This is a genomic window from Geothrix fuzhouensis (assembly GCF_024609325.1).
Classification (GTDB): Bacteria; Acidobacteriota; Holophagae; order Holophagales; family Holophagaceae; genus Geothrix; species Geothrix fuzhouensis.
Window position 1 is genome coordinate 557,175 of sequence record NZ_JANHMQ010000002.1, and the last position, 56,522, is coordinate 613,696.

51 protein-coding genes and 2 tRNA genes (2 of these 53 cut by a window edge) are annotated in these 56,522 nt (G+C 66.0%); 29 read left to right on the forward strand and 24 right to left on the reverse strand.

What is annotated here, in order from left to right; genetic code table 11:
• Both NOV74_RS09785 and NOV74_RS09790 read left to right on the forward strand, forming a co-directional pair.
• Window positions 1-238: the final stretch of an aldo/keto reductase gene (locus NOV74_RS09785; RefSeq protein WP_257311660.1), read on the forward strand. Its footprint begins 653 nt before the window's first position; 238 of the gene's 891 nt are visible here — the last part of the coding sequence; its start codon lies beyond the left edge, outside the window; it ends in the stop codon at window positions 236-238.
• A 4-nt stretch (window positions 239-242) separates the two neighbouring features.
• Entirely contained in the window at window positions 243-968 is a 726-nt protein-coding gene (locus NOV74_RS09790) for an efflux RND transporter periplasmic adaptor subunit (protein ID WP_257311663.1), read from the forward strand.
• A 38-nt stretch (window positions 969-1,006) separates the two neighbouring features.
• On the opposite strand, the gene NOV74_RS09795 is transcribed toward NOV74_RS09790, so the two are convergent.
• From NOV74_RS09795 to bioB, 3 genes are all read right to left on the reverse strand, one after another.
• On the reverse strand, window positions 1,007-1,252 hold the full coding sequence (locus NOV74_RS09795; RefSeq protein WP_257311666.1) for a CDGSH iron-sulfur domain-containing protein: 246 nt from the start codon (window positions 1,250-1,252) through the stop codon (window positions 1,007-1,009).
• A 65-nt stretch (window positions 1,253-1,317) separates the two neighbouring features.
• Window positions 1,318-1,977, reverse strand: coding sequence for a hemerythrin domain-containing protein (locus NOV74_RS09800; protein WP_257311669.1), 660 nt, complete (start codon window positions 1,975-1,977; stop codon window positions 1,318-1,320).
• A 5-nt stretch (window positions 1,978-1,982) separates the two neighbouring features.
• On the reverse strand, window positions 1,983-2,933 hold the full coding sequence (bioB, locus tag NOV74_RS09805) for a biotin synthase BioB (protein ID WP_257311672.1): 951 nt from the start codon (window positions 2,931-2,933) through the stop codon (window positions 1,983-1,985).
• 218 nt (window positions 2,934-3,151) lie between these two features.
• Here bioB and NOV74_RS09810 point away from each other — a divergent pair, with 218 nt between their 5' ends.
• From NOV74_RS09810 to NOV74_RS09820, 3 genes are all read left to right on the forward strand, one after another.
• A complete protein-coding gene (locus NOV74_RS09810) occupies window positions 3,152-5,278 on the forward strand; it encodes an alpha-ketoacid dehydrogenase subunit alpha/beta (protein ID WP_257311675.1) in 2,127 nt (708 codons plus the stop codon).
• 152 nt (window positions 5,279-5,430) lie between these two features.
• Window positions 5,431-6,132 carry a hypothetical protein gene (locus NOV74_RS09815; RefSeq protein WP_257311679.1) on the forward strand — a complete coding sequence of 234 codons (702 nt, stop codon included), beginning with the start codon at window positions 5,431-5,433 and terminating at the stop codon, window positions 6,130-6,132.
• A gap of 159 nt (window positions 6,133-6,291) precedes the next feature.
• Entirely contained in the window at window positions 6,292-6,495 is a 204-nt protein-coding gene (locus tag NOV74_RS09820) for a cold-shock protein (RefSeq protein ID WP_257306334.1), read from the forward strand.
• A gap of 64 nt (window positions 6,496-6,559) precedes the next feature.
• Here the strand turns inward: NOV74_RS09820 and NOV74_RS09825 are convergent, their stop codons facing one another.
• Window positions 6,560-6,904, reverse strand: a complete 345-nt coding sequence (locus NOV74_RS09825) for a hypothetical protein (RefSeq protein WP_257311681.1) — start codon at window positions 6,902-6,904, stop codon at window positions 6,560-6,562.
• Window positions 6,905-7,083: 179 nt separating this feature from the next.
• Window positions 7,084-7,761, reverse strand: a complete 678-nt coding sequence (locus tag NOV74_RS09830; RefSeq protein WP_306672399.1) for a TetR/AcrR family transcriptional regulator — start codon at window positions 7,759-7,761, stop codon at window positions 7,084-7,086.
• Between the two features lie 141 nt (window positions 7,762-7,902).
• On the opposite strand from NOV74_RS09830, the gene NOV74_RS09835 reads away from it, so the two are divergent.
• From NOV74_RS09835 to NOV74_RS09875, 9 genes are all read left to right on the forward strand, one after another.
• Window positions 7,903-8,586, forward strand: coding sequence for a CerR family C-terminal domain-containing protein (locus tag NOV74_RS09835; protein WP_257311684.1), 684 nt, complete (start codon window positions 7,903-7,905; stop codon window positions 8,584-8,586).
• A 1-nt stretch (window position 8,587) separates the two neighbouring features.
• On the forward strand, window positions 8,588-9,889 hold the full coding sequence (locus tag NOV74_RS09840; RefSeq protein ID WP_257311687.1) for a TolC family protein: 1,302 nt from the start codon (window positions 8,588-8,590) through the stop codon (window positions 9,887-9,889).
• Window positions 9,890-9,919: 30 nt separating this feature from the next.
• Window positions 9,920-11,065 (forward strand): efflux RND transporter periplasmic adaptor subunit, encoded by a 1,146-nt coding sequence (locus tag NOV74_RS09845; RefSeq protein WP_257311690.1) that lies wholly within the window; start codon window positions 9,920-9,922, stop codon window positions 11,063-11,065.
• 3 nt (window positions 11,066-11,068) lie between these two features.
• The gene (locus NOV74_RS09850) at window positions 11,069-14,269 is read left to right on the forward strand and encodes an efflux RND transporter permease subunit (protein WP_257311692.1); all 3,201 of its coding nucleotides are present in this window, start codon (window positions 11,069-11,071) and stop codon (window positions 14,267-14,269) included.
• Window positions 14,262-14,966: a nitroreductase family protein gene (locus NOV74_RS09855; RefSeq protein ID WP_257311695.1), complete on the forward strand. Its 705-nt coding sequence runs from the start codon at window positions 14,262-14,264 to the stop codon at window positions 14,964-14,966. The genes NOV74_RS09850 and NOV74_RS09855 overlap by 8 nt, the downstream gene beginning before the upstream one ends.
• 43 nt (window positions 14,967-15,009) lie before the next feature.
• Complete coding sequence (gene mfd / locus NOV74_RS09860; protein ID WP_257311698.1) at window positions 15,010-18,423, forward strand: transcription-repair coupling factor; 3,414 nt, start codon at window positions 15,010-15,012, stop codon at window positions 18,421-18,423.
• Window positions 18,424-18,563: 140 nt separating this feature from the next.
• Window positions 18,564-18,950 (forward strand): cupin domain-containing protein, encoded by a 387-nt coding sequence (locus NOV74_RS09865; protein ID WP_371748427.1) that lies wholly within the window; start codon window positions 18,564-18,566, stop codon window positions 18,948-18,950.
• On the forward strand, window positions 18,947-19,549 hold the full coding sequence (locus tag NOV74_RS09870; protein ID WP_257311703.1) for a TetR/AcrR family transcriptional regulator: 603 nt from the start codon (window positions 18,947-18,949) through the stop codon (window positions 19,547-19,549). The genes NOV74_RS09865 and NOV74_RS09870 overlap by 4 nt, the downstream gene beginning before the upstream one ends.
• Before the next feature lie 110 nt (window positions 19,550-19,659).
• Window positions 19,660-21,072 (forward strand): hypothetical protein, encoded by a 1,413-nt coding sequence (locus tag NOV74_RS09875; RefSeq protein WP_257311706.1) that lies wholly within the window; start codon window positions 19,660-19,662, stop codon window positions 21,070-21,072.
• Here NOV74_RS09875 and NOV74_RS09880 read toward each other — a convergent pair.
• From NOV74_RS09880 to NOV74_RS09900, 5 genes are read right to left on the reverse strand one after another with little or no spacing between them, the layout of a single operon-like run.
• Window positions 21,057-22,505 (reverse strand): HAD-IG family 5'-nucleotidase, encoded by a 1,449-nt coding sequence (locus tag NOV74_RS09880; protein ID WP_257311709.1) that lies wholly within the window; start codon window positions 22,503-22,505, stop codon window positions 21,057-21,059. The two genes, NOV74_RS09875 and NOV74_RS09880, sit on opposite strands and share 16 nt — an antisense overlap.
• 28 nt (window positions 22,506-22,533) lie before the next feature.
• Entirely contained in the window at window positions 22,534-23,967 is a 1,434-nt protein-coding gene (locus NOV74_RS09885; RefSeq protein ID WP_257311712.1) for a hypothetical protein, read from the reverse strand.
• 7 nt (window positions 23,968-23,974) lie between these two features.
• Entirely contained in the window at window positions 23,975-25,396 is a 1,422-nt protein-coding gene (locus NOV74_RS09890) for a hypothetical protein (protein ID WP_257311716.1), read from the reverse strand.
• A 3-nt stretch (window positions 25,397-25,399) separates the two neighbouring features.
• Window positions 25,400-26,815 carry a hypothetical protein gene (locus NOV74_RS09895; RefSeq protein ID WP_257311720.1) on the reverse strand — a complete coding sequence of 472 codons (1,416 nt, stop codon included), beginning with the start codon at window positions 26,813-26,815 and terminating at the stop codon, window positions 25,400-25,402.
• A gap of 2 nt (window positions 26,816-26,817) precedes the next feature.
• Window positions 26,818-28,212: a hypothetical protein gene (locus NOV74_RS09900; protein ID WP_257311722.1), complete on the reverse strand. Its 1,395-nt coding sequence runs from the start codon at window positions 28,210-28,212 to the stop codon at window positions 26,818-26,820.
• A gap of 130 nt (window positions 28,213-28,342) precedes the next feature.
• Between NOV74_RS09900 and NOV74_RS15480 the strand changes: the two genes are divergently transcribed.
• Together NOV74_RS15480 and NOV74_RS09910 are read left to right on the forward strand one after the other, a co-directional pair.
• Window positions 28,343-30,433: a S9 family peptidase gene (locus NOV74_RS15480; protein WP_257311725.1), complete on the forward strand. Its 2,091-nt coding sequence runs from the start codon at window positions 28,343-28,345 to the stop codon at window positions 30,431-30,433.
• 26 nt (window positions 30,434-30,459) lie between these two features.
• Window positions 30,460-31,098 carry a hypothetical protein gene (locus NOV74_RS09910; protein WP_257311728.1) on the forward strand — a complete coding sequence of 213 codons (639 nt, stop codon included), beginning with the start codon at window positions 30,460-30,462 and terminating at the stop codon, window positions 31,096-31,098.
• Window positions 31,099-31,116: 18 nt separating this feature from the next.
• On the opposite strand, the gene NOV74_RS09915 is transcribed toward NOV74_RS09910, so the two are convergent.
• From NOV74_RS09915 to NOV74_RS09925, 3 genes are all read right to left on the reverse strand, one after another.
• Complete coding sequence (locus tag NOV74_RS09915; RefSeq protein WP_257311730.1) at window positions 31,117-31,254, reverse strand: hypothetical protein; 138 nt, start codon at window positions 31,252-31,254, stop codon at window positions 31,117-31,119.
• Window positions 31,255-31,342: 88 nt separating this feature from the next.
• On the reverse strand, window positions 31,343-32,653 hold the full coding sequence (locus tag NOV74_RS09920) for an alpha/beta hydrolase (RefSeq protein ID WP_257311732.1): 1,311 nt from the start codon (window positions 32,651-32,653) through the stop codon (window positions 31,343-31,345).
• A gap of 144 nt (window positions 32,654-32,797) precedes the next feature.
• Window positions 32,798-33,763 (reverse strand): patatin-like phospholipase family protein, encoded by a 966-nt coding sequence (locus tag NOV74_RS09925; RefSeq protein WP_257311735.1) that lies wholly within the window; start codon window positions 33,761-33,763, stop codon window positions 32,798-32,800.
• 82 nt (window positions 33,764-33,845) lie between these two features.
• Here NOV74_RS09925 and NOV74_RS09930 point away from each other — a divergent pair, with 82 nt between their 5' ends.
• Window positions 33,846-35,939 carry a M3 family metallopeptidase gene (locus NOV74_RS09930; protein ID WP_257311736.1) on the forward strand — a complete coding sequence of 698 codons (2,094 nt, stop codon included), beginning with the start codon at window positions 33,846-33,848 and terminating at the stop codon, window positions 35,937-35,939.
• A 346-nt stretch (window positions 35,940-36,285) separates the two neighbouring features.
• Here NOV74_RS09930 and NOV74_RS09935 read toward each other — a convergent pair whose 3' ends face one another.
• Window positions 36,286-36,849 (reverse strand): KdsC family phosphatase, encoded by a 564-nt coding sequence (locus NOV74_RS09935; RefSeq protein WP_257311739.1) that lies wholly within the window; start codon window positions 36,847-36,849, stop codon window positions 36,286-36,288.
• A 139-nt stretch (window positions 36,850-36,988) separates the two neighbouring features.
• Here NOV74_RS09935 and NOV74_RS09940 point away from each other — a divergent pair, with 139 nt between their 5' ends.
• The 12 genes from NOV74_RS09940 to cydB all read left to right on the forward strand — a co-directional run bounded on the left by NOV74_RS09940 (window position 36,989) and on the right by cydB (window position 47,595).
• Entirely contained in the window at window positions 36,989-37,318 is a 330-nt protein-coding gene (locus tag NOV74_RS09940; RefSeq protein ID WP_257311741.1) for an ArsR/SmtB family transcription factor, read from the forward strand.
• Window positions 37,319-37,368: 50 nt separating this feature from the next.
• Window positions 37,369-38,682: a TolC family protein gene (locus NOV74_RS09945; protein WP_257311742.1), complete on the forward strand. Its 1,314-nt coding sequence runs from the start codon at window positions 37,369-37,371 to the stop codon at window positions 38,680-38,682.
• The gene (locus NOV74_RS09950) at window positions 38,679-39,710 is read left to right on the forward strand and encodes an efflux RND transporter periplasmic adaptor subunit (protein WP_257311744.1); all 1,032 of its coding nucleotides are present in this window, start codon (window positions 38,679-38,681) and stop codon (window positions 39,708-39,710) included. The genes NOV74_RS09945 and NOV74_RS09950 overlap by 4 nt, the downstream gene beginning before the upstream one ends.
• Window positions 39,700-43,008, forward strand: coding sequence for an efflux RND transporter permease subunit (locus tag NOV74_RS09955; protein WP_257311746.1), 3,309 nt, complete (start codon window positions 39,700-39,702; stop codon window positions 43,006-43,008). The genes NOV74_RS09950 and NOV74_RS09955 overlap by 11 nt, the downstream gene beginning before the upstream one ends.
• A gap of 9 nt (window positions 43,009-43,017) precedes the next feature.
• The gene (locus NOV74_RS09960; protein WP_257311748.1) at window positions 43,018-43,230 is read left to right on the forward strand and encodes a YgaP family membrane protein; all 213 of its coding nucleotides are present in this window, start codon (window positions 43,018-43,020) and stop codon (window positions 43,228-43,230) included.
• Complete coding sequence (locus NOV74_RS09965) at window positions 43,227-43,400, forward strand: DUF6132 family protein (protein WP_257311750.1); 174 nt, start codon at window positions 43,227-43,229, stop codon at window positions 43,398-43,400. The genes NOV74_RS09960 and NOV74_RS09965 overlap by 4 nt, the downstream gene beginning before the upstream one ends.
• Before the next feature lie 46 nt (window positions 43,401-43,446).
• On the forward strand, window positions 43,447-43,770 hold the full coding sequence (gene trxA, locus NOV74_RS09970; protein WP_257311751.1) for a thioredoxin: 324 nt from the start codon (window positions 43,447-43,449) through the stop codon (window positions 43,768-43,770).
• Window positions 43,770-44,120, forward strand: coding sequence for a rhodanese-like domain-containing protein (locus NOV74_RS09975; protein ID WP_257311753.1), 351 nt, complete (start codon window positions 43,770-43,772; stop codon window positions 44,118-44,120). The genes trxA and NOV74_RS09975 overlap by 1 nt, the downstream gene beginning before the upstream one ends.
• A 13-nt stretch (window positions 44,121-44,133) precedes the next feature.
• The gene (locus NOV74_RS09980; protein ID WP_257311755.1) at window positions 44,134-44,514 is read left to right on the forward strand and encodes a carboxymuconolactone decarboxylase family protein; all 381 of its coding nucleotides are present in this window, start codon (window positions 44,134-44,136) and stop codon (window positions 44,512-44,514) included.
• Window positions 44,515-44,524: 10 nt separating this feature from the next.
• Window positions 44,525-44,935 carry an OsmC family protein gene (locus NOV74_RS09985; protein WP_257311757.1) on the forward strand — a complete coding sequence of 137 codons (411 nt, stop codon included), beginning with the start codon at window positions 44,525-44,527 and terminating at the stop codon, window positions 44,933-44,935.
• Between the two features lie 269 nt (window positions 44,936-45,204).
• On the forward strand, window positions 45,205-46,539 hold the full coding sequence (locus NOV74_RS09990) for a cytochrome ubiquinol oxidase subunit I (protein ID WP_257311759.1): 1,335 nt from the start codon (window positions 45,205-45,207) through the stop codon (window positions 46,537-46,539).
• Between the two features lie 9 nt (window positions 46,540-46,548).
• Window positions 46,549-47,595 (forward strand): cytochrome d ubiquinol oxidase subunit II, encoded by a 1,047-nt coding sequence (gene cydB, locus NOV74_RS09995; protein WP_257311761.1) that lies wholly within the window; start codon window positions 46,549-46,551, stop codon window positions 47,593-47,595.
• Window positions 47,596-47,680: 85 nt separating this feature from the next.
• Here the strand turns inward: cydB and NOV74_RS10000 are convergent, their stop codons facing one another.
• The 10 genes from NOV74_RS10000 to NOV74_RS10045 form a co-directional block, all read right to left on the reverse strand.
• Entirely contained in the window at window positions 47,681-48,235 is a 555-nt protein-coding gene (locus tag NOV74_RS10000; RefSeq protein ID WP_257311762.1) for a hypothetical protein, read from the reverse strand.
• Complete coding sequence (gene cmk, locus NOV74_RS10005; RefSeq protein ID WP_257311765.1) at window positions 48,232-48,897, reverse strand: (d)CMP kinase; 666 nt, start codon at window positions 48,895-48,897, stop codon at window positions 48,232-48,234. The genes NOV74_RS10000 and cmk overlap by 4 nt, the downstream gene beginning before the upstream one ends.
• 35 nt (window positions 48,898-48,932) lie before the next feature.
• Window positions 48,933-50,384: a NapC/NirT family cytochrome c gene (locus tag NOV74_RS10010; RefSeq protein WP_257311768.1), complete on the reverse strand. Its 1,452-nt coding sequence runs from the start codon at window positions 50,382-50,384 to the stop codon at window positions 48,933-48,935.
• A gap of 184 nt (window positions 50,385-50,568) precedes the next feature.
• Complete coding sequence (locus NOV74_RS10015; RefSeq protein WP_257311771.1) at window positions 50,569-52,257, reverse strand: RecQ family ATP-dependent DNA helicase; 1,689 nt, start codon at window positions 52,255-52,257, stop codon at window positions 50,569-50,571.
• Complete coding sequence (gene hisC / locus NOV74_RS10020) at window positions 52,258-53,385, reverse strand: histidinol-phosphate transaminase (RefSeq protein ID WP_257311773.1); 1,128 nt, start codon at window positions 53,383-53,385, stop codon at window positions 52,258-52,260.
• Window positions 53,385-53,981, reverse strand: a complete 597-nt coding sequence (gene clpP, locus NOV74_RS10025; protein ID WP_257311776.1) for an ATP-dependent Clp endopeptidase proteolytic subunit ClpP — start codon at window positions 53,979-53,981, stop codon at window positions 53,385-53,387. Before clpP ends, hisC begins: the two co-directional genes overlap by 1 nt.
• A gap of 76 nt (window positions 53,982-54,057) precedes the next feature.
• Window positions 54,058-55,710: a trigger factor gene (tig, locus tag NOV74_RS10030; RefSeq protein WP_257311778.1), complete on the reverse strand. Its 1,653-nt coding sequence runs from the start codon at window positions 55,708-55,710 to the stop codon at window positions 54,058-54,060.
• Window positions 55,711-55,791: 81 nt separating this feature from the next.
• Window positions 55,792-55,876, reverse strand: a tRNA-Leu gene (locus NOV74_RS10035).
• 24 nt (window positions 55,877-55,900) lie between these two features.
• Window positions 55,901-55,977, reverse strand: a tRNA-Arg gene (locus tag NOV74_RS10040).
• 54 nt (window positions 55,978-56,031) lie between these two features.
• Window positions 56,032-56,522: the 3' portion of an adenosine deaminase family protein gene (locus NOV74_RS10045; protein ID WP_257311779.1), read on the reverse strand. It continues 445 nt past the right edge of the window; only the last 491 of its 936 coding nucleotides appear in the window; its start codon lies off the right edge, out of view; its stop codon occupies window positions 56,032-56,034.

Consider the following 56,522-nt stretch of genomic DNA (forward strand, 5'->3'; position numbering starts at 1 on the left):
TCGACCTGCACCGCCGGCCCTGGCGGCTGGGCTCGAGCGGCTGGGCCGGTCGCTGGGGCTCACGCCGGCCCAGGTGGCCCTGGCCTGGCTGGCCCGCCATCCCGCCAAGATGATGCCGGTGCTTGGCACGGGCCGCATCGAGCGGATCCGGGAGGGAGTGGCCGCCATGGCGACGGCCCTCGACCGCGAAGTTTGGTTCGAGCTGCTGGAGGCCGCCACCGGCCATGCGGTACCCTAGGAGGATGGGCCCCAGATCTCGCCTCCTCCCTCTGCTCCTGATCTGCCAGGCTCTCACGGCGGGAGGGCTGGCGCTGGAAGGCCGGGTATTCCCTTTCCGCCAGGTGGAAGTCAGTGCGCCGGTCTCGAGCCGGATCACGGAACTGCGTGTGGCGGAGGGTGAAGTCGTCAAGGCGGGCCAACCTCTGGCCCAGCTCTACGGGAAGTTGGAGGAGCTCGAGATGCAGCGGGCCAAGGCAATGCTGGAGCGGCGAGAGTTCGAGGCCAAGGGCGCCAAACGCCTCTACGACAGCAAGATCATCCCCGAGGGCCGGGCTCTGGAGTCACGCATCGAGCTGGAACTGGCGCGGCTCCAGTACGAGACGGCGGCCGAGCAGGTGCGGCTCCGCACGGTCGTGGCCCCCATGGATGGCGTGGTCGTGACCCGCTATCACGAGGTGGGCGAGGCGGTATCAGGGGCGCAGCCGATGTTCCGGCTCATGGACCTGAGCCGGGTTCTGATCCAGTGCGCCGCGAGCCCGGAATCCCTGGCCGCGCTCACGCCCGGGCGGAAGGTGCGGGTGCTCGTGATCGAGTCCAGTGGTACCGAGCACGTCGAAGGGGAGGTGACCCTGGTTGACCCCTGCGCGGATGCCAAAGGCAAGGTCCGCGTGAAGGTGGTGGTGGCAAACCCGGACAGACGCATCCGCGCCGGCCTCAAGGCCCAGGTGTTGCTTCCCGAAGGCCCCTGAAAAACGCTCAGGAACTGGGTTTCATCCGCCCACTGAGATCAGAGCTTTTTGTGGGTGCCGTCGCACATGGGCTTGGTGCCGCTGTGCTTGCAGCCGCAGAACCACTTGGTGCCGGTGATGTCGGCGGTATAGGCCATGGGCACGAACGGGCCGCCCTTGTGGGAACCGTCGCAGAACGGCTGCTTCTTGCTGTTGCCGCAGGCGCACCAGTGGTAGGTCTTGCCCGCTTCGACCTCCACCTGGTACGGGCCCTTCTGGGCGATGTGGGGCGTGGGATCCGTCATGGCGTGCCTCCTGTCGGGGTGCCTGTGGATGGGAGTCCACTATAGTCCTACCGTCCAGGAAACCCTCAATCGTCCCGGCGCTCCTCCGCCTCCTCCCACTCCAGCTCGGTCCACCACTCGTACTCAAGGCCCTCGCAGGTGGTGCCGAAGGAGGGGCAGGCCACGCAGCCATCGCCGCGATGGACCTCGGCATCGTGCAGGGGCGGATAGGCCTTGAGCAGGGCGAGGGCACCTTCCCGCGCGGCGGCCTCAGCCTCCGTCATGGGACGGGAGGGTAGCTCCCGCACATGGAAGCGGCGCAGGCGCTCTTCGCCCTGGGGGTAGAGGACCGAGTTCTCGGCGTCGATGTGCCGCCACAGGGAGCGGCTGTAGTCCACGGCCAGCGCCTCCACCTGGACACGATCCTCGTCTGCGGCCAGGGCGGAGCCCAGCAGGCCTTCCAGCCCGTCCAGCAGGCCCGCCATGCGCCGGTGCTCCTCGGTGAGGGCCGCGATGGGGCCGCGGTCCGCGGGCAGCTCGGCCCGTTCCGCCAGGGCCTTGAAGAGCACTTCCTCCTCCTTGTGGTGGTGGAAGTCGCCGGCGTAGTGCCGGAAGAAGCCCATGAAGCGGGCGCCGTCGGCCGGGTTGCCCCGGCCCTCAAGCCGGACCTTCACGAAGGTCCGCAGGGAGCCCAGCATCTGGTCGATGAGGTCGTGTTCCGCGCGGAGGTCGTCGATGAGCTTCATGATGCCTACAGCATAACGGCGGCGCCCTCCACCCGCATGCCCAGGGCGTTGAGCAGCCAGTGGTCGTGGTTGCCGCCGGGGTTGGGCGTGGTGAGGAGCTTCTCGCCCGTGAAGATGCTGTTGGCGCCCGCGAAGAAGCAGAGGGCCTGCAGCTCGTCGCTCATCTGCGTGCGGCCGGCGCTGAGGCGGATGCGGCTCTTGGGGAACAGGATGCGGGCTGTAGCGATCATGCGCACAAGTTCGAGCGGGGGCAGGGGATCCACGTTCGCCAGCGGCGTGCCGTCCACGGCCACGAACTGGTTGATGGGGATGCTCTCGGGCGCGGGCTCCAGCTCCGTCAGCTCCTGGAGGAAATGGATGCGCTGATCCACCGTCTCGCCCATGCCCACGATGCCGCCGGAGCACACCTCCAGGCCTGCGGCGCGCACGGCGGCGATGGTCTCCAGCCGCTCATCGAACTTCCGCGTGTGGATGATGGTCTCGTAGAAGTCGCGGCTGCTGTCGATGTTGTGGTTGTAGACCTGGCAGCCCGCGGCCTTGAGGCGCTTGGCCTGGGCCTCGTTGAGCATGCCGAGGGTGACGCAGACCTCCATGCCCATGCCGGACACGCCCTGCACCATGTCGAGCACCGCGTCGAAGTTGGCGTCATCCTTCACTTCGCGCCAGGCGGCGCCCATGCAATAGCGCGTCGAGCCGTTCGCCTTCGCTTCGGCGGCGCCGGCCAGCACCTTCTGCACGTCCTTGAGGGGCTCCACCTTCAGGTCCGTCTGATAGCGGGCGCTCTGGGGGCAGTAGGCGCAGTCCTCGGGGCACGCGCCGGTCTTGATGGAATCCAGCGTGCAGAACTGGATCTCTTCCGCGTTCCAGTGGGCCCGGTGGGCCGTGGCCGCCCGGTAGAGCAGCTCGGGCACGGGCAGATCGTGGATGGCGCGGATTTCGGCAGGGGACATGGGCATGGGTCACTCGCAAAGGGCCCATTCTATCCATAAGCATCGGCGAGGCGATTTATCGACCCATGGATCACTTATTGATCTGCACTGGTCTGTGCCGATTGTTGAAATTTGCCGGACAGGGCCCTGGGAATACCGGAGTAGACGGGTCTCCCCGGGACAGGAATCCCCTGTGCTAGATTGAGAGGCCCCGAATGGCTCAGAACCCCTTGTGAGGAGTGCCTTTGGCCGCCCGTTCCGACCTGTCAGTGCCCGCCACGACCCTGACCCGCGAACAGCGGGTCCGGCTCTTTCGCACGATCTATGCGGCCCGCCGCATCGACGACAAAGAGATCATGGGCAAGCGTCAGAACAAGGTCTTCTTCCAGATCAACGGCGTGGGCCACGAGGCCATCCAGGCGGCGGCGGCCATGTGTTTCCGGCCTGGCCACGACTGGTTCTTCTTCTACTACCGCGACCGGGCCCTGGCCTACGGGCTTGGCTACACCGCCAAGGAGATGTTCCTGGGCTCCGTGGGTTCCGTGGACGATCCCGCCAGCGGCGGCCGGCAGATGCCCAGCCACTGGGGCCACCAGGGCCTGAACATTTTCACCACCTCAAGTCCCACCGGCAGCCAGTTCCTCCATGCCGTGGGCGCGGCGGAGGCGGTCCTCCGGGCCGAGCAAGGCGGCTTGCAGGATGTGTTGGGCATCGCCTCCGACGAGGTGATTCTGACCACCACGGGCGATGGGACCTGCAGCCAGGGCGAGTTCTGGGAAGCCGTCAGCAATGCGGTGAATCTGAAGGTACCCGTGGTCTTCCTGGTGGAGGATAACGGCTACGCCATCAGCACCCCCAGCGAGGTGCAGTACCCCGGCGGCAACGTCGCCGCCCTCCTCAAGGGCTACGAGGCCCATGGCCTGCTGATCCTGGATGAGGTGGACGGCTGCGATCCCCTCGCCAGCTACGCGGCCATGAAGGCCGCCGTGGATCACGCCCGCGCCCGCAAGGGGCCGGCCCTGGTGCGGGCCAAAGTGATCCGCCCTTACAGCCATTCCCTCTCCGACGACGAGCAGCTCTACAAGTCCAAAGCCCAGCGGGAGGCCGAGGCCTTGCGCGATCCCATGGCCGCCTTCGCCAATCAGCTGGTGGCCTGGGGCGACCTGAGCCCCGAGCAGCTCCAGATGCTGAAAGAAGAGGTGCAGGCCGAGATCGACTTCGCCTGGGAGGAGGCCGAGGCCGCCCCCAGACCCGCGCCCGGAAGCTTCTATCAGCACCTGTACAGCGAAGAGGTGGACCCCACGTCGACCGCCTTCGATACGGAACAGGCGGCGGGCGACCAGGCCACCGGCGCCAAGACGATGATCGACCTCATCAACGCCACCCTGAAGCATGAGATGGCGCGGGACCCGCGCATCCTCCTCTTCGGCGAGGATGTGGCAGACGCCAGCCGGGAAGAGATTCTTGGCGAGGTGAAGGGCAAGGGCGGTGTCTTCAAGGCCACCCATGGTCTCCAGAAGCAGTTCGGCAGCCACCGCGTTTACAACTCGCCTCTGGCGGAGGCCACCATCATCGGCCGGGCCATCGGCCTCGCCGCGCGGGGTTTCAAGCCCGTGGTGGAGATCCAGTTCTTCGACTACATCTGGCCCGCCATGCAGCAGCTCCGCGATGAGCTGGCCACCATCCGCTGGCGCTCCAACGGGACCTTCAAGGCGCCCGTGGTGGTGCGCGTGCCCATCGCCGGCTACCTCATGGGCGGCGCCACGTATCACAGCCAGTGCGGGGAGAGCACCTTCACCCACATCCCGGGTTTGAGGGTCGTCTGCCCCAGCACTGCCCTGGACGCCGCGGGCCTGCTGCGCACGGCCATCCGCTGCGACGATCCCGTGCTCTTCCTGGAGCCCAAGCACCTCTACCGGCAGACCCACAACAAGGGCAACGATCCCGGCCCCGACTTCCTGATCCCCTTCGGCAAGGCCCGCACCGTGCGCGAGGGCACGAGCCTGTCCGTCATCACCTACGGCAACACCGTGCACCGCGCCGTTCAGGCCGCGCGGGAGGCGGAGAAGGAAGGCATCTCCGTGGAGATCATCGACCTCCGCACGCTCAACCCTTACGACTGGGAGGCCATCGAGCGGACGGTGAAGAAGACCCACCGCGTGATCGTGGCCCACGAGGACACACTCAGCTGGGGCTATGGCAGCGAGATCGCGGCCCGCATCGCTGACGAGCTGTTCTTCCACCTGGACGCCCCTGTGCGCCGGGTGGCGGCCAAGGACACCTGGGTGGCGTACTACCCGGCGCTGGAAGACGAGATCCTGCCCCAGCCGAAGGATTTCCTTGAAGGCTATCGGAAAATAACCGCAGTTTAAGCCGCATGAAACAGGCAAGCCATGCAAAAAACCGATAGGATGGGCCCATCACCGGAGGGTCCATGCGCCTGGTTCCCATCTTGCTTCTCCTCGCGAACATCCCGGCATTCGCACAGTTAGGACGCTCAAGTGACTGGGGGCGCCCGCCGCAGATGAGCTGGACCCTTGGGTTCCATTGGGTGCAGCCTTCGGTATCCGCCAGCCTCCAGGGCAGCCGGCACGGCAAGGCCTCCTTGGTGGATACGGATGCAGATCTTGGTTTGGCGCGAGATGGCAGGCCTCTCGGGGCCCTCCTGGAGTATCAGGGAGAGGCCTACGGTTTCCAGCTCACCTATGATTCGGAGCGCTACCGCGGAGACCGGGTGCTGCCGCGTGCCATTGCCCTCGATGGCAGGCCCTACTCTGCGGGAACGCCCCTCCAGACCAGCGCAAAGGTCGAGGTCATGGAGGGCACCTGGACCTATAAGCTCATCCGGAATCCCGACGCTTGGCTGGGCTTCGACCTGGGTGTTCAGGTCTTCCGGTTGGACCTCAAGGCGCTCCCCCTTACGCCTGTGTCCAGGGTCCAGCTGTCCAATCACACTGGGGTAGTGCCACAAGTGGGCCTCACGGGGTGGTCCTCGGGGGTCGATGGCCTGTTGGAATCCAGGATCTACGCCCGGTACTTCACCTACCGGGGAGCCACCTCCTTCCGATATGGAGTGGATGCCAGGGCCTACCTCTATCCGAACTTCGGCCTGAGGGCGTTCTTCGAAGACGGTCACGTGCGCGTTCCCGGCGGATCCCTTGAGGGAGACCTGGAACTCCATGCCGACCGGCGGATCACGGGCCTAGGTTTGGTGGTCCGGTTTTGAAAATCGAGACAACCCGCAGAAAAAAACGGTGGACTCCGGCAATCCTGTCATGCTGTTTGGCGTGACCCGCCAGGGGCGGAATTCACATCAACGCAATGACGGCCTTGTCTGGGGAATGTCATCGCTAAATCATCACCAGACATTCTGCAGGAAACAGTCATGGCACAGGGCACCGTCAAGTGGTTCAACGCCGAGAAGGGCTTCGGCTTCATCACCCCCGATGAGGGCGGCGCTGATCTCTTCGTCCACCACACCGCCATCCAGGGCGGCGGCTTCCGCACGCTGGACGAGAACCAGCGCGTCAGCTTCGAAGTCGCACAGGGCCAGAAGGGCCCCCAGGCGACCAACGTCCAGAAGATCTAGTTCTTCTTACCGTTCCAAAGAAAAGGCGGCCCATTGGGCCGCCTTTTCGCAGTCGCCTTGGGGTTTAGTGGTGGTCGTGTCTGTTCGTCACGGCGGGTTTGCCGATGAATTCGGCTTTGCGTCCGAAGAAGATCACCCACAAGCCGAAGAGTCCCAGGACCACGAGGCCCAGGGCCATGAAGGCATGCCGGAGGGCCACCAGGCCAGTCCAGTGGAAGCCCAGCAGGCCGATGATCAGGCCGAGGAAGCCGGTGCCGATGAGCACGAGGCCCCAGCGGGCCGAGGCCAGGGAGGTCTGTTCCACCTCTTCGGGGACGGTGCCGAGGGGATTCTTCACCTCGCCAGCCACATGAGTGCCCTGGAAGATCAGGACGAAGAAGAGGATGAAGTAGAAGACTAGGAAGAGCATGAGTAAACCCTCACCTTTCTTCCTAACACGAATTCCCACCCCCCGGGTGTATTTCGGAGCAGGGGTCACAACCTCTCGCCTCCCCGGATATCCTCGGAACTACTTGATTTCAGTGTTCATCCAATACATTCCGGCCCGCCAGGAGGAAGCAAGGGAGAGCAAGGCCCAGGAGGACGAGTTCACCCTAGGCAGCGCTCTGCGTAGTCAGGAGAATGACGGCAGGCTTCATGTCCGGCCTCCCGCCCCACGCAGGACCAGGTCAGAGCGCGATCCACCCAGACGCTGGGCTCTTCCTCGATCCCGCTCCGGTGGCTGTGATAGAGCGAGGCTTCGAGGACGCCGAAACAGAGCTGAGTGAGGAACTCGACATCCAGATCCTGGAGCTGTCCCACCTCCACCGCGACGCGGAGGATGCCCTTCAGGCGCGCCCGTTCGGTTTCGTAGATCCCCTTCAGGCGGGGCAGGAACCTGGACTCGAAGCCCCAGTCGTAGTGGACCCGATCGTGGATGAACATGGGGAGCCAGATAACCCTGCCTTTGAACTGGTCCGCATGGATCAGGAACATGGCGCGCAGCTGCTCCAGGGGTGGACGGTCCACCCGGAGGATCGCCTCGGCCTGGGCCATGAAGTGCTCCGCCCGGCGGGCAACCACCTGTTCATAGCGTTCCTGCTTGGAGGGGAAGTGCTCGTAGAGCCCCTGCATCCCGATCTGGGCCTCGGCAGCGACCTCCTGCATCGTAGATTCCTCGAAGGACTTCCGGCTGAACACCCGACTGGTCGCACCCAGTAATAGGTCTTTGCTTTGTTGTTTTTCCAGCATCTTCCGGCCCATGGTCATCGGAAACCCCGAACCCATATTCCGAATTGAGAATTTCAGTTATTACCGTCAAGTCTTCAATCAATTCACTTCGAGGAGGTCTTTCCTGCTTGACTGATTCAAACGATTGATTAATTCTTGGACCATGTTGTTCAATCGGTTGATTGGAAACGAGGGGACATGAACGCACAACCCACCGACGCATCTTTTGACACGCGGCAACGACTCATCGAGGCGGCGATCCTGACGTTCGCCGAAAAGGGTTTCGATGGGGTCGGCATTCGCGAGATCGCCTTGAGGGCCAAGGCCAATTCGGCCTTGGTGACGTACCATTTCGGCGGCAAGGAGGGCCTCTACCTGGAGGCCCTCAGGTACATCTTCAACCGGAAGGCCTGCCATGTGGCCGAGCTGGCCGCCGCGCCCCGCTTCGAGGGGCCGGGGGCCCGCGAGGCGGCCATCCAGGGCCTGAAGAGCCATATCCGTGCCTTCATGGAGGACCTGATGGCCTGCGACCGCGGGCCTGATCCGCTGGACGAGGCCGCCATGGCGCTCATGGCCCGCGAGATGCAGGCACCCCGCCCGGTGTCCTCGGCCCTACTCATGGAGCAGATCCGGCCCCACGTCGAGCACCTGATGCACTGCCTCCAGGTGCTGCGCGCCGACCTTACCACGGACGAGCTCCTGAACATGGGCATGAGCATCCAGGGCCAGATGCTCTACTTCCGCAACTCCCTGGGGATCGCCCGGCTCATCCGTGGGAACCCGAACTACCCGGAGGACCTCGAGGGAGTCATCCGGCACTTCACCGATTTCAGCCTGCGGGGACTTGGTATTCCCGAAGCCTTCCCCCAGTCGAGGAACTGACATGCTCCTGTTCGCCCCTCCCGCCCTCCAGGCCCCGCCATCGACCGAGGCCCCCCGCGCACCCTTGGCCCTGGATCTCTCCGGGGCGCTCACCCGCGCCCGGTCCGAGAATCCCATGCTCCGGGCCGCCAAGGCCCGCGTGGACGAGCGCCGCGGCCTCATCACCAGCACCCGGGCCGATGCCCTGCCGCAGCTCACCTTGATCGGCGACTTCACCCGTGCGCGGGACGTCTCCATCCTCAACAGCGGCTTCGCGGATAGCGCGGCGGCTTTTGGCCTGACGCCCTCCTCCCTGGTGGGGGCCCGGAGCATCTACACCAGCCAGGCGAACCTGACCCAGCCGCTGTTCTATTGGGGCAAGCTCGGCACGGCCGTGGAGATCGCCAAGATGGGTGAGAAGGAAGCCGCCTATGGCTTCAGCACCTCCGAACTGGATGTCCTGCACGGGGTTGCCAAGGCCTACCTGGCCGTGTTGACGGCCCAGGCGGAGCAGGAGGTGGTGGAGACCCGTCGGAAGACTGCCGAACAGTTCGTCTCGGACGTCAAGGCTCGCCTGGAGGCCCAGACGGCCACCGAGCTGGACCGGCTGCGCGCCGAGAGCGAGCTGCTGGCCGTGATTCCCGAGGCGCTCCAGGCCGATGCCAACGTGAAGCGCGCCCTCGAGGTGCTGAACGGGCAGCTGGGCCTGGATCCGAAGACGCCCTTGGCCCTGGCGCAACTCGGGCAGCCGGTACTGGGTGCGAGGCCTGCGGGGGCCGAGCGCAGCGAGCTGGCCCAGCTGAGGCAGCAGGAAGCCATGTACCGGGCCAACGAAAAGATCATCACCTCGGATCTGCGCCCCAAGTTTGATTTCAGCGCCAGCTATGGCTACCAGGCGGGCAAGACGGACCTGCTCTTCAAGGAGCCGTACGACACCTGGAAGGTGAGCGTCACCATGAAGTTCCCCATCTTCGACGGGCTGCGCAGCTCGGGCAAGCGGGCCCAGAACTCGGCCCAGCTCGAGCAGGTAAAGCAGGCACGCATCGACCGCGAACGTTCCATCGCCATCGAACAGAGCACCGCCGACCGCGAACTCGAGAAGGCCATCGCCCTGGCCGAAGCCTCGAGCAAGGCTCATGACGCCACGGTGGAGGCCTTGCGCATGAGCCGCGAGTCCTTCGACCAGGGGCTCATCACCTCCCTCGACCTCCTCCAGGCGGAGCGCTCCGAGCGCCAGGCCGAAAGCCAGCGTCGCCGCGCCGAGCTGGGTCTTTGGGCCGCCCGCTTCGACCAGCGCCGCGCCCTGGGCCTTCCTCCTTTGTAACGAATCCCGACGCATCCTTCGGAGCCGACCATGAACCGCAAAGCCCTTCTTCTCTACATTGCCGTGCCCGTCGTCGTGATCGCCGGGGCGGCCAGCTACCACCGTGGCAAGCGCAACACCGAGCTCGATCATCAAGCAGTCGTGAAGGCCGAAGGCGAGGTGCCCGTCACCCTGGTGCCAGTCCAGGAACGCACGTTCCGGCCCGCTGTGGCCTTCACCGGTACCCTGCTGGCGGTGAATCGCGCCGAGCTGAAGGCGGAGGTCACCGGCCGGGTCACCCGCGTGGCGGTCCAGGAGGGTGATACCGTCGCCGCCGGGGCCCTGCTGGGGGCCCAGGATGAGGATGACTACCTCCTGGGAGTCCAGGCGGCCGAGGCCCAGGTGGCCCAGGCCCAGGCCCAGGCGCTCCAGGCGCAGCGCGACAACGACCGCTCCGTGATGCTGCTCGAGAAGCGCAGCATCACCCGTCAGGCTGCCCAGCAGGCCGAGACGGCCTACAACGCCACGAAAGCGGCGGCCCAGGCCGCGCAGAGCAACCTGGGCTTGGCCCGCCTGCGGTTGAAGAAGGCCCGGCTCGTGGCGCCCTTCGCAGGTCAGGTGGCCCGCCGGGCCGTGCAGCCCGGCGAGATGCTGAACCCCGGTCAGACGGCCTTCGAGATCGTGGACAACCGCAAGCTGGAAATCCGCGCGGACCTGCCCGCTGAGGCCATGGCCCAGGTGAAGGTGGGCCAGCGGGCGACGTTCCGGAGCATCGGAGTCGACCGGCTCGTAGAGGGCCGGGTGGCCCAGGTGAGCCCCAGCCTTTCCCAGGATGGCCGCACGCTGCGGGTGCGCGTTGAAGTCCCCAACCCGGATGGGACCTTGAAGGGCGGCCTCTTCGTGGAGGGCGTCATCCTTGGCGAGGGCGAGACCAAGGCACCGTCCCTACCGGCCACGCTGGTGAAAGCGCAGGACCGGGATGCGGAGATCTTCGTCGCCGAGCAGAACGTCGCCCACCGCCACAAGGTGGTGCTGGGACCGGAACAGGACGGCTACCGGCCCGTCAGCGGCCTGGGAGTTGGTGTCCAGGTTGTCGACAGCGGCAAGGATCTCGTGGCCGAAGGCAGCCGCCTCCGCGTGATCAGCGGCAGCGCCCCAACCAGCGCGAATGGCGGCTCCGCCGCAGGGGGGAAGTGACCCATGTTCCTGTCTGATTTCTCCATCCGCAGGCCCGTTTTCACGGTCTGCATCATGCTGGCGCTGGTGGTGCTGGGCCTCTTCTCGGTGAAGACTCTGGGCATCGATCAGTACCCCAACACCGACATCCCCACCGTCACCGTCTCCGTCGTCTACCCCGGTGCCAGCCCCGAATCCGTGAAGCAGGACGTGGTGCGGAAGATCGAGGAAGCGGTCAATCCCATTGAGAAGATCAAGGAGATCAGCTCCACTAGCCAGGAGGGGCTGGGCACGCTCGTGATCCAGTTCCACCTGGGCCGCAACGTGGACAACGCCCTCAACGACGTGCGCACCAAGATCGGTCAGATCCGGCGTGATCTCCCGAGCAACATCGAGGAGCCCGTCATCTCCAAGTTCGACCCGGCTCAGCTGCCCGTGCTCTCTCTGGTGGTGAAGCCGGACGCGAAGCATCCGGAGATGAATGATCGTGAGCTGACCCGCATCGCCGAGGACTTCCTCAAGCGCCGCATCGAAAACATCCCCGGCGTGGGCAAGGTGGATCCTGTGGGCGGCAGCACCCGCGAGATCCTCATCCAGGTTGATCCCCAGAAGCTGGAGTCTCAGGGCCTTTCACTCCAGGCCGTGAAGAGCGCCCTGGCTGGTGACACCATGGCCATCCCCAGCGGCAACCTGCTTCAGGGCAACCGCGAGATGTCCGTGAAGGTGGATGCCAAGGCCAAGTCGGTGGGGGATTTCGATCACGTCATCGTGGGCAACAAGGAGGGCCGCCCCATTGAGCTGCGGGAAGTGGCGACGGTGGTGGACGGCGTCAAGGAGCGGCGCAGCCTTGCCCGCCTGGGCGGCAAGGATGTCGTCGCACTGGAGATCCAGCGGCAGACCGGCGGCAACACCGTGGCCATGGTGACTTCCGTGGAGAAGGCCCTGGATGAGCTCAAGCCCGAGTTGGCCAAGCAGGGTGTCGAGGTGGTCATCGCCAAGGACAACGCTCGGTTCATCATCAACAACGTCGAGGACGTGAACACCTCCATCTACGTGGGCGGCCTGCTCACGGTGATCATCGTATTCTTCTTCCTGAAGAGCTGGCGGTCCACGCTCATTACCAGCCTCACGCTGCCAGTGTCCGTGATCTCCACCTTCATCATCATGCGGGCGCTGGATTTCACGCTGAACACCATGACGCTCATGGGTCTCAGCCTGGCCATCGGCATCCTCATCGACGATGCCATCGTGGTCCGCGAGAACATCACGCGGCACGCGGAGATGGGCAAGGACCACGTCACCGCCGCCCGCGAGGGCACGGCGGAGATCGGCCCGGCGGTCATCGCCACCACCATGTCCATCCTGGCGGTGTTCGTGCCCGTGGCCTTCATGGGCGGCATCGTCGGCAAGTTCTTCTTCCCGTTCGGCATCGTGGTGGCCTTCGCCGTGGCCGTGTCGCTGTTCGTGAGCTTCACGCTGGATCCCATGCTCAGCTCCGTCTGGCCGGATCCCGAGCACGAGAAGAGCGCGGACGGCCATGTGCACTACAAGGGACGGAACCCCATCATGCGGAGTGTGGAGGCCTTCAGCCGCATGCTGGACCGCTGGGAGGGCTTCTACAAGACCGCCATCGAATGGGCGCTGAATCACCGCTGGACGGTGATGCTTTCGGGCCTGGGCAGTTTCGTGCTCGCGATTGTCCTCATGGGCCTGCTCGGCAACAACTTCATGCCGGACTACGACCGGGGCGATCTTCAGGCCAACTTCAAGGCGGAGCCCGGCTCCAGCCTCGCGGCCACCCGCGAGAAGGGCTTGGCCCTGGAGAAGGCCATCCAGGCCGTTCCAGGCGTGGCCTTCACCTACACCACCATCGGCACGGGCCTGAACGGTACCGTGGATTCCGGTGGCATCTACGTGAAGCTGAAAGACGGCAAGCGCCCAGACCAGGTGGTGATCCGCCGGCAGATCCGCGAAGCCTTCCGCTCCGTGCCTGGCGTGGATGCCTCCATCGGCGCTGCGAACGACTGGGGCATGGCCTTTCCGATCATGGTGGCCGTGCAGGCGCCGGATCGGGCTGCGGTGATCCAGGCGGTACCCCTCGTGAAGGAGGCCCTGCGGAGCGTCCCCGGAGCCGTGGACGTCACCACCAGCCTGGACAGCGGCAAACCGGAACTGAGGCTGGTCGTCGACCGCAAGGCCGCCTCCGACCTGGGCGTGAGCCCGGCCCTGGTGTCCCAGATGGTGCGTCCCTTGGTGGACGGCGAGAAGGTGGCGAAGTACGAGGATGAGAAAGGCGAGCAGCGCGATGTGCGCGTCCGCCTCGCCGACCAGGAACGCCGCTTCACGACGCAGCTGGCCAACATGACCGTGCAGAGCACCAAGGACATCGGCGGCGGCAAGCATCCCCTCGTCCGCCTCAACCAGGTGGTCCGCTTCGAGGAGGGCATTGCCCCCGCCAAGCTCCAGCGCCATGACCTGATGGAAGAGGTGGAAGTGGACGCCAACTTCGATGGCTCCACCCTGGGCGAGGTCAGCGCCGGTGCTGCGGCCAAGGTCGCGGCCTTGAAGGCCAGTGGCAAGCTGCCCGAAGATGTCCGCGTGGAGTTCCTGGGGCAGACCCGGGACAGCAAGGAGACGGCCGGCTACATGGGCACGTCCCTCCTGCTCGCGGTGTTCTTCATCTACTTTGTGCTGGCCAGCCAGTTCGAGAGCTTCAAGCTCCCCGTCGCCATCATGGCCAGCCTGCCACTGTCCATGGTGGGCATGGTGCTGATGCTGCTGGTGACGGGCGATTCGATGTCCATGATGACGAGCATCGGCATGATCCTGTTGATGGGCCTCGTGACCAAGAACGCCATCCTGCTGGTGGACCACGCCCTGCACCTGGAGCGAGAGGAGGGCATCTCCCGCCGCCAGGCCATCATCCGCGCGGGCACCGTGCGGCTGCGGCCCATCCTCATGACGAGCTTCGCCATGGTGGGCGGCATGCTGCCCCTCTTCCTGGCGCTGGGCGCGGGGGCCGAGATGCGGGCTCCCATGGCCCGCGCCGTGGTGGGGGGCCTCATCACCTCCACCATGCTCACGCTCATCGTGGTGCCGGTGTTCTTCGAGATCATCGAGGACTTCACCCTGGTCAAGGTCTGGGCCTGGATCCGGCGGCGCATGGGTCGCGGGGAAGTCGAGCCTGCCGCCGTTCGCCCGCTGGCGGAGGCGCCGGATGCCTGAGTCGCCGTTTTTCGCCGCCGTAGAGGCCCGCCGCACGGTGCGGGACTTTCTGCCGGACCCAGTCCCCCGGGAGGTTCTGGACCGCGCCCTGGACGCCGCCCGGCTGGCGCCCAGTTCCAGCAATCTCCAACCGTGGGAGTTCGTGATCATCCGGGATCCCATGGTCAGGCAGGCGGCCAATGCCGCCTGCCTGAACCAGATACCTGCCAAGACGGCGCCGCTGCTGATCGCCCTGATCACCCACCGCGACACCTGGCGGCGGAACCGGGATGAGATCCTGCGAACCTTTGCAAGCCGAGGACCCCTGCGCCCAAGTCAGGCGTCCTACTACAAGCGCATCATCCCCACGATCTACACCGTGGGACCCTTCGGCGTGCTGGGGCCGGTGAAACGGGTCTTCAGCCGTGTCGTCTCCCTGTTCAAGCCCATGCCGAACCTCATGGCCCGGGAGGATGTCCGGATCATGGCCCACAAGAGCACCGCCCTCGCGGCCGCCACCTTCATGCTGGCCATGCGGGCGGAGGGCTATGACACCTGCCCCATGGAAGGCTTCGATCCCTGGCGAGCCAAGGCCCTGCTGGGCCTACCCAGGGGCGCCGAGGTGAACATGTTCCTGGCCGTGGGGAAGCGCAGCGACAAGGGTGTGTGGTGGGACCGGGTGCTCATGCCCAGGGAATGGGCGGTGCGCGAGATATGAGCGCTCGTCTCCGGGGGCCGCTTGAGGCACTCTGAAGAACGCTATGAATGCTGTTGGCCCTGACCTGATCGATCTGCTGCGCTCGGCCGAGGCCCCCGCGGAGGTCCTCACCGCCCCTGGCGCCCGCCTCCGCTGGACCTCTCCTCCAGCGTTGGCGCTGGTCCTGGCTCGCTGGATCAGCCGCGAGGGCCGGCTGCAAGCCTTGTGGGTGGATGCTCCCACAGAAGGCGAGGCCCGCACGCTGGCCCAGGATCTTCAGGCCCTGCTGCCGGAGGCGGGCGTCGCGCACTTCCCCGGGTTCGCACCCTACGCCGGTGGCGAGAGTAGCCCGCCGGGCATGGTGCTGCGGGATCGCTTGTCGACCTTGGTGGGCCTGTTGGAGCGCCGGGTGCAGGTGCTGGTGACGGGGCCACTGGCCGCGTTCGAGAAGCTGCCCCATCCCACCTGGTTCCAGAGACAGAAGCTCGAGCTGCGCCAGGGTGCCGAGGTTCCCCGGGAGTTGCTGCTGGAGACCCTGATCGCCCTGGGCTACCGCCGTACGGAGATGGCCTCGGAACCGGGCGAGTTCAGTTCCCGCGGCATGGTGGTGGACCTCTGGCCCGATCACCTGGCCCAGCCCCTGCGCCTGGAGACTTTTGGCGACGAGCTGGAGCGGTTGTCGCCCTTCGATCCCGATACCCAGCGCCGCACGGGCGAAGCCCTGGAATCGCTCACGCTCTATCCCCGCTTCGAGGGGGAGCGCGGCGACGGCCAGGCCTTGCTGGACGCCGTGGCCTCCCGGGCGGACCGGACGCTGGAGCCCGAGGATGACCTGGCCTTCCGCCGGACGCGGCTGGCCACCCACGGCCATTTTCCCGGCGAGGAACTGTTCCACCCGTTGCTGGCCCAACCCAAAGGCCAACTGGTCCACTGGGTGGCACCCTGCCTGCGCGTGCGCCTGGAGGGCACCTGGGAGGAATCCCTGCGGGAGGCTGAGCGGGCCCGCATCGAGGAAGGCCTGGCGGCCCTTCGCCGGGGCGGCGTGGTGTGTCCCGACTTCGAGGACCGTTTCCTGCCGACGGAACCCAGCCGGGCCACCTTCCATCTGACGGAATGGCAGAGCGAGGCCACGGTGCCCCTGGTGGCCCTGCCCCTGCGGGAATTCCAGGGCCGCCTGCCCGATCTGGCCACCCATGTTCAGGAGCTGGCGCTCACGGGTCATCGCGTGTTCCTCGCGGGCTCGACGCCTGGGATGAAGGGCCGCTTCGCGGAGTTCCTCCGGGACTACGATCTGCCCCAGGCCTACGGCACGGAGACCGGCTGCCGGGCGATCCAGCTCACCCTGAGCGCGGGCGTTCATCTGAAGGAACCGGCTCTCGTCGTGTTCACGGAACGCGAGATCTTCGGCCGCAAGGCCGTGCAGGCCGCACCGAAGAAGTCCCGTAGCGCGGCCTTCCTGTCGGATCTGCGCGACCTCAAACACGGCGACCGCGTGGTGCACCTGGATCACGGCATCGGCGAGTTCGTAGGCTTCGCCACCCTCACCGTGGGGGGCGAAGAGCAGGAGGTGCTGCAGCTGCGTTACGCCGACGGCGGCCAGCTCAACGTGAGCCTGGAGCGGGCGGACCTCGTCCAGCGCTACACCGGCGCCGAAGGCCACCTGCCACCCCTGGACAAGCTGGGCGGCGCCAGCTGGGCCAAGGTCAAGCGCAAGGCCAAGAAGGCCATCCGCGACATGGCCGACGAGCTGCTCAAGCTCTACGCCCAGCGCAAGCTGGAGAAGGGCCACGCCTATCCTCCGGATGGGCCTGACATGGCGGCCTTTGACACCAGCTTCCCGTTCACGCTCACGCCCGACCAGGTCGAAGCCATCGAGGCGGTGAAGGCGGATCTGGAATCGCCGCGTCCCATGGACCGCCTGCTGGTGGGTGATGTGGGCTTCGGCAAGACGGAAGTGGCCATGCGCGCGGCGGCCAAGGTGGCGCTTGAAGGTCGCCAGGTGGTCGTCCTGTGCCCCACCACCGTGCTCTGCTTCCAGCATTTCCGGACCTTCAAGGAGCGCTTCGCCGGCTTCCCCATCCGCATCGAGATGCTCAACCGCTTTGTCGATCCGGCCGAACAGAAGCGCATCCTCCAGGATGTGGCGGACGGCAAAGTGGAGATCGTCATCGGCACGCACCAGGTGCTGGGCGCCCGGGTGAAATTCGCCGACCTCGGCCTGGTGGTGATCGACGAGGAACAGCGCTTCGGCGTGGGGCACAAGGAGAAGCTGAAGAAGCTGCGCCTCAACGTGGATCAGCTCGCGCTCAGCGCCACGCCCATCCCCCGCACGCTGCACATGAGCCTTACGGGGCTGCGCGAGATCAGCCTCATCGAAACACCGCCCAAAGACCGCCTGGCCATCGAGACCGTGGTGGCGCCCTGGAGTGACGAGCTGGTGCAGACGGCTATCCAGTTCGAGCTGCGCCGTGGCGGCCAGGTCTACCTCGTGCACAACCGCGTGGAATCCATCGTCAGCATCGCCGCGCGGGTGCGCGAGCTGGTGCCCGACGCCCGCGTGGCCGTGGGCCACGGGCAGATGACCGACGAAGGCCTGGAGCAGGCCATGCTCGGCTTCATGGAGGGCCGGGTGGACGTGCTGGTCGCGACAACCATTGTCGAGAACGGTCTTGACGTGCCCAACGCCAACACGCTCATCGTCCACCGGGCCGACGCCTTCGGCCTCAGCCAGCTCTACCAGCTGCGGGGTCGCGTCGGCCGCAGCGACGTGCCCGCGTACGCCTACCTGCTGATCCCGCCCAAGCACGAGATCAGCGAGGACGCCCGCAAGCGCCTCCAGGCCCTGGAGGACTTCTCCGAGCTGGGCTCCGGCTTCCGCGTGGCGGCCATGGATCTGGAACTGCGCGGCGCCGGCAACCTGCTCGGCGGCGAGCAGTCCGGCCACATCCATGACATCGGCTTCGAGCTCTACGTGAAGCTGCTGGAGGAGACGCTCTCGGAGCTGCAGGGCCAGCCCAGCAGCGCTTTCGAGGTGAAGGTGGACGGTCTGGCCCCCGGCGCCCAGCTTGGCAGGCGCTGGATCGATCAGGCCGCCGAGCGTCTGGTCGCCTACAAGCGCATCTCACGCCTCCGGGAGGAGAAGGACCTGGAGCTGTACCGCATGGACCTGGAGGACCGCTTCGGCCACGTTCCCGAGGACGATGCCGACACCCTCCGCTTCTTCGAACTGCTCAAGGTGAAACTGCGAGCCCAGGCCCTGGGCGTATCCGAGGTGGCCGTGGACAAGGGCTCGCTCAAATTGCGCCTCAGCCCGCAGACCTCCGTGGACCCCGTGAAGCTCATGGCCTGGGTGGGCCGGCAGAAGGGGGCCAGCCTGAGCCCCGACGGCGCCGTGCGCCTGCCCGCGCTCGGCACCCAGGACGGCCCCGTGATCCAGGCCCAGCGCGTGCTGGCGGAGTGGGCTGCGCTGGGGGATTGAGCCCGAGGGCAAGGTGCCCCTGGGGCATTGAATTCGCCGGATGATTTTTTTCGACTCTCCCGCTTGACGGGTCGGACCGGGGGCCTAACGTGTCCCTAGACTGATCAGTCTAATACTGGAAAAAACCAAGGAGGATGTCTATGCGGATTGCAAAAGAAGACGTTGAAACCAGGCTGAAAGTCCCGGGTGTCACCATTCGTCAACACATCGGATTCGGTGACATGAGCGGGTACTCCCGTGTCAGCGGGGAGTACTTCTCCCTGGCGGCGGGTGTGGACACGACGCCGCTGTTCAAGGGGCTGGACGGCGATCTGTGCCAGTGCCCGCACTGGGGATTCGTGCTGAAGGGCCGGATCACCACCACCGACGCGGCTGGCCGCCAGGAGACCGTGGCCGCTGACGACCTGTTCCACTGGCCCCCCGGCCACAACGTCCGGGTGGACGAGGACGCGGACCTCATCATGTTCAGCCCCCAGCACGAACATGGCCTCGTCATTGACCACCTGATCGAGAAGACGAGGGGATGACACATTCGACGAAGCAGCACCTGATCGTGGCGGGGCTTCGCATGCTGTTGGAGCGCGGCTACAACGGTCTGGGCATCGAAGCCCTGCTCTCGGCCACGGGCATTCCCAGGGGCTCCTTCTACCACCACTTCAAGGACAAGGAGGATTTCGCGTTGCAGGTCGTGGAGGCCTACATGACCCAGGTGCATGCGGGCCTGGACGTCTGCCTCCAGGACCGGACGCGGCCGCCCCTCGCTCGGGTGCGTGCTTTCTTCGAGCTGACCCAGCAGGCTTACCGGGAGCAGGGCTACATGGGCTGCCTGCTGGGAGGCCTCGGCCAGGAGCTGTCGGGCGTGAGCGAGGCCTTCCGGGCCAAGATTGAGGCCTGCTTTGCCGCCATCGCGGCACGCCTGGCCGCCTGCCTCGACGAGGCCCGGCAGAGGCATGAACTTCCCGAGGGTTGCGATGTGCGGCAGCTGGGGGATCTCCTGGTGAATTGCTGGGAGGGCGCGGCCCTGCGCAGCCGCTTGCGGCGGGACCCGGCCGCGCTCGCCGCAATGCTGGACTTCTATCTGAATGCCGTGGCTGGCCGCGGGACCGGAACGCCCGCGGGCCCGTGACCCCCAGCCCCAGCCTCAGATCGGTGGCCGGTCCGGATCCACCGTTCGCCGATCCGCGGCCATGGCCAGGACAGTTAGGCCTACCTTGGAGGCGTTCCGTCGGGGGTTCCATGTCGTCCTTCCTCATGTCCGAAGCCAACGCTCTGGTCCGCACCCTTCAGGCCGTGGCGGCCTTCATCCTCTTCACGGTGTTCGCGCCCATGGTTTTGCATGGCGCGGAGGTGAAACCGGAACCCCGCATCGTCTCCCTCAAGGGCTTCGAAGCGGTGGAGGTTCGTAGCCAGGGCTTCACTCTGCCGCGGCCCATGAAGATCCACGTCTACGCCAAGGGTGGCGGGCTTCGCCGCTTCGGCCACAATACTGGCGACAATCCCCTCTTCGCCTACGGCTGGATCCTCAACGCGGCTACCCGCGAAGTGGTGTGGCAGATGGACGGGTCGAATACCAAGCGGGACTGGGATTACCGCGTGGCGGATCAGTACCTCGACCTGCCCGCCGGCAGCTACGAGGCCACCTTCGCCAACCACGGCTTCGGCCAGAGCCTGTTCCTGGCCCAGTGGACCCGCAACATTGATCGGCGGACCCTCCCCGCCGAGCAGGCCGAACGGCCCCGGGGGTTCCTGGCGGCTTTCGGCGCGGACAAGACGAGCTTGCTGCGCCACTGGCGGGAGCAGGTGGGGAACTACGGCCTGGAGATCTACCTCCCCGGCGGGAATCCATCGGACGTACCCGTCTTCGAGGCGCCTCTGCGCTGGAAGAACATCCTCGTCTCCCTCGCCGCCACCACCGACAATGGCCACTGGGTCCAAGCCTTCCATGTCCGCAAGCCCGTGACACTCCACCTCTACGCCGAGGGCGAGGGCAGCGGACGGCGCATGCACGACTATGGCTGGATCACGGCAGCCCACACCCGTGCCCGGGTCTGGGAGATGACCATGGACAAGAGCCAGTTTGCGGGTGGGGCCCAGAAGAACCGAAGGCAGGTGGAGACCATCCAGTTGCCCGCAGGCGACTACGAGGCCACCTTCATCACGGACGATTCCCATTCGCCGGCGGACTGGAATGCCCCGCCACCCTGCGATCCCCGGCTGTACGGCCTGACGATTGCTGTTCCCTCGAACGCCGATCTGGCGGCGGTCTCTCTGGCCACACCCTTGACCTGGCCCGTGCTGGCCGAGCTGGTGAGGGTTGGGAACAACCAGGACCGCAGCCAGCCCTTCACGCTGCCCTCGGCCCAGTCGGTCCGCATCTACGCCATTGCGGAAGGGAGCGGCGACGAGATGGCCGACGAGGCCTGGATCGAGGATGCCTCTGGCAAGCATGTGTGGGTCATGGATCGCAGCCGCTCCCAGCACGCCGGTGGCGCCACCAAGAACCGGCTGGCCGACGAGGTGATCAGTCTGCCCAAGGGCACCTACACCCTGCGCTTCAAGACGGACGACAGCCATGCCTATGGCCATTGGAACAGCGGCGCGCCATGGGATCCGGAACACTACGGCGTGACGGTCTACGCGGTGAAGTGATCGCCTGGATCATGGGGCAGGCTTCCCCGCGGTGAACGGAAGTAGGCAAAGGGAGTGGCGTGCAGGAAGTTCGACACGCGGCTGGTGTAGACGTCGGCGTAACGCTCAATTTGTCGCGTAAGGTGGCTCTTGTCGTTGCCAGCTCGCGTGAGCAGACCCCATCTGGCATTGACGAGCTCAGTGCCGGCCCTGGCCAGAGGGGCGATCTCGGCATCCAGGGCCAATAGTTGGCCGCGGAGGTCGTGGATGCGCGCCTCCAAGGTGGCCGCGTCCGCCGTAGGAGCGGTGCCATACCCCGTATGGAGGCGCTGGAGGGCCAGGCGCGCTTGGGAAAGCCGGGCCTCCATGGCCTCCTTTTCCCGCATCATGGCCATGAGGCGCTGTTCGGTGGGCTGGAAGGCCTCCAGAGCCGCCACCTCGGCATCCAATTCGCGCAGTACCAGGGCTGTGCGCCAGCTCAGGGTGCGCTTGCTCACATGCACGTCGCCGAACATGTGGTCGCCCACGTAGAGGATCTCGTCGCCAGCGATCCCCAGGTCACGCTCCACCTGGGCCGCACAGCCGCCCAGATAGAGGCCGCCCGGACGCAGGGGGCCCATGAGGGGACGCAGCAGACCCGCCTCGTCCACCACCTCGAAGAAGGGGCCATGCTCGGTGAAGAAGGTGGGTTTGCGCGCGGCGACGATCACCACGTCGAAGAGCTGGCGCCAGGTCATGTTCCCCGGCAGGTGCCGGTCATAGGCATGGGCCATCATCTTCGAGGTGAAGGTCCACTCCGAGTTGGTGATGAGCAGCAGCTTCTTGCCCGCGGCCTTCTGATCCAGAAGAGCCAGGGCCGCCTCGGGATCCTGCACCACGTAGCGTTCGGGCGCGGCGGCGATCTCGGCTTTCAGGTGGCCTTCGAGGTGCTGGGCGTCCACCCGGGCCCGCACGTGGCGGTAGAGGCTCACGTACTCGAAGGGGCGGGGCAGGGCGCCACGGTCCAGCAAATCCACGGCCTGAGCGTAGAGACAGCCCTCCGAGAGCGAGAACAGGGTGTTGAGGAAGACCCAGCGGGAATCACTCAGATCCACCAACGTCTGGGCGTAGGCGTCCCGCTGCTCGGCGTGTTCGAGCATCCGTGTGCCGTGCATGGCCCGCTTCACGAAGCCGAAGCGATTGGCCTTCACCAGGTTGCCCAGCTCGGTATCGATCACCAGACCCCGGGCCACCATCCGGGCATCGAACTCCATGCCCTCCACGGGCCAGCCCTCAGAAGCCAGCCGCTCCCGGGCCTGGCCGTAGACCATCTGCTCGAAGGCCGCCACCCGGTAGTCCACCAGGGTGTAGTCCATGTCGTAGCCGATGGCCCGCACGGAGCGGAGATTCAGCGTCCGGTTGCAGTAAATGCCGCGGCCGGGGGGGAGAATGCGGGGGCTGTCCAGGGTTTCCATGTCCAGGGCAGGATACCAAGGTGCGGCATCAGCGGCGTGTCGCCGCCAGAATCTGCTTGGCGTTGGTGAGGATGGCCGACACGATGGCCTTGCGCTGTTCCAGAAGATCCATCAGCTCGGGGCTCGTGGCGGTGGTGGTACGGCCATCGTCCTCGCCCATCTCCCTCAACTCCGCTGGCAGGAGGAACCTGCGGCGGGAGGCTTCCTGCTGAAGCCGCTGGATGCCATCCGCCGCCTGACGGTTCAAGGCGTCCTGCTCCTTGGATTCCCGGGCTTGTCGCAGGCGCCGAATGTCCATGTCCATCCTCAGCAGGGTCTTCTCCAGCCGGGCCAGAAAATCCTCTGCTGCAGCAGCATCGAGGTTCCGCAGATGAGAGGCGAGGGACTTCACCTTCCAGTCCACCAGCGCATCGTTGAGGGCCAGCGCGGAACCCTCCGCCGCCATGGCTTCGGACTTCCCCGACACGAGGAAGGCCAAGGCGTCGGGCGCATAGGGCTCCAGTTCGAGACGGGTCAGGCGTCCTGTGCCGGGATCCCAGACCGCTTCGCGGATGCGGGCCGCCTGGCCCCCAGGAGAAAGTACCGCGCCGATGGCGCTGGAGGCCCCTGGAAGATCGAAGGTGGCCTCTGGTTTTGAACCCCTGGTGTCAGGACCGGGAGCATCGGCCCAGAATTCGAGCTGGAGGGGGCGTCCGGAACGGGATGGGCCCACCACCGCCCACTTCCGGCCGGCCCAGTCGACGACGAGGGGCTGGTAGGTCGGGTGAGATGCGCGGAGGAGGAGGAGACGCGCAGATGCTTGTCTGAACCACGCGCCAGCCTCGACGGGGATCGGTCCATCCGGGTTGAAGGTGGCTGGCAGCTGGGCTGGCGTCTCAGCGCGCGCCACGCTCTGGACCCCGCCGGTACCTCGTTTTTCGAAGAGCCGATTCGGCAAATACACAGGGAACACGGAGGCTGCCATGTTCGACATCCGGTACTGGAACAGGAAGAGCCCCAGGGACAGGTCGGGAAGGACGGGATTGTAATGGTATTTGGCAGGGTCCTCGATGAAGTCCCCGACACCCCATGAATGACGCCGGCCGCTGCCCAGGTCGTCTCGGATGGCCGTGATCCGGGCCATGCCCTGGGTGTCTCCCGGCTCGGAGACCATCTCCAGCGACAGGCCGTGTTCATAGGGACCCAGGCCGGCCGGGCCCTCCACCCGCAGTGCCCGCCAGAGCAGGCGCCCCTGGGCATCGAAGCGCGTGGGATAGACGACGAAGCGACCAAGGTAGGTGGTGAGCATGGCCCCGGCGAGGGGCGTGCCCGGGAGCTGGGGCCCCCAGTGGGCTGGCATGGGCTCCTCACGGAGGTCATTCGCTTTCACCACAGCGGGATAGCGCGGGATGGGCGGCTTCCACCCCGCCAGGAGCGGGAGGGAGAGGCCGGCGACGAGCAGGAGGGCGGAGGTGCGGATCATGTCAGCCTCAAAGTGGAGTTACATTGGAACCCAGCCCCTTGGGCCGGGCCTGGACGGGGATCAGGTCCTCGGGTTTCACGCCCAACTGGGCGGCGATCTGGGCGCGGGAGACCTGGAGGTCGCGGATCATGGCCTCGAGGGGTCTCTTGAGGGCCTTCTGCTTCTGGAGGATCAGCGACACATCGCCCTGGCGTTCCAGGATGGCGCCCCAGCCATCCAGCTCCGCGGCCAGGTCCACGCTGGTGCCGATGATGGTCTTGCCCAGATTCCAAGTCGTGCTCACGGGCTTGAAGACCGGCGAGACGTTCTGAACGTTGGAAGCGATGAAGTCAACATGCTCCATGAGGGTGTGTTTGGCCTTGGGCCAATCCAGGGCCTGCCCCGCGGCATCGTAGCGATCCCCCAGGGTGGTCGTGAACTCGGTGTAGTCGTTGAGGTGCGAGCAGGCCTGGACGAGCCTGTTGAAGGTTTTTGGATTCTTCTTGAGGCGGGCCAGCCAAGCGCTGTTTCGTTCCGGAATGATGATGTCAGTGAGCAGGCTTGTGCCCCGCTCCATGCAGGCCTGGGTTGCCTGATCGATTCTCCAGCCCCAGAACTCCATGTCCCGCTGGATGGCGCGGCCCTCGGAGCCGAGGCTGGCGGCCTGGCGCTTGAGCCGTTCCAGTTGGGCTTCCAGTTCGTAGAAGCGCTGACCCAGCACGCGCAGATCCTTGTTTTCCGCCATCATCCTCTTGAGCCTGGCCTGGGCGGCCTCCCGGCGCTTCAGCAGATCGTCCGCCGAAATGGGCTTGGTGCGCTTGGTGCCATTGGCCTCCCGGAGGAGGCTGGGCGTAAAGGTCTGGCTCTGGCTCAGGTCCACCACGGGTGCAGGATCGCTGAGGGCCCCGGCCAGGCCACCCCCGGCGGCGGAATCGAAGCCGTCCGAAAGGGACGCCCGAAGGCCCTCCAGGCTTTCCTTGTTCTGGGATGTGCGTTCCTGTCGCTGGTGGTCAATGAGCCCATTCATGCGGGTGGCATAACTGTTCGTCCAGGCTTGCAACTCGGCTTGCTCCCGCTGAAGCGCGGCCTGCCGCTCTGCCTCGATGCGGGCGAGCTCGGCGGGACTGGGGCCCGTTGGGGACGTGGGCGTCAGGGCCTGGCTCAGGAGGTCGCCGAAGATGCCCACAAGCAGCGTGGCGTTCCGGCCACTGGTTGTATTGATCCACGGGACTGGTTTCAGCTTCGGGATGACGGTCTTTTTGACCTGGAAGGAGGTTCCGACCTTGCTCCGATCCACCTTGGCGTTGCTGATCGCCTCCAGTTGGCTGAGGGCGCCCCCACTCTGGCTGCTCTGGGGTTTGGGTGGGGGTGCTTCATTGTGGAGGCCGATCTGGGCCCGGAGAAGGGTCGAGACGGAGACGACAAGGATCGAGATGGCTGGTCGGCGCATGGATCACCTCCGCAAGTTGGCCAGTGACTGTTTGGCGCTGCCGAGGATGGCCATGAGGATGGCCTTGCGCTGCTCCAGCAGATCCGCGAGACGTTCACTTTCCGTGGCCGGAGTTGCCTGCACTTGGGTAGCAGGCTGCCCGGTCTTGGCGGCGAGTTCCGCCTGGGCTTGGTGCTCGGCTTCGGCGCGGGCGGCGACATCCAGGCGAGATCGGATGCCCTTCACCTCTAGGTCCAGCTTGAGGAGACCCTTTTCAAGGCGGACAACGAGGTTCCCCGTCGACTGCAGGTCCTGGGAGAGCAATTCTCCGGGCAGGGTCAGGGTCTTCCACTCGACCAGCGTATCATTGCAGAACTCCTCGATGGATTCCCCCTGGGAGGAACGTGCAGGCGGCATTTGAGCACTAGGTCGAGCACCACTGAGAAGGGACTCGACATTCGGCTTCCAGGGATCGAGACGAAGGTCCGTCAGGCCTTCCGAGGCGCCATCCACCCGAATGGAGCGGATAAAGAAGAACTGGCCGTTCACCCCGAGAATCTGGCCTGCTGCAAAGCCCCCAGGGGGTTCGATCCAGAGCCCTTCCGGACGGAGGCCGCCGGACTTCTCCGGCGGGGCATCGAGCCAACATTCCAGGGACGGGAGCATCCCACCGGGAACACGGGCATAAGCAAGGCCTCTTACAAAATTCGCCTGTCGCTTGCCAGGCGAATCGGGAAGCTCCAGCGTCACAGAATGGAAGCGGGGAAGCTCGCTGCGGGTCTTGAGAAGTGCGCGGATAGTCGGATCCCAGATGGCGTCAGAGCGCAGAATTCTGCTCTCGTCGTCGGTGATGAGCTCCAGCCAGCCGTCGGCGGGGTCAGCTGGCGGAACGCGTCGCTCGGCCTTGATGCGGTAGGTGTGCTTTGTCGGCCTGCCGATCATATGGAATTCGAGGGCCGTCACCTCGCATTCAGGTGCGGAGGTCATTGCGTAGGCCAATAAGGGGACCTGCCAATTGAAGTTCGAGCCATTCACGGAAGTCAGGATCATGAAACGCTTGAATCCTGCCTTCTTGGCAGGGCTTCCGTCGATGGCTGAGGCCATGATTGGTGGGAAATTTTCCTTGAAATCGGTGGGTCGCGGCTCCCATGGACGGATTTGAATGCCCACATAGTAGGGGCCGTAGCCCACCGGCCCCTGAATTCGCAGGATGCGTGGCCCCGCACCCTTTTCCAGATCGAACCGGAGCGAGGTGAACAGGTATTTGCCCGCAGGCAGGGTGGCCACAACGCCGTAATTTGGCTTGCCTGGTGCCTTGGCTGCCAGATTTGGGTGGGCGGCTTGGAGGCCCAGGGAAGGACTTTCCAAGGCCGCCGGCGGGGTAACGGGTGGGGCGGCAGGAGTGGTCTGGAGGAGGGCAAACAGGAAGGCTGCGAACACGGTCATCTCCTCAGGGTGGGCAGGGACTGCTTGGCGCTTCCCAGGAAGGCCATGAGGATGGCCTTGCGCTGGTCCAGTAGATCCGCGAGACGTTCGCTTTCCGTGGTCGGAGTTGCCTGCACTTGGGGCGCGGGCTGCCGGGTCTTGGCGGCGAGTTCCGCCTGGGCCTTGCGCTCGGTCTCGGCGCGGGCAGCGACGTCCAGGCGTGCGCGGATGCCCTTGGCCTCGAGATCGAGCGCGAGGACGCCCTTCTCGACCCGGATCACGAGGTCCTCCGCCGGTCCGAGATTCTGCGCGGCCAGGAGGCCCGGCAGGGTGCGCGTCTTCCATTCCACCAGGGACTCGTTGGCCAGCAGTTCGATGGACTCCTGGAGGGGAGGGGCGTTCAGCCCGCCCAGGTCCTTCGCCAGGGTGGCACCGCCCAATAGCGCGGTTATGTCTGGCTCCCAGGGACGGAGCTCCAGGCGGTCGAGGCGCCCGGTCACCGGATCCTGGCCGCTGCCAAGGATCCGGTACCAGTGATCCTCAATCCGAATGGCCCTGCCAGGCCGGAGGCCATCCGGGGGCTCAGGCCAGAGGTCGACGAGCCCTGTGTCCCAACTGCCGGTGAGTGGATCCTCCTGCCAGAACTCGAGCATCAGGGAGGAGTCCGGGGACGGCTCTCCAGGGTTGCGAACCACCCAGATCCTGCGGCCAGCCAAATCGAGTGGAAGAGGTACGAATCGCGCCTGCTGTGACCGCAGGATGAGCAGATCCCGCCAGGTCTGCCTGCCGTTCAACCATTCCTGGGTCTCACTGTTGGCCTGGACGGGTTCTAGGGTCCCATCACCGGGGCCCACGGGCCCGTCCAGCTTGCGCATGGTGATCCGGAACGTCTTCCGCGACGGGCCTCCGAATATCGGCAATTTCGCTGCGTCTACGTTGATGACGGGGGTGTTGGAGATGTGGAAGATGAGGGCTCCCAGATCCCATCCGAAGTTGCTCCCATCGATGCGTTCAATGACCCAGCGCCCTTCCAGGCCGGCCTCCTTCGCCGGGAGGCCGTCCTGGGCACTCGTGATGGCGAAATAGTTGGCATACCAGATCGGATGGAGGGCGTTGTTCGGGGCTTGTTGTTGCGGATGGAACTGCAGCTGGACCCCGAGCCGGTAGGGCCCCATGCCCGCCGGCCCGAGAAACCGGTAGAGCTGCGCCTGCACCTTGTGGGTGACGGGATGGAATCGGAGGTTGGTGAGCAGGATCTTGCCCGAGCGGGTCGTGGTCTGGAGGCCGTAATCCGGAGCGCCTGGTGCCTTGGCTGCCAGGGCCGGCGCGGAGGGCTCGTACACGCGGGCGACTGACTGCGAGGGGGGAAGTTGGGCCTGCAGCAGGCCCAGGAGGAGCGCAGCGATCAGCATGGTGCCTCCGGCACGGCGGATGGGTCGGCTGGAAAGAGGAGTGCCCCCATGGTAGTCCCGCGCCAGTCGAACATGATCACAAGGTCATCGTTTCTTCTATGCGATGCTGAAGGCCTCCTTCGGAGGGTTTGTGCGCCTTTTTTGCCTCGTCCCAGCCACCGCCCTGCTGCTTGCGTTGCCTCTGAGGGCCGCGGAGAAGCGGGCCTTTCACATCGAGGATCTCTACCGATTGAAGGGTGTGCAGCACCTGGCCTTGAGTCCGGACGGATCGAAGCTCGCCTTTGAGGTGTCCAGCCAGGACCTGAAGGCCGCCACGCGGAACACGCAGATTTGGCTGCTCGACACAACTACGGGCACCACGAAGCAGCTCACCTTCTCGGGCAAGGCGGACACGGCGCCCCAGTGGTCGAAGGATGGGAAGACGCTCTACTTCCTCTCCAGCCGCGCAGAGGGCAGCCAGCTCTGGGCGCTCGATTTGGCGGGTGGCGAAGCCCGCAAAGTGACTGCCTTCGAGGCCGGTGTCGGATCGCCCAAGCTGATGCCGGGCGGGAACCAGGTGGTGTTCCAGGCCACGGTCTTCCCCGAAGCCATGGCCGACGGGGCGAAGCAGAAGGACCTGGCGGACAAGCTGGAGAAGGGGCCCGTGCAGGCGCATCTGGCGGACACGCTGCTCTACCGCCACTGGACCGAGTGGCGCGACTTCCAATACAGCCACCTCTTCACCGCCACCTTCGGAGGCAAGGTGGAGGCGCTCACCTCCGGGAAGCAGGACTACCCGGCGGATGCCACGACGCCGAGCTCCCAGAGTTTCGACCTCAGCCCGGATGGCAAGGAAATCTGCGTCGTCACCAACATGGATCCCGTGCCGGCCCGCTCGACCAACCAGGATCTCTTCCTGATCTCGCTGGATGGCGACCGCACGCCCCGCCGCATCACCGACAACCCGGCTTACGACGGTGACCCCAAATACTCACCGGACGGCCGCTACCTCGCTTACAAGTTCCAGACCCGTCCTGCCGTGGAGTCCGACCGCTTCCGCCTCGCGGTCTACGATCGCCAGACGAAGGCGCGCAAGGTCCTGACCGAAGCCATCGACAATTGGGTGGACAGCTTCCAGTGGTCCGAGGACGGCAAGACCCTCTGGTTCACGGTGCAGGAGAAGGGCCGCTGGCCGCTCTTCCGCGTGGAGGTCGCCACCGGGAAGACCACCCGCATGCTCGACGGCCAGAGCATCCGCGAATTCCAGGTGAGCCCCGACCAGAAGGCCGTCTACCTCAGCAAGACCCGCGTGGGCGAGCCCGTGGAGGTCTGGCGCTACACCTTCGAGGGGAAGGAGCTGAAGCGCCTCACCGACTTCAACCAGGCGGTGGCCGATGAGGTGGACATCCGCCCGGCGGAGGAGTTCACCGTGAAGGGCGCCGACGGCAAGGATATCCAGGTGTTCCTGGTGAAGCCCCACGGCTTCGATCCTGCGAAGAAGTACCCGCTCATCCTCAACGTCCACGGCGGCCCGCAGATGATGTGGTCCGACACGCTGCGTGGCGACTGGCAGGTCTACCCTGGCGCGGGCTACATCGTGGCCTTTCCGAACCCGCATGGCTCCACGGGCTTCGGCCAGGCCTTCACGGACGCCATCAGCGGTGACTGGGACGGCAAGGTGCAGACGGACATCGCGAAGGTGGCCGATCACCTCGCGGCGCTGCCCTACGTGGACAAGGACCGCATGGGTGCCATGGGCTGGAGCTGGGGCGGCTACGCCATGATGTGGCTGGAAGGCCACACCACGCGCTTCAAAGCCATCGCCGCCATGATGGGCGTCTACGATCTGCGCGCCATGCACGGCGCCACCGAGGAACTGTGGTTCCCAGAGCATGACCTCACGGGCACGCCCTGGGACCAGGCCGCCGCCTACGAGCGCATGAACCCCAGCAGCCACGTGAAGGCCTTCAAGACGCCCTGCCTCGTCATCACCGGTGAGCGCGACTACCGCGTGCCTTACACCCAGAGCCTGGAGTTCTTCACAGACCTCCAGGAGATGGGCGTGCCCAGCCGCCTCATCGTCTTCAAGAACGACGGTCACTGGCCCGACAACCTGAGGTCCATGCCCGTCTACTACAACGCCCACCTCGAGTGGTTCCAGAAGTACCTGGGCGGCGCCGCCGCTCCCTGGAAGACCGAGGACTTGGTGCGGAACCTGGCGTTCGGCTCCGCCGGGAAGTAGCATCAGGTCAGCCCCCAGGAGATCCCATGCGTCGATCGGCCGCGCCTGCCCTGATGCTCGCCTTCCTCTTGGCCTGCGCCGAGAAGGAGGCGCCGACTCCCGCCGCGGCTCCGACTCCGGCCACGACCCCGGCCGCTGGCGCACCCGCCGCCCAGCCCTCGGCCCAGCCGGCCCCTGCCGGGACGAAGGCAGAGCCAACGGCCCCTACTCCCAAGACCACCGAGACGGCCCCCAAACCGGCCGCGCCCACGCCCGCCGCCACGCCCACTCCAGCGCCTGCGCCCGTGGCCGCGCCGGTCCCCGTGCCTGCTCCCGCGCCCGCCGCGTCCCCGGCACCCACCCCCAAGCCGGCACCCACGGCCGCTGCGGGGCCCATGCCCTCCCTGGCCAGCAACGGCCACGCGGCGGTGGGCGCAGGCGCCTGCAGGATGTGCCACCGCCTCCAGCATGATTCCTGGTCGGCCACGGCCCATGCCAAGAAGGGCCTCGACTGCGAGGCCTGCCACGGCAACGGCGCCGACTACAAGGCCATGTCCGTCATGAAGAACCTGGCGGCCGCCAAGGCCGCAGGCCTGGTCCTGCCCACCCTGGACTTCTGCCGGAAGTGCCACGGCGCCAAGGCTGACGCGGCCCTTCTGCCCCGGGCGCACGCGCACAAGGCCTAGCGGATCTCACAAGCCTTCCTATTTCTTCTTCTTGGCCGGAGTGAGGGCAGCCGGCGCCACGGGCGCGGCCAAGCGGCCGGACAATTCCGAACCTCGAGAAGTGGCCCCATGCACGACGGGGGGTTTGGCTTTCTTGGGTTTCTTGTCGTTGGACATGCATCCTCTTTTCGGAGCCCCGGGCAAGTCGAGCCGGAACCCGTCGCGAGGATGGGCGCAATGGCTGGAATCCATTGAATTATTTTCGTCAGGGTTTCGCGCCCTTCAGCTTCCAGTAGCTCCCAGCTCCGGCCACATGCTGCTCCAGGCCACGGCGGGCGGCGCGGAGACCGTCCTGGAGTACCCGGCGGATGTCGCTGATCACCGGCGGAGCCGTGGCGAAGTACGAGTGTTCCAGGAAGCTGGTGTCCAGTCCCGAGGCGTCGATGGTCTCGATGCCCGGCACCACCACGATGCCTTCGGCGGTGTCGCCGGCTCGCGGGTAGCCATGGACCTTCTTGGAGGCCAGCAGGGCGTTGTCGCCATCCGAGGCGTAGAGGGTAATGCGCTTGCACCCGGCGGCGAGGGCAGGGGCGATGTCCCGCTTGAAGATCTCCGCGTCGATGTCTGGGGCGGTGAGGATGATCTCCTTGAAGCGCCCTTTGAGCTTCGGCTGTTCCGTGAAAAGTTGGCGCAGGGCCCCGGTGAGGGCGCGGTTCCCCATGGAGTGCGCGATGAGGTAGATATCCTTCACGCCGCTCTTCTGGGCGAAGTCCATCAGGAACCGCTTCAGGTTCGCTTCGCTCCACTGCACGTTGTTCTCGTCCGTGGTGTAGCCCTGGAGGGTGCCCTGGGAGGGCCAGCTGTAGAACACGGGCACACCGCGGTAGTCCAGGTCATAGGTGATCTGGGCCGTGCGCCGGGCCGCATCGTTGAAGGACACGTTGTAGCCGTGGACGAACACGAAGCTGGAACCGGAGGAACCCTGCGCCTGGACCTTGGCCTTTACGCGGTTCAGGAAGCCCATCCGGGTGTGCGGGGTCCAGTCCAGGATGGTCATGTGCTTGCGGGGATCCTCGCGGAACTCCAGCCGCCAGATGGATGGAGCTTCGATCTCGCCGGTCTTGTGGCCGTGCGGGACGCTGACCGTCACCTCGCCGTAGGCGATCCGCTCTCCTCGGCCGCCGCCGAAGGTTCCGGTGCGGGGGTCCAGCTTCCGATCGGTACCGAACATCACTGACACGCGGGCATAGGCCTGATCGCGCTCCACATTGGGGTTGGCCCCCACGGGCGCGGGGCGCGGCGGCGGTAGGGGCGGGCGAGTGGAAGCCTCTCGTCGAGGCAGGTCGGCCCTTTCCTCCATCCGGTGCGCATCGCGTTCCCGGGGTGCATCCAGGTTGATCGGCGGTCGTGGGGACGGGGCCGGCGCGGGAGGCGCGGACGCCTCGGGCGCGGGCGGAGGTGGTGGTGGCGCCGGGTGGACCACCGGGGGGCGGGTGGAGCAGGCCACCAGAAGCCCCGCGACCACCGCAGGCCATAGGCTTTGGAAGGGCATCACTCGGTGCTGGGGAATGGGCATGGCACCCTCGACGTGGGACGCTCTGACAGCGGGGCAGGGAACTCCGGACTTTCTCGGGATGACCGGATTCTACGACCTGGGCGCCCTTGGCGAGCGTTTCTCCTTCAATCCCATGGGGACATGGTGTTCGTGAACCAACCCGGCTCAGGGTCGCTGGCTGGCGGTGGCCGCGCCGGAGGTTCGGGCGGCCACCCACTTGTCGATGGCTTGGCGGACGGCCGGCATGGCCTGTTGGGCGGCCACGATGCCGGCCTCCATGCAGCGCTTCTTCTGGGTGAAGTCCAGGGTGCCCACGTCGCCGATGGCCGGCGAGATCAGCACGTCCGCATCCTTCTTCGAGTGCTCCACGTTGAGGGCGAACATGATGTTGGTGGCCTGAAGGCTCACGCCCAGCAGGTTGGTGATGTCCGTGTTGCCCACGTTGGCGCTGATGTCCACGGCGATGACGAGGTCGGCGCCCTTGGCCCGGGCCACGGAGATGGGGATGTTGTCCACCACACCGCCGTCCACCAGGATCTTGCCCATGTGCTGCACGGGCTGGAACACGCCGGGAATCGCCGAGCTGGCGCGCACGGCGCGGGCCACGGAGCCTCGGTCCAGCACCACCTCCTGGCCCCAGTTGAGATCCGTGGCCACGGCCGCGAAGGGGATCTTCAGCTGCTCGATGTTGGCGGGTTTGATGTGCTTCTTGACCCAGGCCTCGAGCTTGTCGCCCTTGGCGAAGCCCATGCCCGCCACGGTGGAGAGGACGCCGAAATCGAAGAGGTCGTCCTTCTGCAGCTGGAAGGCGGTCCACTCCAGGTCGAAGCTGTTGCGGTCGGCGGCGTAGATGGCACCGATGAGGCTGCCCACGCTGGTTCCGACCACGAGATCGACGGGGATCTTCTCCTGCTCCAGGGTGCGGATGACGCCGATGTGCGCGAAGCCCCGCGCGGCGCCCCCGCCTAGGACGAGCGCGATCTTCGGCTTGGGCGGCGGGCCCTGGGGCTTCGGTGGGGCCACCACGACGGGTGGCGGCACCACCACGGCCGGCGGCTGGCAGGCCAGCAACAGGGTGAGGCCGAGCAGGGCGCCGACCTGAGTCATCCGGGTTGTAAACGTGCGGATCATGCTCCGAGAATACCCGAGGCCTTGGAAGCTGCCTGCCTCGTAAGTTGATGGTATGGTCATGAACGACCTTCCAGGAGTCCCCATGCGCACCGCTTCCGTTCTGGCTGCCCTCATGTCCCTGCCTGCCCTCGCCACCGACCCAGTCACGGCCACCAATCCCTTCTTCGCGGAATGGAAGACTCCCTTCGGCGTGCCCCCCTTTGCCGAGATCAGGGAAGACCACTTCCTGCCGGCTTTCCGCGAGGGCATGGTCCGCCAGAAGGCTGAGGTGGCCATCATCGCGGATGCGAAGGAGGCCCCCACCTTCGCCAACACCATCGTGGCGCTGGATCTGTCGGGCCAGTTCATGGACCGGGTGGGTTCGGTGTTCTTCAACCTCACGGGGGCGGAAACCAACCCGAAGCTGCAGGCGGTGAATCGCGAGGTCATGCCGCTGCTCGCCGCCCATCGCGATGACATCCAGCTGAACGCGAAACTCTACGGGCGCGTGAAGGCCGTGTGGGAGGGCCGGGCCGCTCTGAAGCTGGATCCCGATCAGGCCCGGCTGCTGGAACGCACCTACAAGGGCTTCGTCCGGGCTGGCGCGGCGCTGACGCCCGACCAGCAGGTCCGCATGCGCGCCCTCAACGCCGAGCTGTCCAAGCTGGGCGTCGACTTTGGCGATCGCCTGCTCAAGGCCACCAAGGCTTTCCAGCTGGTGGTGGAGAAGCCTGAAGATCTGGCGGGCCTGCCCGAGGGCACCCGCATGGCAGCGGCTGCCGCCGCGAAGAAGGCCGGCAAGGATGGCCAATGGCTGTTCACCTTGGACGGCCCCAGCATCTGGCCCTTCCTGGAGTACGCCCAGAACCGCGAGTTGCGGAAGCGCCTGCTCACGGGCTATCTGGAGCGCTGCAACCAGGGCGGCGACACCGATACCAATGCCATCGTGGCCAAGGTAGCGGCGCTGCGCGTCGAGAAGGCGCAGCTGCTGGGCTACAAGACCTGGGCGGCATTCGTGCTCGAAGAGAACATGGCCAAGGATCCCAAAGGCGTCTACGGCCTGCTGGACCAGATCTGGAAACCCGCGCTGGAGGTCGCCAAGCTGGAACGCGCTGATCTGCAGGCCATGATGGCGAAGGATCTCCCGGGCCAGAAGCTTGAGCCCTGGGACTGGCGCTACTACGCCGAGAAGGTGAAGCAGGCCAAGTACGACTTCGACGAGGAATCGGTGAAGCCCTACTTCGCCATCGACCAGGTGCGTCAGGGCGCCTTCACCGTGGCCGGGAAGCTCTACGGCATCGCCTTCACGGAGCTGAAGGACATGCCCGTCTACCAGAAGGACGTGCGCTGCTTCGAGGTGAAGGAGAAGGATGGCCGACACCTGGGCCTCATCTACGTGGACTACCATCCACGGCCCGGCAAGCGCGGCGGCGCCTGGATGAGCAACTACCGGCAGGCCTGGATCCAGGACGGGAAGCCGATGGATCCCGTGGTGGTGAACGTCTGCAACTTCACGGCTCCGGCGGGCGATCGCCCCGCGCTGCTGACCTCGGACGAGGTGCGGACCCTCTTCCACGAGTTCGGCCACGGCCTCCACGGCCTATTCTACGCGGGCCGGTATCGGGGTACGGCCGGCACGCCCCGGGACTTCGTGGAGCTGCCCAGCCAGGTCATGGAGAACTGGTCCATGGAGCCCGAAGTGCTGAAGCTCTACGCCAGGCACTACAAGACCGGCGAGGTCATCCCCGATGCCCTGGTGGCGAAGATGAAGAAGGCCGGGAAGTTCGGTCAGGGCTTCGCCACCGTGGAATACATGGCGGCCTCCCTGCTGGACATGGACTGGCACACGCTCACCACCACCAAGCCCCAGGACACGGCCGCCTTCGAGAAGGCTTCGCTCGCCAAGTGGGGCCTCATCGCCGAGATCCCGCCCCGCTACCGCAGCCCCTACTTCAACCACATCATGGGCGGTTATGCAGCGGGGTACTACAGCTACATCTGGAGCGCCGTGCTGGACAGCGACGCCTTCCAGGCCTTCAAGGAAAAGGGGAACCTCTTCGATCCCGCCACGGCGGCCAAGTTCCGCACCGAGGTGCTCTCCAAGGGCGGCACGATCGATCCGGCGCAGCTCTACCGAAACTTCCGGGGGCGGGATCCCAAGGTGGGGCCCCTGCTGGAGAAGCGCGGGCTGAAGTAGGGTTTATCTGGGAATTCCGGGGCCCGAAAAGAGGAACACAGAGGACACTGAGCGCCACAGAATGCACAGAGCAAAGCATTGGCCACATGGACCTTTGCGGAAGCTTTGGAATGGGTCGTGGCCCTCACTGCGTCCCCCCCAGGAGACAGCCGCGCTTTCGGAACGATCACCCGCCTTATTCCGTGCCCAAGGCTTAGTTCCGTGGCTTCCGTGACCAGCAGGAACACGAAGGATTGACGGGTTCCTTCAATGGAACCTCCGTAAGCAATTCTCTGTGTCTTCTGTGTACTTCTGTGTTCCTGCTCTCCCGAAATCCCAAGAGAGTCTGAAGTTGTTCGCGAACGCCTCAGTACTTGCCCACGAGTTCGGCCCAGCGCCCCTGGGCCTTCAGGATCCGTTCGGCCACGGCCCGCAGCACGCCTCGACCTCCTGGGGCGGGCACGGTCCAGTGGCAGACGGCTCGCACCTCATCCGCCGCATCGGAGGGGCAGCAGGCCAGGCCCACCCGGCGCAGCAGGGGCAGGTCTGGCAGGTCGTCGCCCAGGTGGGCCACCTGGTCGTAGGTCAGGCCGTACTTGGCGCAAAGCTGGTCCAGCACCGGGAGCTTGTCCAGGTGGCCGACGAAGCAGTCCTCCACGCCCAGGTCCCGGGCGCGGTTCACGGTAGCCCCGGCGTCCAGTCCGGAGATAAAGGCCACGGGGATGCCGGCTCGCTGGAGCCACTTGATGGCGGCCCCGTCCCGCACATGAAAGGCTTTGGTGTGGCCAGGCTCCGCGCCGTAGCGCAGGGCCCCAGTGGTGAGGACCCCGTCGATGTCAGTGCAGAGCAGGCGGATCTTGGCGGCACGCAGGTCCAGGTCGTCCACGGGAATCTCCAGGACCAGCCTACCCCGGAGAATGATGCCGGTCACGATCCGGCCGGGAAGCCGCCAGGAAACAGGAATGTGACCTTGTCGAATGAGCCGATGGGTATAGAGTTTTTGGGGGCTGGTCAATTTCCGGTTGACATGGTTCTGAACGGGATGATCATAGTCGCATGGAGTTGAATCAGTGAATCACCAGCTCAGCAACCCGATGATCGACGAAGTGAGCGGCCTCTTCAGTGCGCTCGGTGATGCCTCCAGGCTGAAGATCCTGCGCTCCCTCCTGGATAGCAAAGGACCCCTGAGCCAGGGCGCCGTTGCGGAAGCCTCCGGCCTGTCCCAGGCCAATGCCTCCAAGCATCTGGCCTGCCTGGTGCGGGTCGGGCTTGTGGCGCGTGAGCCCGAAGGCAATGCCGTCTACTTCACCCCGGTGATGCCCCTGGTGGGCGAACTTTGCGACCTGGTCTGCGGCCATGTGAGCGATCGCGCAAAGATGACCTACAAGGCCCTTAAATGAATGAATGCTTGTATATGTAGTTGCTTTTTTTTGCCTAGGAGTATTCCTTTATGAACATTAAAGCCATCACAGGATTGAGCTTGGTGCTGCTTTCTGGGGGAAGTCTTCTCGCGCAAGATGGCCTGACTCTGGCTGAAAGCATCCGGAAAGCCTGGACAGACCAGGCGGGCCTCCGGGCCGGCCAGGCCATGGTGGAATCCCGCCAAGCGGAGGCGGAGGGGTTCCGGGACCTGCGGTTGCCCAGCCTCACTTTGCAGGCCCAGGGCGTCCGTACCAACGAGCCGATGATGGCCTTCGGCATCAAGCTGAACCAGGCGCGCATCGGCGCGGCGGACTTCAATCCGCAGTCGCTGAACCACCCGGATCCCATCGGCGCCTATGGGGGCTCCGCGGTCATCCAACAGCCGCTCTATGCTGGCGGGCGGATCACCGCCGCCCGCCGGGCCGGCGACTACATGGCCCAGGCCGAGGTCGCCAGCCAGGAGCGTCGGAAGCAGGAGACCGCCCAGGCCGTGGTGGAGGCCTACTTCGGCACCCAGGTGGCCGAGCAGGCCCTCAAGTGGGTGGAGGATTCCAGGACCTGGATCCAGGGCATGGAGGACTTCGTGGGCGCCCGCGTACAGCAGGGCCTGATGCTGGAATCGGAGCTCCAGCGCCTGAAGGCCTTCCACGCGCAGATCGACGCCCAAAAGGCCGACGTCACCAAGCAGATGCGCTCCGCCCGCTCCGGTCTGGGCCTGCTCACCGGCACCGGCCCGGTGGAAGGCCCCCTCGCCACGCCACTCGAACCCACGGAGCCCATGGCGGCCCCAGCGCCTGGCCAGCGGGGTGATCTGCTGGCCGCAGACCTCCAGGCCAAAGCCGCCGGAGAAGGCGCCAAGGCCGCCAGCGGCAGCCTCCGCCCCGAAGTGGGCCTGGAGCTGGGGGCGGGCACCCTTCACCATTCCTGGTCCGAAAAAGGCAATTGGACCTGGGCTGGCGTGGGCCTGAAGTGGAAGGTGTTCTCCGCGCCGGACCGGGCCAAGGCGAGGGCCGCCCGCGCCCAGGAAAACGCCGCCCGCGAGATGCGGACCTTCAAGCAGCAGCAGGCCGAACACGAAGTCCGCGTGGCGAAGGAATCCGTCCTCGCCGCCCAGGCGCGCTATGCCGCGGCGAAGGAATCGCTCGTGGCCGCCGAGGAATCCAAGCGTCTTCGGGAGGCCCGCCACAAGGAGGGCCTCGCGCCCCTCATCGAGGTGCTCGATGCGGAAGCCGCCGTCCAGGGCGCTCACACCCTCATTCTCCAGAGCCTGTTCGAGCTTCGCGTGAGCCGTGCCAGCCTCGATCTGGCCAGCGGCAATCCCATTGAAGGAGTCAAGCCATGAAGACCCTGTTTCCCGCCCTGGCCCTGTCCGGCGCACTCCTCGGGACCCTGGCCTGCGGCCACCAGGAGGCACGCCCGGTCGCGAAGGATCTGCCGAAGGTGGCGGTCTCCCTGGTGGGTCAAGGCGCGCCTGTGGGCGGCGCCTGGGTGGCTGCCACGCTCCAGTCCACGCGCACGGCCATGATGTCCACGCGCATGGCCGCCCAAGTGAAACGCATCCATGTGCAGGAGGGCCAGCGCGTGGCCGCCGGAACCCTGATGCTGTCCCTGGGGGATGAGGATCTGCAGGGCCAGTTGAAGGCCGCGCAGACAGGCCTGGCCACCGTCGAGGCCTACCATCGCCGTATCCAGGCCCTCCAGGCCCAGAAGGCCAGCACCGCCGTGGAACTGGAGCAGGTGGAGGCCCAGGTGGCCCAGGCCCAGGCCGGCGTCTCCTCCCTCAAGGCCAACATCGCCTATACCCAGATCCGCGCGCCGTTCTCCGGTGTGGTGCAATCCCGCAAGGTGAACGAAGGCGACTTCGTCGGGCCGGGCATGCCCCTGCTGGAACTGGTGGGCGACGGCGAACAGGAACTGGTCGCGACCGTGTCAGAGGATGAGGCCAAGGGCCTCAAGACGGGCACGAAGGTAACGTTCGAAGCCGAGGGGACCGAGGGGCAGGCCCAGATCACGGGTCTGGCGCCCGGCGGCGACCCGTACAGTCATAAAGGCACCCTGCGCGCCAAGGTGCTCAAGCCCAAGGGCCTGCGTCAGGGCTCCTTCGCGCGCATCCTGGTGCCCGGCCTGACAGCCCCCCAGGGCCTCTCCGTGCCCCGCAGCGCCCTGGTGCAGCGCGGTGAACTCACCGGCGTGTTCGTCGCCAAGGACGGCCACGCCGAGCTCCGCTGGCTTTCCCTGGGGGAAGGGGAGGGGAGCTTCCTGCCCGTGCGGTCCGGTCTGAAGGACGGCGAGAAGGTCATCGACAACCCCGGCGCGCTCCAGGATGGCCAGCCCATCGATATCTCCAGCGGGGTGAGCCATGGCAAGTGAACTCCGGCTAGGCTTGGCCGGGAAGCTGGCCAAGGGATTCCTCCGCAGCAAGCTGACCCCCCTCATCGTCCTCGCCTCGCTGATGCTGGGTGTCCTTGCCGTGGTGCTGACGCCCCGCGAAGAAGAGCCCCAGATCATCGTGCCGATGGTCGATCTCTACATTCCCTATCCCGGGGCCAGCCCGCAGGAAATCGAAAGCCAGGTCACCAACCCCATGGAACGCCGTCTCTGGGGCATTCCCGGCGTCGAGTACCTCTACAGCATGAGCCGACCAGGCATGGCGCTCATCACCGTGCGGTTCAAGGTCAATGAACCCCAGGAGCCCAGCCTGGTGAAGATCTACCAGGAACTGGCGGCCAATCCCCAGATGCTGCCGCCTGGGGCTATGAAACCCATCATCAAGCTGCAGACCATCGATGACGTGCCTTTCCTCGTGCTCACCCTGCACGGTGAAGGGGAGGGCGCCGCCCAGACGCCCGGCCAGCTCCGCAAGATGGGTGATGTCCTGGCCCGGGAATTGTCAGACGTGCCCAGCACGGCCCAGGTGAAAGTCGTGGGCGGAGCCCGCCGCATGGTCCGCATCGAACCGGATCCCGACCGCCTGCGGGCCATCAACATGTCCATCGGCGAACTCCAACCGGCCCTCCAGGCCGCCGAGGGCCAGCTGCCCGCGGGCGCCCTGGTGAACCATGGCAAACGCACAGAACTTGAGGCCACTGGCTTCGTGCTGCAGGCTTCGGAATTGCGCCGCCTTGTCGTGGGCGTCCGGAACATGCGGCCCGTCTATCTGGCGGATGTCGCCCGGGTGGTGGACGCGCCCGAACCCGAGCCGCCCATGGTCCTCTTCGGGGAGGCCGGTAAGCCGGGTTTCGAGCCCGCCGTGAGCATCACCCTCTCCAAGCGGGCCGGCACCAATGCCACGGCCTTGGCTGAGCAGGTGCTGGCCAAGGTGGAGGCCCTGCGCGGCAGCCTCATTCCACGCGATCTCAAGGTCACTGTCACCCGCAACTATGGGGAGACCGCTGGCGACAAATCCAACGAACTGATCGAGCATCTGCTCATCGCCACCCTCAGCGTCATCGCCCTCATCTTCCTCGCCATGGGCTGGCGCAGCGCCGTGGTGGTGGGCGTGGCCGTGCCAGTCACCCTGGCCCTCACGCTGCTGATCACGTATCTGTTCGGCTACACGCTCAACCGGGTGACGCTGTTCGCGCTCATCTTCTCCATCGGCATCCTGGTGGACGACGCCATCGTGGTGGTGGAGAACATCCACCGGCACATGCATCTCCCCGGGCTGCGGAAGAGCTTCGCCACCGTGGTGATCGAAGCCGTGGACGAGGTGGGCAATCCCACCATCCTGGCCACCTTCGCCGTCATCGCCGCCATCCTGCCCATGGCTTTCGTGCGCGGGCTCATGGGCCCCTACATGCGGCCCATCCCCGTGGGCGCCAGTGTGGCCATGATCTTCAGCCTGATCATCGCCTTCGTCATCAGCCCCTGGGCGAGTCTCATTCTGTTCAAGAAGGAGGCCCATCTCCCGGAGACCGACGAGTCGGGACTCCATCCCGCGACGCCTGACACGGCCTCGCCTGAGCCGACCCACGATTGGCAGGACAAGAACCCCGAGGTGGCGCCAGATTCGAAGCTCTCCGCGCTTTACCGCAAGGTCATCCGGGCCCTGCTGTTCAAGCCGGCGATCCGCTGGAGTTTCTTCGGCGGTGTCGTGGTGCTGCTCATCGGCGCCATGTCCCTGGTGGGTTTCGGCGTGGTGAAGGTCAAGATGCTGCCCTTCGACAACAAGTCGGAGTTCATGGTTCAGCTGGACCTTCCGGCCGGAACCCCGCGCGAGGATGCCCTTGCCGTAGGCCAGGACATCGCCCGCCGCATGCTGAAAGAGCCCACCGTCAAGGATGTGCAGGTCTACGCCGGCGAAGCTGCCCCGTTCACGTTCGTGGGCATGGTGCGGCACAGCTTCCTCCGCCAGGAGGCGGAGATGGTGGATGTCCAGGTGAACCTGGTGCCGAAGGGAGACCGCAAGGAGCAGAGCCACGAGATCGTGGTCCGGCTCCGCCCGGAGTTGGAGAAGATCACGAAGCCTGCCGGGGCCCGCATGAAGCTTGTGGAGATCCCGCCCGGACCGCCGGTCATGGATACCATCGTGGCCGAGGTCTACGGGCCCTCGGAAGCCGAACGCTCCCGTCTCGCGGGGGAGGTGCTCAAGGCTTTCCAGAGCGTGGACGGCATCGTGGACGTGGATTCCAGCCTCAACCCCACCAGTCCCAAGATCAGTCTGGTGCTGGACCGGGAGAAGGCCGCCCTATTCGGAGTGGCCCCAACCCACGTGATCCAGACGCTCTACATGGCTGGCTACGGCTACACCGCCGGCGCCTTCCATGTGCTGCGTGGGTCCAGCCAGGTGCCCGTGGTGCTGCAGCTCGCCTCCGAGAAGCGCCAGAACCTGGCCCAGATTCTCCAGCTCACCGTGCCCGGCCCGCGGGGCATGATCCCGATCAGCCAGCTGGTCACCGTGAAGGAAGGCCGCGAGGAGCCGGTCATCTTCCACAAGAACCTCATGCCCGTGGCCTACGTGTTCTCCGACCTGGCCGGCACCATCGAAAGCCCCGTCTACGCCCTGGCCGCCCTCAACAAGAAGATCGATGCCATGCAGGGCACCGGCGGCGCCAAAGTGGTCCGCCTGGGCCTGGCCCACCCCGAGAACACCGAGAACCTGATCATGAAGTGGGACGGCGAGTGGCACATCACCCTCGAAGTCTTCCGGGATCTCGGCATGGCCTTCGCCGCTGTGCTGGTGCTGATCTTCGTGCTGGTGGTGGGCTGGTTCGAGAGCTTCGAAGTCCCCTGGGTGATCCTGGTGCCGATCCCGCTCTCCCTTATCGGCATCATCCCTGCCCACGGCCTGCTGGGCGCCTTCTTCACGGCCACCAGCATGATCGGCTTCATCGCCGGCGCCGGCATCATCGTCCGCAACAGCATCATCCTCGTGGATTTCATCGAGCTGAAGCTGCGCGAGGGCATGCCTCTGGCCCTGGCGGTGGAGGAAGCAGGCGTGGTGCGGTTCCGACCCATCCTGCTCACCGCGGCGGCCGTGATTGTCGGCTCCCTGGTGATGCTGGCGGATCCCATCTTCCAGGGCCTCGCCATCAGCCTCATGGCCGGTTCCGTGGCAGCTACGCTGCTCTCGGTGCCTTCCATTCCCGTCCTGTACTACCTTATCGCCCGCCGTGGCCGCGCCGCGGAGCTTCAGCGCCAGGCCTCCACCCATACCGTAGATGAATAGGAGTCACTCATGAATGTCGATCGCATCGTCCACACCGTTGCGGGATCTTTCATCCTGCTGAGCCTCGTGCTCGCCCGTTTTCACAACCCGAACTGGATCTGGTTCACGGTCTTCGTGGGCGCCAACCTCCTGCAGAGCGGCCTCACCAACTGGTGCCTGATGTCCATGATCCTGCGCAAGCTCGGTGTGCCCGAAGGCGTCGGCGTGGGGTGTTCCCGGTGAAGGCCACCGCGCTCCGCATCGCCCTGGGCCTTGTCATCGGCGGGGCTCTGGGCTACGGCTGGCACCGCCTGGTGGGGTGCAGCACGGGCACCTGCCCGCTGACCGCCACCCCCCTTCGGGGCATCAGCTACGGCGCTGTCCTGGGCCTCATCTGGGCCCTGGCGAGGTAGGCGGCCCGGCTTTCCTGTCTTTTCCAACCCCGATTTCGGAGTTTCCATGTCCCAAGTGATTCACCTCACCACCGGCGCCTTCGAGAAGGTCGCAACCCTCGGCCAGCTGGTCCTCATCGACTTCTGGGCCCCGTGGTGCGGGCCCTGCCGCATGCAGGGCCCCATCCTCGACGAGGTCGCCAAGGCCAGCGGAGACAAAGCCGTCATCGCGAAGGTCAATGTGGACGAAGAACCCCAGCTGGCCAGCCAGTTTGGTGTCCAGAGCATCCCCACGCTCGTGATCCTCAAGGCAGGGCAGATCCAGCAACGCCTGGTCGGCGTCCAGCAGGCCCAGGTTCTGATCGCGGCTCTTCAGAAGGCAGGGGCCTGATGGCGGACTACTGGATCTACCTGATCCCGTTGGCGGCGGTGGGTTATCTGCTCTGGAGTCGGCGGTCGGCCTCGGCCACGGACGTGAAGGCCCTCCTCGAGCAGGGCGCCCAGATCGTGGATGTGCGCACCAAGGCGGAATTCCGCTCAGCTGCCCATCCGAAGGCGATCAATATTCCCGCGGACCAACTCGAGCAGCGGGCCAAGGAGCTGGATCCCGCCCGTCCGGTGCTGCTCTGCTGCGAAAGCGGCAGCCGCAGTGGCTTCGCCGCCGGCATCCTCAAGCGCAAGGGCTTCAAGAATGTCCACAACCTGGGTTCCTGGCACCGCATCCAATCCTTCTTTCCCTGATCCGGAGCATCCCATGAGCGCGCCCACCGCCCCCACGCCCGACCAGGTGCTTCAGATGATGCAGGGCAAGATGGGTGACACCCTGCCGGAGTGGCCGGGGCGGTTGAAGGAATTGGCGCCCGATCTGCTGGTATCCACGGCCCAGCTTTCCCAGGGCAGCGTTCAGCGGCCTGACAGCACGATCCCCTTGAAATACCGCCATCTGATGGCCGTAGCCGCAGCCCTGGGACGCCGCCAGGCCGGTTGCGCCCGCTCCCAGGCGCACCTGGCCATGCAGGAGGGTGCGACGGCGGAGGAGGTCCTGGACGCCGTTCGCATCGCGCGGCACCTGATGGCCGCCGGTATTCTGGACGCCGCCGCGCCGATCCTCAAGGACCTGGCCGGAACCAAATAGGGGGCCGAACATGGAAGCCAATGTCCGCTGGGAATCCGGCCTGACCTTCGAGGTGGATCAGGAAGGGCACCGGTACTATATCGATGTGCCAGGCGGGGCTGGAGCACCCACGAAGGGACCCCGACCCAAGGGGCTGGTTCTGGCCGGATTGGGCGGCTGCACCGCCATTGATGTGGTGAGCATCCTGGAGAAGATGCGGGTGAAGCTGGATGGCCTCGAAGTGCAAGTGAGCGCCGAAGCCCGCGAGGAACATCCGAAGATCTTCACGGGCATCCACGTTCGCTACGTCTTCCGGGGCAAGGACCTGCCCATGGACAAGCTGGAGCGCGCCGTGAAGCTCTCCGAGGAGACCTACTGTGGCGTGTCCGCCATGCTGCGGCCCACCGTGCCCATCACCTCGGAAATCGTCGTCGTCGGTTAGCGGGGTTATTAAAAAACGGCGGGCCCACCCCGGGCCCGCCTCCCCTACCCCTGAGCCTTGCGGACTCGACGAGCGGTCCGGTGCTGGGATTAAAAGAGAATATGACTAAATAACGATTTAAGACTATAAAAATCTATGTGATCCCCATCACTCCGCAGCTTCTCCTGTCGTGTCAACTCTTTGAGCGGGATCCTCCGCGCCCGGCATGGGATACTGGCCGCGCGCTAGGGCTCCAGAGACACCTCGAGGCATTCATTCCGGGAGAAATCATGGGGGATCCGCTTTTCTGGCACAGGCTTCAGTTCGGGTTCACGGCGACCTATCACTACCTGTTCCCGCAGCTGACCATGGGGCTGGCCCTGGTCATCGTGGTGTTGAAGGCCATGGGTCTCAAGACCGGCGAGGCCCGCTACAACGATGCAGCCCGCTTCTGGATCAAGATCTTCGGCATCAACTTCGCCGTGGGCGTGGTGACGGGCATTCCGCTGGAGTTCCAGTTCGGCACCAACTGGGCGGCCTTTTCGCGCTACTCCGGCGGCATCATCGGTCAGACCCTGGCCATGGAAGGCATGTTCGCCTTCTTCCTGGAGAGCAGCTTCCTGGGGTTGCTGGTCTGGGGCGAGAAAAAGCTCTCGCCGAAGGGCCACTTTGGCGCCGCGCTGGCGCTGTGGATCGGTAGCTGGCTGTCCGGCTACTTCATCATCGCCACCAACGCGTTCATGCAGCATCCCGTGGGTTACACCCATGCCGCCGACGGGAGCCTCCAGCTGGCCAGCTTCTGGGCCTTCCTGCTCAACCCCTGGGCGCTGGGCCAGTACGCCCACAACATGCTCGCCTCCGTGGTAACGGCTGCCTTCGTGGTGGCGGCCATCGGCGCCTACTGGACCCTCAAGGGCATCCATCCCGAACAGGCTCGGCTTAACCTGCGGGCGGGCACCCTCATGGGCCTCCTTTTCAGTGTGCTCGTGGCCTTCCCCACGGGGGACATCTCCGGCAAGCTCGTGGCCAAGTACCAACCGATCACCCTGGCGGCCATGGAGGGTCGTTTCGAGAGCGGCCCTCGCGCCAACCTCACCCTGGTGGGCCAACCCAACGTGGCCCAGCGGCGGATCGAGAATCCCATCCAGCTGCCCGCCGTGCTGAGCTTCATCGCCTATGGCAGCTTCTCCAGCAACGTGAAGGGTCTGCTTGAGTTCCCCGAGGATCAGTGGCCGCAGAACATCGAGCTGCTCTACTACAGTTTCCACATCATGGCGGGACTGGGCACGATCATGATCGCGGTGATGGGACTGGCCGCCCTGCTGCTCTGGAAGAACCGCCTCGACTCGGCGAAACCCATGCTCTGGGTGTTGATGCTGGCCTTCCCCTTCCCGTACATTGCCACGGCCGCGGGTTGGGCGGTGGCCGAGTTCGGCCGCCAGCCTTGGCTCATCTACGGTCTGTTGCGCACGCTCCAGGGCGGCTCCCCCACCGTGAACGCGGGCCAGACTGCCTTCACCACCCTCGGGTTCGCCGGCATCTTCGTGGTGCTGAGTGTCCTGTGGCTCTTCCTCATCGGCCGGGAGATCGCCCACGGCCCCGTCTCCCACGCATCAAAGGCCTAGGAGTCTGCCATGGAAATGCTCTGGTTCTGGCTCGTCTCCGTAATGGTCGCGATCTACGTGGTGATGGACGGCTTCGACTTCGGCGCCGGCATCCTGCACCTGGTTGTGGCCAAGACCAATGACGAGCGCCGCCAAGTGCTGGGTGCCATTGGTCCCTTGTGGGACGGCAACGAGGTCTGGCTGCTGGCGGGCGGTGGCTCGCTGTTCCTGGCCTTCCCCAAGGTGCTGGCCTCGGGCTTCTCGGGGTTCTACCTCGCCATCTGGCTGGTGGTCTGGTGCCTGATGCTCCGGGGCATCTCCATTGAGTTTCGCTCCCACTTGCAGGACGGCCTCTGGCGCCACTTTTGGGATGGCACCTTCGCCTTTTCCAGCGTGCTGCTCCCGATCTTGTTCGGTGCGGCCCTGGGCAATGTCCTGCGGGGTGTGCCCGTCGATGGCACTGGCTACTTCGAAATGGCGCTCTGGACGGACTTCCGGATCGGCAGCCGGCCCGGCATCCTCGACTGGTATACCGTGCTGATCGGTGTGTTCGCCCTGGTGACCGTGGCCGCCCATGGCGCGCTGTTCCTGGCGTGGAAAACCGGGGGCGCCGTGCACGAGCGCTCCCGGGCCGTCGCCTTGAAACTCTGGGGCGCGGTGCTGGTGCTCTGGATGGTGGCAAGCTACGCCACCGCCATGGTCAACCCCGGCATCTTCCACCGCCTGCCTCAGGCACCGCTGGGCTGGGTGGCCTCCATGATCTTCCTCGCGGGTCTGAGCCTGGTGTTCGTGGGTCTCAAGCGGGAACGGTTCCTGCTGGCCTTCCTGGGTTCCGGGGCCTTCATCCTCGGTCTCCTCGCCGCCAGCGCGGCCTGCCTCTATCCCGTGATGCTGAAGTCCACCCTGGACCCGCAGTTCGATCTGACGGCCCTCAACGCCAGCGTGGGCGATCATGGCCTGCGGACAGGCCTGGCATGGTGGCTCATCGGGTTTCCCATCGCCATCGGCTACCTGGCCTTCCTCTTCCACTTCAATCGGGGAAAGGTGAAGGCTGCGGGCGAGGGAGAGGGATACTGACTCAGGTTTCGGCATGGCTCAGGAAAAACGGGCGCCTTCCGGCGCCCGTTTTTCCTGAGGTGGGACAGGACGAAGGGGTGTGCTCCTAGGCTTGTTCCGGGCGGCTCCGGTGCCACTGCCAGGCCAGCCAGGCCCAGCAGCCCACCATGCCCAGCCAACCCAGGCTCTGGAGCCCGCGGGCCAGCGTGGTGTCCTGGGCCAGCAGGCCCCAACGCCCCAGCAGCGTGGCCCAGTCGTGCTCGCCTCCGCCCACCAGCGGGAGGGCCTGTGCCCGGGCATCCGCCACATAGCGCGCGATGTTCAGGAGGTTCTCGAACACCCAGATGCCGGTGACCGTGGCGCCCACGGCGTCCCGTCGCAACCAGAAGGAGGTCGCCGCCACAGTAGGTACCAGGAGCTGCATGAGGGTCCCGCCGAGGATGGTCAGGGCCTCCCAGCCCAGGAGGCCGAAGAGGGGATGGCCCGCCTCGTGGAACACCAGGTTCACGCCGTCCAGCAGCGGGATCCAGCCCTGGTCAGAGCGGATCGCGAGCACAGCAAGTAGGAGGAGGCTCAGGGAGACGCCGGCCAGGGCGGCGGTCCCCACGGGCTGCCACTCGGCTTCCCAGGCTTCGGCCAGCGGCTCCGGAAGGGGTATCACGGATGCGCCAGATGCCTTGCCACGATCCAGTCCACCACCTGGTCGAGGGTCATGGCGCTGGAATCCAGCTCCACGGCGTCCGCGGCCTTGCGCAGGGGCGCCACGGCGCGGGTGCTGTCGGCCTCATCGCGGCGGCGCTGGTCGGCGAGAATGTCTTCGAAGACGGGGGCTTGCCCCTTGGCCTCCAGTTCGAGGAAGCGCCGCCGGGCGCGGGCCTCGGGGCTGGCGGTGAGGAAGATCTTGCAGCAGGCCTGTGGAAAGACGACAGTGCCGATGTCGCGGCCGTCCACCACCCAGCGGCCGGAGGCGCCGATGCGGCGCTGCTGCTCGACGAGCACATCCCGCACGCGGGCGTCCGCGCTCACGGGCGTCACCCCGCGGGTGACATCCTGGCTGCGGATGGCCTCGCTGACGTCCTCACCGGCGAGGAAGACGCGTGTGCCCTCCTGGGCGAGGTCCAGGTCCGCCAGAAGGCGCTCCAGCGCGGGACGGTCCTCCAGGGACAGGCCCGCGCGCTGGAGGGCCAGGGTGGCGGCACGGTACATGGCGCCGGTGTCGAGATACTGCCAGCCCAGACGCGCGGCGACCCGCCGGGCTGTGGTGGACTTTCCCACGCCGGACGGGCCGTCGATCGCGATCAGGGGAAGGGCGGAAGCGGTCATGCCTTCATTCTGGGGGACCGCTCACGCGTCTTCCATCACTTCATGCCGAGGTCCTTGAGGACCTTGGGATCCTTCTCGTCCTGGGCCAGGAGCGTGTGGCAGGTGTCGCAATCGCCCTTGATGGTGCGGCCATCGGCGGCGGTGTGGCTGCCGTCGTGGCAGCGGAAGCAGCCCACGGACTCCTCATGGCCGATGTTGTTCGGGTGCGTGCCCCAGGTCAGCTTCATCTCGGGGAACACGTTCCGCAGGTAGATCGCCTTCACGGCTTCGGCCGCCGCGTCCACCTGGGCCCGTTTGTGCTTGAACACGTCGGGGTAAGTGGTGCGGTAGAACTCGTTGAGGCCGAGGACGATCTTCGAGCCCGCCTCCTGCTGGCTGCCGTATTCGACCTTCAGCAGTTCCACAGCCTTCTTCTTGATGTAGGGCAGCTCGGGGCTGATGAGGCCGTTGGACATGGACTTGTCCACGGCGCGGTCGGGCAGCTCGAAGGTGTGGGTGGGGCGGTTGTGGCAGTCGATGCAGTCCATCTTGCGCTCGGTGGCCTTGGCCAGCTGGTCGGGCGTGAGCTTCTTGTAGTCGTCGGTGACGTACTCCACGAGCTGGCCGCTGTCATCGCGGTAGATGACCTTGGGGATCTCCTGGCGGCGGTGGTCCGTGCTGATGTAGCTGATGCGCTCCATGGCGTCGAGGTGGCGGCCGTGGATGCCCGTGGTGCCGTTCGGCGTGTGTCCGCCGATCTTCAGCAGGAGGATGCTGGTGGAGGGGGTGTTGGCCTCGTCATCGGCGTACTTGGTGCGGATCAGCAGCTTGTCGTCGGTGAACTTCTGGGGCCAGTGGCACTGTTCGCAGGTCTCGCGAGCGGGGCGCAGGTGCTCGACCGGGCTCGGGATCGGGCGGGAGTAGGTGCCGAAGGCCACCGCGAAGAGCTGCCGGGTGCCGGAGATCTTGGCCCGAACCAGGGCGGGCGCACCGTGGCCGATGTGGCACTGGGCACAGCCCACGCGGGAGTGGGGCGAGTTCAGGAAGGCAGTGTATTCAGGGCTCATCACGGTGTGGCAGGTGAGGCCGCAGAAGCGGTTGGAGTCCATGTACTCCACGCCCTTGAGGCCCGCGGTGCCCAGGATGCCGACGTTGATGAAGGTGAGCGCGCCCACCACCAGCAGCAGGCGGCGGATGCCGGGCTGGGTGAAGTCCACTTTCTGGAGCGGCAGGATCGCCTCGCCCGCAAGCCGACGCTTGCGGCGCGTGCGGAGGATGCCGACGGGAATGAACACCAGACCCACCAGGAACAGGGCGGGAAGGGCGAGGAACAGCAGAATGCCGACGTACGGATGGATGGCCCGGGGGCTGGTCAGTTCCATGAACCAGAACCAGACGAGCGTAAAGGCCGAACTGGTCGTCAGGGCCACGCCCAGCAAAGTCATCCAGTTGTTGCCCATCTGGAAGGCGAGCCTGACGAGATCCCTGATGCGTTCTTTCAAGCTCATGTATCCACCTCCGCGACGTGGGGCAAAAGACAAATGACAACCGAGTGGGTAATGTCCTCATCTCACCCTAAATTCCCCAGGAGGCCGAGACAAGGCTGCCCCGGGGTGGTGACGACTTATCTTCTTTGATATCAACAAGGGGCGTTCCAGGTTGTGACAGAGGTCCTGGGAGGGACGGATGGCCTCAGCTAGAGGCCCCGCGCAGCAACCGGAGGAAGGTCTCGCCGTACTGCTGAAGTTTCTTCGGCCCCACACCGCTCAAGGCTAAGAATTCGGCGTCGGTGGCCGGCTGGAACCGGGCCATCTGCTGGAGGGTGGCATCGCTGAAGATCACGTAGGCAGGCACACCCTTGGCGTCGGCCAACTGTTTCCGGAGGGCCTTCAGGTCGCGGTAGAGCGCCTCTTCCCCATCCACTGGACCCTCAGGCAGGGCGGGCCGGGTGCCGCGGGGCGAGCCCTTCTTGGCTTTGCCGGGTTTCGGGGCAGCTTCCAACGGATCGGCCCCGGAGCAGATATCGCAGGAAGCGCCGCAGGGTTCCATGCGCTCGCCGAAGTGGGCCAGCAGGGCCTGATGGCGGCAGCGGAGGGAGTCGGCTAGGCGGAAGAGGTCGCGGGTCTGCCGCTGCTGCGCCTGGGCCAAGCTGGCATCCAGGCCGTCGGTGAAGCGGTCGTAGCTGAGCACATCCCCCCAGCTGTAGAACATCACGCAGTCGGCGTCCGCGCCGTCGCGGCCCGCCCGGCCGATCTCCTGGTACCAGCCCTCCACGCTCTTGGGCATGTCGCGGTGGATGACGTAGCGGATGTTGCTTTTGTCGATGCCCATGCCGAAGGCGACGGTGGCGACAATGACATCCACGTCATCGCGCTGGAAGGCCTCCTGGGCGGTCGACCGCGCCGCAGCGTCCATGCCCGCATGATAGGCAGCAGCCCGGATGCCCTCACCGGAGAGGAAGGCCGCCGTGGATTCCACGGACTTGCGCGACAGGCAGTAGATGATCCCGCTCTCCCCGCGCCGCGCCAGCACGAGTCGCAGCAGGGCCTCGCGCACGGGCGGCAGGCCTTCCACGCCCTTGCGGTAGGCGCTGATGCGCAGGTTGGACCGGAAGAAGGATCCCTGCACCTCGACCGGATTCCGCATCTCCAGTTGCTCCGCGATGTCGCGGCGGACCTCGGGCGTGGCGGTGGCGGTAAGGGCCAGCACAGGCACGCCGGGGAACCGCCGTTTCAGGCCGGCCAGGGTACGGTAGGCCGGCCGGAAATCGTGGCCCCAGTGGCTGATGCAGTGGGCTTCGTCCACGGCGATGAGGCGCAGGTCCACCTCGCGGAGCAGGTCGGCGAGGTAGAGTTCGAGGCCCTCGGGCGCCGCGTACACCAGCTCCAGTTCGCCATTCTTGAGGGCGCGGATGCGCTCCCGGCGTGCTTCCGCGTTGAGGCTGGAATTAAGGAAGGTGGCCCGGAGACCAGCTTCCGTCAACGCGTCCACCTGATCTTTCATCAGGGCGATGAGGGGCGACACCACCAGGGTGATCCCCCCCAACAGTCGCGCCGGCAACTGGTAGGTGAGGGATTTGCCGGCGCCCGTGGGCATGATGCCCACCACGTCGCGACCCGCCATGACGGCCTCGATGATGGTCCGCTGGCCCGGCCGGAAGGCGCCGTAGCCGAAGGTGGCTTTGAGAGCCGAATCCAGGTCTGGGACTCTTTCCAGATCGGTGGCCAGGGTCTTGAGGGCGGTGATGGCGGCGGGGTCGAATGCGGCGGGATCCTGCCGGTAGCGGGCGCGGAGGGTGTCCAGACCCTCGCGGCAGGCGGCGCGATCACCACCTTCCAGCAGGCCGCGCAAGCGGCCGATCTCGCCGGAGACCGGCGACAATCAGCAACCGCCGTCGAGCAGGGGCCCGGCCGCAGTCCAGAAGGCGTGCATCTCCTCAGGCTTGCCGAAGGTCACGCGGATGTGGTTGGGCAGGCCGTAGCCTTGCATGGGACGCACGATCACGCCGCGCTGGAGCAGTCCCTTGAACAACTCCGCGGCGGGGAAGGCGGTTCCCACGAGGATGAAGTTCCCCGAGGTTCCCGAAAGTTGGCAGCGGTGTTTGGCAGCCTCTGCCACGAAGGCCGCGCGGGCCTCGGTGTTCTTCTGGCGGGAGAAGGCCTCGAAGGCCAGATCCTGCACGGCGACTTCCGCAGCGGCCTGGGCCAGGTGATTGGTATTAAAAGGACTGCGCACCCGCTCGAGGAAGCCCATCAGCTCTTTCGACCCCAGGCCGTAGCCGATGCGAAGGGCCGCCAGGGAGTGGATCTTGGAGAAGGTGTGAAGCACCAGCAGGTTCGGGCGCTGATCCAGGTAGGCGGCGGCATCCGGGTAACTGGCGGGATCTTCGTATTCGGCGTAGGCCTGGTCCACCACGAGGACGATGTCTTCGCGGAGGCCGCGCACCAGGCGCTCCAGGGCGGCCTTCTCGAGGCGGATGCCCGTGGGGTTGTTGGGATTGCCGAGGTAGACGAGGCGGGTGTCCTCCGCTACGGCGCGCAAGATGTCGTCGGCGTCGAGCTCCGCGGCCGTGGCCCGGGACTCGATGACGCGTCCGCCGGCGGTCTGGGTGGCAATGCCATAGATGGCGAAGCTGTGCTTCGGGATGACGGCACTGCCGCCGTCCAGGAAGGCGGCCTTGGCGACCATCTCCAGGATCTCGCTGCTGCCGTTGCCCAGCACCACGCGGTCCACGGTCAGGCCCTTGCGCGCCGCGATGCGCTGGCGGAGGTAGTAGCCGTCGCTCACCGGGTAGAGGCCCAGCCCCTCGAACTCGGAGCCCGAGATGACCGCGGCAACGCGGGCCTTCACGGCATCCGTGGGTCCCCAGGGATTCTCGTTGGAGGCCAGCTTGACGATGGACGTGAGGCCCAGCTCGCGCTGGACCTCCTGGATGGGCTTGCCGGGAACATAGAGCGGAATCCGCGCCAGGTGTTCGAAGGCGGGAAGGGCGGAAAGACTGGAGTTCATCAGGCGGGCCGCTCGGAGAGGACCTTGTCCACGATGCCGTATTCCAGGGCTTCTTCGGCGCCCATGAAGTAGTCGCGGTCCATGTCCTTCATGACCTTCTTCAACGGCTGGCCCGTGTGCTTGGCGAAGGTGGCGGCGAGGTTCTCTTTCAACCGCTGGATCTCCTTGAAGGTGATCTCGATTTCGGTGGCCTGCCCCTGGGCGCCGCCGCTGGGTTGGTGGATCATGATGCGGGCGTTGGGGAGGGCGAAGCGCTTGCCCCGCGTGCCGGCGGCCAGCAGGTGGGCGCCCATGGAGGCGCACTGGCCGATGCAGTAGGTGACGATGTCGTTCTTCACGAACTGCATGGTGTCGTAGATGGCCAGGCCCGCGGTGACGCTCCCGCCGGGGCTGTTGATGTAGATCTGGATGTCCTTGTCCGGGTCCTCGCTCTCGAGGAAGAGCATCTGGGCCACGATGGCGTTGGCCACGTTGTCGTCGATGGCGGTGCCCAGGAAGATGATGTTGTCCTTCAGCAGGCGCGAATAGATGTCGTAGCTGCGCTCGCCGCGGGGCGTCTGCTCGATGACGATGGGGGGGTAGTAGCTGCTGGGCATGGGCCCTCCGGCTGAACCTTCAGGATAAAGCAAGAAGGCGCCCGCAGGCGCCTTCCGCGTGGAATCGCACAGACTGCTACTTCTTGGCCGCGGGCTTCTTGGCCTTGGGCTTCTCCTCGGCGGGCTCATCCTTCTTGGCGGCGGCCTTCTTCGGCTTGTCCGCGGCGGACTCGTCCTTCTTGGTAGCCTTCTTGGGCTTCTCTTCGACCTCGGGCTCGGCCTTGGCCTTCTTGGCCGCGGGCTTCTTGGCAGGCGCGGCGTCTTCCTCGTGGCCATGCTCGTGGTCGTGGTCACAATCGGGGCCGTGGACGTGCTCCGCGGGGGCTACGGCAGCGGGCTCGCCGCCCTCCTGGCCTTCGAGGTCGCCGCCCTCCAGGCCGCCGGCATCGAAGCGGTTAACGGGCAGGCCCGCCTCGCGCTTGCGCTCCAGCTCGACCAGGGCCTCGAAGGCGGCCTTGTCCAGCTGCTCTTCCGTGACCTTGGCGGTGCTGAGTAGGTGGGTGAAGATGCGGTCGGTGCGGAGGCGGCCTTTGATCTCGGTGGTGTTACCACGTCGCTCCAGTTCAGCCTTGAAGGCCTCGAAGGGCTGCTGCACCTGGTTTTCGGCCATGAAGGTCCGGATCTCGGCGTCAATGTCCGCCTCAGGCACCTCGATGGACTCGGTGTTCCCGATGGCCTGGAGCAGGTAGCCGCTGCGGACCGCGCGCTCGGCATCGTTCTGGCGGTACTGGCGGTAGGCCTGCCAGTTGACCTTCTTGGGATCCATGCCCTGGCGGGACACGTGCTGGGCGAACTCCTGGCAGTAGTCATCGAGCTGCAAAGCCACCATGGAGCGAGGCACCTCGAAGGGCGCGGCCTCCAGGAGGGTGTCGAGCATGGTGGCGTGGAGGCGGGCTATGGCGTCCCGTTCCGAAGCCTCTTCCAGGTCCTTCTTCACGGCGGCCTTCAGGGCTTCGAGATTCTCGAAGGCGCCCATGTCCTTGGCGAAGTCGTCGCCCAGGACGGGCACTTCCTTGCGGCGGATGTCCTTGACCTGGACCTCGTAGGCCAGGGTCTTGCCGGCGAGGACCTTGTTGGCCTCATCCTCGGGGTGGGTCAGGTTGAAGGCCTTCTTCTCGTCGATCTTCATGCCGAGGATTTGGGCATCAAAGGGACGCGTCCCGTCGATTTCCAGCACCTGGTCCTGATAGCTCTGGGCCTTGAGGCCCTGGGGTTTTACACGGATGTCGCAAGTGACCACCAGACCCTGCGCCACGGCGCTGTCCTCGACCGGCAGGAGCTTGGTGGCCCGCTGGCGGAGCCCTTCCAGGTGCTCGGCCACCGTGGCCTCATCAATGGCCCGCTTCTTCTTGGTGAGGGCCATCGCCTTGTAGTCCGGCAGGGTTACCTCGGGCGCCACGTCGAACTGGGCACGGAAGACGGCGTCGGCGCCCTCCTTCAGGTCCAGCTTCTCCAGGGAGGGATGGGAGATGGGCAGGGCGCCGGCTTCCTGGGCGGCCTTCCAGAAGTGCTTCTCCACCAGCTGCTGAGCCACGTCGGACTGGATTTCCCGGGCGTAACGCTGCATCAGGACGGGCCGGGGGGCCTTGCCGGGGCGGAAGCCGGGGATGCGGACTTTCGGCGCGATCTTCGCCACCACCTCGTTGAAGGTGGCGCTCACCTCGGCGGCGGGCACCGTCACTTCGACGGCCTTGCGGGTGGGGGACTGGTGGTGCAGGGTGGCGGACATGGGTGCTCCGTGTGATGCGGTTGTTTCGGTCCTCTTGGCTTGGCTTCCTTCACTTCAGACGTGGTGCAGGTGCTTCTGAAGTGGTGCGAACGGTCGGACTCGAACCGACACGGTGTGAACCGCTGGAACCTAAATCCAGTGCGTCTACCAGTTCCGCCACGCTCGCAGGGATGCCAAGTTGTCATTTCGGTGGTGCGCCCAGAGCGACTCGAACGCCCGACCCTCAGGTTCGAAGCCTGATGCTCTATCCAGCTGAGCTATGGGCGCGCACCGAATCCACTAGTCTACCTGGAAGGGCGGGACGCTTCGAGCCCGGATGCATCAGGCCTGGAGACACCAGGCATCTTCGGCTCCGTTCTGCCTCAACACGGCCAGGGTGGTGTCATCCAGGCCCATGGACCGGGCGGCGGTGGCCTCGGTCCCCAGGTCGCAGGGGATGAGGCCAGGGTCGTCCGTGCCCAGGGCGCAGCGCACACCGGCGCGCAGCATGCGGGGCAGGGGGTGGGGGACCACGTCGACCGCCAGGGCCGCATTCGAGCTGGGGCAGACGTCCACGGGGATGCGGCGCTCCGCCAGCAGGTCCAGGGTGGCGTCGTCGGCCCGGAGGCCATGGACGATGCGGGCGACGCCGCCTTCCAGGACCGCCTCCCGGACATTCGAGCCCGGGCCGTTCTCGCCCGCATGGGCGGCGATGCGCAAGCCCGCGGCCTGGGCGCGTTCGAAGACCGGCGCCCAGTCGCGGAAGGGGGAGCCCTCCAGCCCGCCGGTGGAGAAGCCTTTCACGTAGGGCGGCAGGTCCGGCAGCACCAGGT

Excerpts from the sequence above, each read along its gene's own strand:
- cmk (WP_257311765.1), bottom strand. The coding sequence starts at position 48,897 with ATGACCGCTTCCGCCCTTCCCCTGATCGCGATCGACGGCCCGTCCGGC.
- NOV74_RS09880 (WP_257311709.1), bottom strand. The coding sequence starts at position 22,505 with ATGGAAACCCTGGACAGCCCCCGCATTCTCCCCCCCGGCCGCGGCATT.
- NOV74_RS09990 (WP_257311759.1), top strand. The coding sequence starts at position 45,205 with ATGGGGGATCCGCTTTTCTGGCACAGGCTTCAGTTCGGGTTCACGGCG.
- NOV74_RS09850 (WP_257311692.1), top strand. The coding sequence starts at position 11,069 with ATGTTCCTGTCTGATTTCTCCATCCGCAGGCCCGTTTTCACGGTCTGC.
- NOV74_RS09865 (WP_371748427.1), top strand. The coding sequence starts at position 18,564 with ATGCGGATTGCAAAAGAAGACGTTGAAACCAGGCTGAAAGTCCCGGGT.
- NOV74_RS09915 (WP_257311730.1), bottom strand. The coding sequence starts at position 31,254 with ATGTCCAACGACAAGAAACCCAAGAAAGCCAAACCCCCCGTCGTGCAT.
- NOV74_RS09960 (WP_257311748.1), top strand. The coding sequence starts at position 43,018 with ATGAATGTCGATCGCATCGTCCACACCGTTGCGGGATCTTTCATCCTG.
- mfd (WP_257311698.1), top strand. The coding sequence starts at position 15,010 with ATGAATGCTGTTGGCCCTGACCTGATCGATCTGCTGCGCTCGGCCGAG.
- trxA (WP_257311751.1), top strand. The coding sequence starts at position 43,447 with ATGTCCCAAGTGATTCACCTCACCACCGGCGCCTTCGAGAAGGTCGCA.
- NOV74_RS09845 (WP_257311690.1), top strand. The coding sequence starts at position 9,920 with ATGAACCGCAAAGCCCTTCTTCTCTACATTGCCGTGCCCGTCGTCGTG.
- NOV74_RS09910 (WP_257311728.1), top strand. The coding sequence starts at position 30,460 with ATGCGTCGATCGGCCGCGCCTGCCCTGATGCTCGCCTTCCTCTTGGCC.
- NOV74_RS09840 (WP_257311687.1), top strand. The coding sequence starts at position 8,588 with ATGCTCCTGTTCGCCCCTCCCGCCCTCCAGGCCCCGCCATCGACCGAG.
- NOV74_RS09930 (WP_257311736.1), top strand. The coding sequence starts at position 33,846 with ATGCGCACCGCTTCCGTTCTGGCTGCCCTCATGTCCCTGCCTGCCCTC.
- NOV74_RS09985 (WP_257311757.1), top strand. The coding sequence starts at position 44,525 with ATGGAAGCCAATGTCCGCTGGGAATCCGGCCTGACCTTCGAGGTGGAT.
- NOV74_RS09925 (WP_257311735.1), bottom strand. The coding sequence starts at position 33,763 with ATGATCCGCACGTTTACAACCCGGATGACTCAGGTCGGCGCCCTGCTC.
- NOV74_RS09835 (WP_257311684.1), top strand. The coding sequence starts at position 7,903 with ATGAACGCACAACCCACCGACGCATCTTTTGACACGCGGCAACGACTC.
- NOV74_RS09980 (WP_257311755.1), top strand. The coding sequence starts at position 44,134 with ATGAGCGCGCCCACCGCCCCCACGCCCGACCAGGTGCTTCAGATGATG.
- NOV74_RS09900 (WP_257311722.1), bottom strand. The coding sequence starts at position 28,212 with ATGCTGATCGCTGCGCTCCTCCTGGGCCTGCTGCAGGCCCAACTTCCC.
- NOV74_RS09975 (WP_257311753.1), top strand. The coding sequence starts at position 43,770 with ATGGCGGACTACTGGATCTACCTGATCCCGTTGGCGGCGGTGGGTTAT.
- NOV74_RS09855 (WP_257311695.1), top strand. The coding sequence starts at position 14,262 with ATGCCTGAGTCGCCGTTTTTCGCCGCCGTAGAGGCCCGCCGCACGGTG.
- NOV74_RS10010 (WP_257311768.1), bottom strand. The coding sequence starts at position 50,384 with ATGAGCTTGAAAGAACGCATCAGGGATCTCGTCAGGCTCGCCTTCCAG.
- NOV74_RS09795 (WP_257311666.1), bottom strand. The coding sequence starts at position 1,252 with ATGACGGATCCCACGCCCCACATCGCCCAGAAGGGCCCGTACCAGGTG.
- tig (WP_257311778.1), bottom strand. The coding sequence starts at position 55,710 with ATGTCCGCCACCCTGCACCACCAGTCCCCCACCCGCAAGGCCGTCGAA.
- bioB (WP_257311672.1), bottom strand. The coding sequence starts at position 2,933 with ATGCCCATGTCCCCTGCCGAAATCCGCGCCATCCACGATCTGCCCGTG.
- cydB (WP_257311761.1), top strand. The coding sequence starts at position 46,549 with ATGGAAATGCTCTGGTTCTGGCTCGTCTCCGTAATGGTCGCGATCTAC.
- NOV74_RS09830 (WP_306672399.1), bottom strand. The coding sequence starts at position 7,761 with ATGGGTTCGGGGTTTCCGATGACCATGGGCCGGAAGATGCTGGAAAAA.
- NOV74_RS09955 (WP_257311746.1), top strand. The coding sequence starts at position 39,700 with ATGGCAAGTGAACTCCGGCTAGGCTTGGCCGGGAAGCTGGCCAAGGGA.
- NOV74_RS09870 (WP_257311703.1), top strand. The coding sequence starts at position 18,947 with ATGACACATTCGACGAAGCAGCACCTGATCGTGGCGGGGCTTCGCATG.
- NOV74_RS09920 (WP_257311732.1), bottom strand. The coding sequence starts at position 32,653 with ATGCCCATTCCCCAGCACCGAGTGATGCCCTTCCAAAGCCTATGGCCT.
- clpP (WP_257311776.1), bottom strand. The coding sequence starts at position 53,981 with ATGCCCAGCAGCTACTACCCCCCCATCGTCATCGAGCAGACGCCCCGC.
- NOV74_RS09820 (WP_257306334.1), top strand. The coding sequence starts at position 6,292 with ATGGCACAGGGCACCGTCAAGTGGTTCAACGCCGAGAAGGGCTTCGGC.
- NOV74_RS09890 (WP_257311716.1), bottom strand. The coding sequence starts at position 25,396 with ATGCGCCGACCAGCCATCTCGATCCTTGTCGTCTCCGTCTCGACCCTT.
- hisC (WP_257311773.1), bottom strand. The coding sequence starts at position 53,385 with ATGAACTCCAGTCTTTCCGCCCTTCCCGCCTTCGAACACCTGGCGCGG.
- NOV74_RS09875 (WP_257311706.1), top strand. The coding sequence starts at position 19,660 with ATGTCGTCCTTCCTCATGTCCGAAGCCAACGCTCTGGTCCGCACCCTT.
- NOV74_RS09950 (WP_257311744.1), top strand. The coding sequence starts at position 38,679 with ATGAAGACCCTGTTTCCCGCCCTGGCCCTGTCCGGCGCACTCCTCGGG.
- NOV74_RS09815 (WP_257311679.1), top strand. The coding sequence starts at position 5,431 with ATGAGCTGGACCCTTGGGTTCCATTGGGTGCAGCCTTCGGTATCCGCC.
- NOV74_RS09885 (WP_257311712.1), bottom strand. The coding sequence starts at position 23,967 with ATGATCCGCACCTCCGCCCTCCTGCTCGTCGCCGGCCTCTCCCTCCCG.
- NOV74_RS09800 (WP_257311669.1), bottom strand. The coding sequence starts at position 1,977 with ATGAAGCTCATCGACGACCTCCGCGCGGAACACGACCTCATCGACCAG.
- NOV74_RS09790 (WP_257311663.1), top strand. The coding sequence starts at position 243 with ATGGGCCCCAGATCTCGCCTCCTCCCTCTGCTCCTGATCTGCCAGGCT.
- NOV74_RS09825 (WP_257311681.1), bottom strand. The coding sequence starts at position 6,904 with ATGCTCTTCCTAGTCTTCTACTTCATCCTCTTCTTCGTCCTGATCTTC.
- NOV74_RS09945 (WP_257311742.1), top strand. The coding sequence starts at position 37,369 with ATGAACATTAAAGCCATCACAGGATTGAGCTTGGTGCTGCTTTCTGGG.